Origin of the sequence: Bacillus sp. FSL E2-8887 (assembly GCF_038007205.1) — a bacterium.
In the GTDB taxonomy this organism is placed as follows: domain Bacteria; phylum Bacillota; class Bacilli; order Bacillales; family Bacillaceae_G; genus Bacillus_A; species Bacillus_A mycoides.
Genome location: NZ_JBBOWS010000002.1, coordinates 1 through 57,671 on the forward strand (window position 1 = coordinate 1; position 57,671 = coordinate 57,671).

38 protein-coding genes, 13 pseudogenes and 3 riboswitches (1 of these 54 running past the window's edge) are annotated in these 57,671 nt (G+C 32.3%); of the genes and pseudogenes, 31 read left to right on the forward strand and 20 right to left on the reverse strand.

Annotated features, from left to right (window positions below):
* On the forward strand, positions 1–592 hold a 592-nt coding region (locus tag NSQ08_RS27275), incomplete at its 5' end, for a CatB-related O-acetyltransferase (RefSeq protein WP_340780345.1).
* Between the two features lie 622 nt (positions 593–1,214).
* Here the strand turns inward: NSQ08_RS27275 and NSQ08_RS27280 are convergent.
* Positions 1,215–2,864, reverse strand: a complete 1,650-nt coding sequence (locus NSQ08_RS27280) for an S-layer homology domain-containing protein (RefSeq protein WP_340780347.1) — start codon at positions 2,862–2,864, stop codon at positions 1,215–1,217.
* A gap of 637 nt (positions 2,865–3,501) precedes the next feature.
* Between NSQ08_RS27280 and NSQ08_RS27285 the strand changes: the two genes are divergently transcribed.
* The gene (locus NSQ08_RS27285; protein ID WP_340780349.1) at positions 3,502–4,929 is read left to right on the forward strand and encodes an S-layer homology domain-containing protein; all 1,428 of its coding nucleotides are present in this window, start codon (positions 3,502–3,504) and stop codon (positions 4,927–4,929) included.
* Between the two features lie 149 nt (positions 4,930–5,078).
* Here the strand turns inward: NSQ08_RS27285 and NSQ08_RS27290 are convergent, their stop codons facing one another.
* Positions 5,079–5,633, reverse strand: coding sequence for a helix-turn-helix domain-containing protein (locus NSQ08_RS27290; protein WP_061676088.1), 555 nt, complete (start codon positions 5,631–5,633; stop codon positions 5,079–5,081).
* A 197-nt stretch (positions 5,634–5,830) separates the two neighbouring features.
* On the opposite strand from NSQ08_RS27290, the pseudogene NSQ08_RS27295 reads away from it, so the two are divergent.
* The 19 genes and pseudogenes from NSQ08_RS27295 to NSQ08_RS27385 form a co-directional block, all read left to right on the forward strand.
* Positions 5,831–6,506 (forward strand): annotated as a pseudogene (locus NSQ08_RS27295) (D-serine ammonia-lyase); the annotation flags it as partial.
* Between the two features lie 54 nt (positions 6,507–6,560).
* Positions 6,561–7,067: a DUF3902 family protein gene (locus NSQ08_RS27300; protein ID WP_061676089.1), complete on the forward strand. Its 507-nt coding sequence runs from the start codon at positions 6,561–6,563 to the stop codon at positions 7,065–7,067.
* Between the two features lie 73 nt (positions 7,068–7,140).
* Positions 7,141–7,962 carry a peptidoglycan-N-acetylglucosamine deacetylase gene (locus NSQ08_RS27305; protein WP_340780354.1) on the forward strand — a complete coding sequence of 274 codons (822 nt, stop codon included), beginning with the start codon at positions 7,141–7,143 and terminating at the stop codon, positions 7,960–7,962.
* A gap of 208 nt (positions 7,963–8,170) precedes the next feature.
* Positions 8,171–9,366 (forward strand): IS3 family transposase gene (locus NSQ08_RS27310; protein WP_445686656.1). Its coding sequence is split into 2 segments (ribosomal slippage): positions 8,171–8,465 and positions 8,465–9,366, totalling 1,197 coding nucleotides; the frame shifts between segments, so codons are not numbered across the junction.
* 332 nt (positions 9,367–9,698) lie between these two features.
* Positions 9,699–11,429 carry a methyl-accepting chemotaxis protein gene (locus tag NSQ08_RS27315; protein ID WP_078204014.1) on the forward strand — a complete coding sequence of 577 codons (1,731 nt, stop codon included), beginning with the start codon at positions 9,699–9,701 and terminating at the stop codon, positions 11,427–11,429.
* 269 nt (positions 11,430–11,698) lie between these two features.
* Positions 11,699–12,541, forward strand: a complete 843-nt coding sequence (locus tag NSQ08_RS27320) for an arylamine N-acetyltransferase family protein (protein ID WP_340780360.1) — start codon at positions 11,699–11,701, stop codon at positions 12,539–12,541.
* Between the two features lie 293 nt (positions 12,542–12,834).
* Entirely contained in the window at positions 12,835–12,957 is a 123-nt protein-coding gene (locus NSQ08_RS27325) for a hypothetical protein (protein ID WP_274606755.1), read from the forward strand.
* A gap of 104 nt (positions 12,958–13,061) precedes the next feature.
* On the forward strand, positions 13,062–13,316 hold the full coding sequence (locus tag NSQ08_RS27330; RefSeq protein WP_340780364.1) for a SunI/YnzG family protein: 255 nt from the start codon (positions 13,062–13,064) through the stop codon (positions 13,314–13,316).
* Between the two features lie 881 nt (positions 13,317–14,197).
* On the forward strand, positions 14,198–14,962 hold the full coding sequence (locus tag NSQ08_RS27335; protein WP_201050430.1) for an ADP-ribosyltransferase: 765 nt from the start codon (positions 14,198–14,200) through the stop codon (positions 14,960–14,962).
* Between the two features lie 350 nt (positions 14,963–15,312).
* A complete protein-coding gene (locus NSQ08_RS27340; RefSeq protein WP_445686659.1) occupies positions 15,313–16,707 on the forward strand; it encodes a glycosyl hydrolase family 8 in 1,395 nt (464 codons plus the stop codon).
* Positions 16,708–16,900: 193 nt separating this feature from the next.
* Positions 16,901–17,008: pseudogene (locus NSQ08_RS27345) on the forward strand (IS6 family transposase); the annotation flags it as partial.
* Positions 17,009–17,323: 315 nt separating this feature from the next.
* A pseudogene (gene hfq / locus NSQ08_RS27350) lies at positions 17,324–17,511 on the forward strand (RNA chaperone Hfq).
* Between the two features lie 579 nt (positions 17,512–18,090).
* Positions 18,091–18,375, forward strand: a pseudogene (locus NSQ08_RS27355) (integrase); the annotation flags it as partial.
* A gap of 66 nt (positions 18,376–18,441) precedes the next feature.
* Positions 18,442–18,693, forward strand: a pseudogene (locus NSQ08_RS27360) (helix-turn-helix domain-containing protein); the annotation flags it as partial.
* Positions 18,694–18,821: 128 nt separating this feature from the next.
* The gene (locus NSQ08_RS27365) at positions 18,822–19,727 is read left to right on the forward strand and encodes an alpha/beta hydrolase (RefSeq protein WP_340780368.1); all 906 of its coding nucleotides are present in this window, start codon (positions 18,822–18,824) and stop codon (positions 19,725–19,727) included.
* Between the two features lie 1,411 nt (positions 19,728–21,138).
* The gene (locus NSQ08_RS27370; protein WP_340780370.1) at positions 21,139–23,394 is read left to right on the forward strand and encodes an N-acetylmuramoyl-L-alanine amidase family protein; all 2,256 of its coding nucleotides are present in this window, start codon (positions 21,139–21,141) and stop codon (positions 23,392–23,394) included.
* 771 nt (positions 23,395–24,165) lie between these two features.
* Positions 24,166–24,879, forward strand: a complete 714-nt coding sequence (locus NSQ08_RS27375) for a response regulator transcription factor (protein WP_340780372.1) — start codon at positions 24,166–24,168, stop codon at positions 24,877–24,879.
* Positions 24,876–25,955: a sensor histidine kinase gene (locus tag NSQ08_RS27380; protein WP_078177215.1), complete on the forward strand. Its 1,080-nt coding sequence runs from the start codon at positions 24,876–24,878 to the stop codon at positions 25,953–25,955. Before NSQ08_RS27375 ends, NSQ08_RS27380 begins: the two co-directional genes overlap by 4 nt.
* A 76-nt stretch (positions 25,956–26,031) precedes the next feature.
* The gene (locus NSQ08_RS27385) at positions 26,032–26,535 is read left to right on the forward strand and encodes a DM13 domain-containing protein (RefSeq protein WP_061675672.1); all 504 of its coding nucleotides are present in this window, start codon (positions 26,032–26,034) and stop codon (positions 26,533–26,535) included.
* Between the two features lie 236 nt (positions 26,536–26,771).
* On the opposite strand, the gene NSQ08_RS27390 is transcribed toward NSQ08_RS27385, so the two are convergent.
* From NSQ08_RS27390 to NSQ08_RS27400, 3 genes and pseudogenes are all read right to left on the reverse strand, one after another.
* Positions 26,772–27,026 (reverse strand): DUF1093 domain-containing protein, encoded by a 255-nt coding sequence (locus tag NSQ08_RS27390; protein WP_078204009.1) that lies wholly within the window; start codon positions 27,024–27,026, stop codon positions 26,772–26,774.
* 172 nt (positions 27,027–27,198) lie between these two features.
* On the reverse strand, positions 27,199–27,495 hold the full coding sequence (locus NSQ08_RS27395; protein ID WP_061675669.1) for a hypothetical protein: 297 nt from the start codon (positions 27,493–27,495) through the stop codon (positions 27,199–27,201).
* Between the two features lie 141 nt (positions 27,496–27,636).
* Positions 27,637–28,086: pseudogene (locus tag NSQ08_RS27400) on the reverse strand (LysE/ArgO family amino acid transporter); the annotation flags it as partial.
* Positions 28,087–28,283: 197 nt separating this feature from the next.
* A riboswitch (cyclic di-AMP (ydaO/yuaA leader) is annotated at positions 28,284–28,429 on the forward strand.
* Positions 28,430–28,517: 88 nt separating this feature from the next.
* On the opposite strand from NSQ08_RS27400, the gene NSQ08_RS27405 reads away from it, so the two are divergent.
* From NSQ08_RS27405 to NSQ08_RS27415, 3 genes are all read left to right on the forward strand, one after another.
* The gene (locus tag NSQ08_RS27405) at positions 28,518–30,014 is read left to right on the forward strand and encodes an amino acid permease (RefSeq protein WP_340780378.1); all 1,497 of its coding nucleotides are present in this window, start codon (positions 28,518–28,520) and stop codon (positions 30,012–30,014) included.
* Positions 30,015–30,039: 25 nt separating this feature from the next.
* A complete protein-coding gene (locus tag NSQ08_RS27410) occupies positions 30,040–30,531 on the forward strand; it encodes an MgtC/SapB family protein (protein WP_340780381.1) in 492 nt (163 codons plus the stop codon).
* Positions 30,532–30,963: 432 nt separating this feature from the next.
* The gene (locus NSQ08_RS27415) at positions 30,964–31,743 is read left to right on the forward strand and encodes an alpha/beta fold hydrolase (RefSeq protein WP_078204006.1); all 780 of its coding nucleotides are present in this window, start codon (positions 30,964–30,966) and stop codon (positions 31,741–31,743) included.
* A 254-nt stretch (positions 31,744–31,997) separates the two neighbouring features.
* Here NSQ08_RS27415 and NSQ08_RS27420 read toward each other — a convergent pair whose 3' ends face one another.
* Complete coding sequence (locus NSQ08_RS27420) at positions 31,998–32,879, reverse strand: IS3 family transposase (RefSeq protein WP_215589307.1); 882 nt, start codon at positions 32,877–32,879, stop codon at positions 31,998–32,000.
* Positions 32,880–32,887: 8 nt separating this feature from the next.
* Positions 32,888–33,184, reverse strand: a complete 297-nt coding sequence (locus NSQ08_RS27425) for a transposase (protein ID WP_002170592.1) — start codon at positions 33,182–33,184, stop codon at positions 32,888–32,890.
* Between the two features lie 838 nt (positions 33,185–34,022).
* Here NSQ08_RS27425 and NSQ08_RS27430 point away from each other — a divergent pair.
* The 3 genes and pseudogenes from NSQ08_RS27430 to NSQ08_RS27440 all read left to right on the forward strand — a co-directional run bounded on the left by NSQ08_RS27430 (position 34,023) and on the right by NSQ08_RS27440 (position 37,857).
* Positions 34,023–35,554, forward strand: a pseudogene (locus tag NSQ08_RS27430) (DUF3887 domain-containing protein).
* Between the two features lie 107 nt (positions 35,555–35,661).
* Entirely contained in the window at positions 35,662–36,648 is a 987-nt protein-coding gene (locus NSQ08_RS27435; RefSeq protein ID WP_340780384.1) for a choloylglycine hydrolase family protein, read from the forward strand.
* Positions 36,649–36,819: 171 nt separating this feature from the next.
* Complete coding sequence (locus NSQ08_RS27440) at positions 36,820–37,857, forward strand: serine hydrolase domain-containing protein (protein WP_340780386.1); 1,038 nt, start codon at positions 36,820–36,822, stop codon at positions 37,855–37,857.
* A 242-nt stretch (positions 37,858–38,099) separates the two neighbouring features.
* Here NSQ08_RS27440 and NSQ08_RS27445 read toward each other — a convergent pair whose 3' ends face one another.
* Positions 38,100–39,227 carry an FtsW/RodA/SpoVE family cell cycle protein gene (locus tag NSQ08_RS27445; protein ID WP_078204003.1) on the reverse strand — a complete coding sequence of 376 codons (1,128 nt, stop codon included), beginning with the start codon at positions 39,225–39,227 and terminating at the stop codon, positions 38,100–38,102.
* Positions 39,228–39,415: 188 nt separating this feature from the next.
* Positions 39,416–39,592, reverse strand: a riboswitch (M-box (ykoK) riboswitch).
* A 504-nt stretch (positions 39,593–40,096) separates the two neighbouring features.
* A riboswitch (M-box (ykoK) riboswitch) is annotated at positions 40,097–40,264 on the forward strand.
* 277 nt (positions 40,265–40,541) lie between these two features.
* Here NSQ08_RS27445 and mgtE point away from each other — a divergent pair.
* The 3 genes and pseudogenes from mgtE (at position 40,542) to NSQ08_RS27460 (ending at position 44,875) form a co-directional block, all read left to right on the forward strand.
* Positions 40,542–41,870, forward strand: a complete 1,329-nt coding sequence (gene mgtE / locus NSQ08_RS27450; RefSeq protein WP_002204015.1) for a magnesium transporter — start codon at positions 40,542–40,544, stop codon at positions 41,868–41,870.
* 160 nt (positions 41,871–42,030) lie between these two features.
* Positions 42,031–43,127, forward strand: a pseudogene (locus NSQ08_RS27455) (phosphodiester glycosidase family protein).
* An 854-nt stretch (positions 43,128–43,981) separates the two neighbouring features.
* Positions 43,982–44,875 (forward strand): cation diffusion facilitator family transporter, encoded by an 894-nt coding sequence (locus NSQ08_RS27460; RefSeq protein ID WP_016119303.1) that lies wholly within the window; start codon positions 43,982–43,984, stop codon positions 44,873–44,875.
* Between the two features lie 181 nt (positions 44,876–45,056).
* Here the strand turns inward: NSQ08_RS27460 and NSQ08_RS29970 are convergent.
* Positions 45,057–45,143 (reverse strand): annotated as a pseudogene (locus NSQ08_RS29970) (DUF4878 domain-containing protein); the annotation flags it as partial.
* A gap of 262 nt (positions 45,144–45,405) precedes the next feature.
* Here NSQ08_RS29970 and NSQ08_RS27465 point away from each other — a divergent pair.
* Positions 45,406–46,890, forward strand: a complete 1,485-nt coding sequence (locus NSQ08_RS27465; protein WP_308027094.1) for a WD40/YVTN/BNR-like repeat-containing protein — start codon at positions 45,406–45,408, stop codon at positions 46,888–46,890.
* Positions 46,891–47,634: 744 nt separating this feature from the next.
* On the opposite strand, the gene xerS is transcribed toward NSQ08_RS27465, so the two are convergent.
* The 11 genes and pseudogenes from xerS to NSQ08_RS27520 all read right to left on the reverse strand — a co-directional run.
* Entirely contained in the window at positions 47,635–48,708 is a 1,074-nt protein-coding gene (gene xerS / locus NSQ08_RS27470; protein ID WP_016097047.1) for a tyrosine recombinase XerS, read from the reverse strand.
* 1,296 nt (positions 48,709–50,004) lie between these two features.
* Entirely contained in the window at positions 50,005–50,367 is a 363-nt protein-coding gene (locus NSQ08_RS27475) for a YxeA family protein (protein WP_340780397.1), read from the reverse strand.
* A gap of 84 nt (positions 50,368–50,451) precedes the next feature.
* Positions 50,452–51,158 (reverse strand): annotated as a pseudogene (locus NSQ08_RS27480) (IS6 family transposase).
* Positions 51,159–51,242: 84 nt separating this feature from the next.
* Positions 51,243–51,389: pseudogene (locus NSQ08_RS27485) on the reverse strand (IS4 family transposase); the annotation flags it as partial.
* Between the two features lie 121 nt (positions 51,390–51,510).
* Positions 51,511–51,629: pseudogene (locus NSQ08_RS27490) on the reverse strand (IS6 family transposase); the annotation flags it as partial.
* 123 nt (positions 51,630–51,752) lie between these two features.
* Positions 51,753–52,697 (reverse strand): acetyl-CoA carboxylase carboxyltransferase subunit alpha, encoded by a 945-nt coding sequence (locus NSQ08_RS27495; protein ID WP_340780398.1) that lies wholly within the window; start codon positions 52,695–52,697, stop codon positions 51,753–51,755.
* Positions 52,698–52,729: 32 nt separating this feature from the next.
* Positions 52,730–53,176, reverse strand: coding sequence for a MarR family winged helix-turn-helix transcriptional regulator (locus NSQ08_RS27500; RefSeq protein ID WP_340780400.1), 447 nt, complete (start codon positions 53,174–53,176; stop codon positions 52,730–52,732).
* Positions 53,177–53,844: 668 nt separating this feature from the next.
* Positions 53,845–54,867 (reverse strand): sensor histidine kinase, encoded by a 1,023-nt coding sequence (locus NSQ08_RS27505; RefSeq protein WP_340780402.1) that lies wholly within the window; start codon positions 54,865–54,867, stop codon positions 53,845–53,847.
* Positions 54,864–55,533: pseudogene (locus NSQ08_RS27510) on the reverse strand (response regulator transcription factor). The gene NSQ08_RS27505 and the pseudogene NSQ08_RS27510 overlap by 4 nt, the downstream one beginning before the upstream one ends.
* Positions 55,534–55,612: 79 nt before the next feature.
* Positions 55,613–57,601, reverse strand: a complete 1,989-nt coding sequence (locus NSQ08_RS27515; protein WP_340780404.1) for an ABC transporter permease — start codon at positions 57,599–57,601, stop codon at positions 55,613–55,615.
* Positions 57,591–57,671, reverse strand: partial view of an ABC transporter ATP-binding protein gene (locus NSQ08_RS27520; protein ID WP_016119316.1) — the end only. 687 nt of this gene lie beyond the right edge of the window; the window shows 81 of its 768 coding nt (coding positions 688–768); its start codon lies off the right edge, out of view — the gene reads right to left on this strand; the stop codon is at positions 57,591–57,593. The genes NSQ08_RS27515 and NSQ08_RS27520 overlap by 11 nt, the downstream gene beginning before the upstream one ends.

Below are 57,671 nucleotides of genomic sequence, written 5' to 3' on the forward strand. Positions count from 1 at the left end.
TATTGAAGTAGGAGAGTACTCCTATTATTCAGGATATTATGGACATCAAAATTTTGAAGATAGTTGTGTAAGATATTTGTGGGGAGATGTTAAGTCTCGAGCGCTTTTCAATCCAATTGAACAAATGGGTTGGCATCTTGATAAACTCATAATTGGAAATTATGTATGTATTGCAACTGGAGTTGTCATATTAATGGGGGGTAATCATAACCACCACTCAGAATGGGTTACAGTTTATCCATTCGTTGAGCAAATAAAGCAATCATTTGAACCGAAGGGTGATACAGTCATAAAAAGTGATGCTTGGATTGGTATGAATGCTATAATCATGCCTGGTGTTACAATTGGCGAAGGTGCAATTATTGCAGCTGGATCTGTAGTTTCTAAAGATGTTCCACCATATACTATAGTTGGGGGTAATCCCGCTAAAGAAATAAAAAAACGGTTCACTGATACAGAAATTAGTATGTTAATGGAAATGCGTTGGTTTGATTGGAATAGAGAATTAGTTGAGAGGGCAATTCCTCTTTTATCTAGTCCATCTATAGAGCAGTTATACAATTTCTATAAAAGTGAAGTGAAAAATAAATAAATTAGTAAAAAAACTACATTCTATATAGAATGTAGTTTTTTTATAGGTATTTAAATCATCATATAACATCTAATGGTTTAATCATTTGAACACTTCTGCATAATTAGCCTAGTAACAAAATTGAAAAATTAATTTTGTTACACCTTTTAAAGAGCCTCCCTTTATAAAAAATTACCCATTTTCTTGTCCCAAAACAATGATAGGTAAAGAAGTATCCACTTTCTTGTCTAAAAAGTATAGAGTTTCATGAGCAATCGTTGATAAATAGCCATTATCATAAATTTTGTAGGTACTTTCATGTCTCAATAATGTGACATGAAAGTCTAAACTTTTTGAACTAGGGACAAGAAACCTTAAACTACTTAGCTTATAATAAAATATCCATGAAAGTATTCTAAATAAATAGATTTATAGGGGATAAAATGTTCCATTTTAATAATTATAAATCCCATTCACTTATACAAAAAACAAGAAGCTTCTTAATTGTAAGAAGCCTCTTGTTTTTAGCTTTAGACAAAGCAAATTTATATCAATTTTAAGTAACTAACACAACCATATATATTAGAGAAATAGCATCTGTATACTTATTAGTATGGGGATTTTCCCATTGGAAACCTAATATTTATTTTGCCAACTTTTCAATGATTGGAGCTTTAGCAGATAATTCATCATTTGATGGATTTCTCATAAAATCTGCACCATACATAGTAACCGTATCCCCAACTTGAATATTCTCAAGCACTTCAGAAGAAACAACAGCAGTAACAGTCAGGCCTTCACTAGAAATTTGGATAGTGTCCTTTGTTTTATTGATTACATTTCCAGTGTGCATTATATATTGGTTTTTTAACACGTTTTCTTCATTTTCTTTTTGAACAATTGCATATTTTGCTGTTGCTGGTTCACCTGGTATTGAGCCTATAAAAATAGGTGCATAAATGGTAACGGTATCCCCAATCTGAATATCTTTAAGTATCCCAGGGGAAGAAACGATAGCATATACACTTGAGTTTTCACCGGAAACCACCAATCCGTCTTCTGTTTTTTCAATTACTTTACCTGAACGTTTTTGGTGTTGATTCAGAGCATTTTGTTCTTTTTTATCGACTTCTGATATAGAATTCGATTTATCTACACTTGTATTAGGAGTCACTGTCTTACTTGCCAACTTTTCGATGATTGGAGCTTTAGCAAACAATTCACCAGTTGCCATATTATTCATAAAATATGCCCCATAAATAGTAATGGTATCTCCAATATTTATATCTTGTAAGATTTCAGGAGAAACGATAGCACTAACAGTCGAATCTTCACTAGAAATTTCAATAGCGTCATTTGATTTATTGATTACATTTCCAGTGTGCATTTTATATTGTTTTTTTAGCACGTTTTCTTCATTTTCTTTTTGAACAATTGCATATTTAGCTGTATTTGGTTGACATGGTATTGAGCCTATAAAAATAGGTGCATAAATGGTAACGGTGTCCCCAATCTGAATATCTCTAAGGACCTCAGGGGAAGAAACCATAGCGTATACACTTGAGTTTTTACCTGAAACCACTAATCCTTCTTCTGTTTTTTCAATTACTTTACCTGAACGCTTTTGATGCTGATTTAGAAGAGTATTAGTATTTGTATAGTCTTTTTCTTTTAATTCACTATTCATCTCTCTAGACAACATATCAGTTTTAGCAGTAAGTTGAACAGCTTCAACACGTGTTATCACTCTATTTGGTTGCCAACCATTATCAGTTCCAGCGGAAATTTTTAAGTCAATCAAAATATTGGCATATTTTTCTCCCCAATGTCCTTTTAAATCTTCAAATTTAATTTGGCCATTATCATTTGTTGTACTTTGTAGTTTATAAGCATTTACTAGCATAGTAGCCATGGCAGCACGAGTAACTTTTCCGGATGGATTAAAGATTCCATTCCCTTCTCCTTTAATGATGCCATTTTTTTCAGCAGCAGCAATATAGGGAGTAGCCCAGTGGTCTTGGGTATCTGTAAAAGAAGGTTTGGCTTTTGTATCAATTTTTATCCCTAAGGCTTTTGTTATAATTGTTGCGGCGGAAGCTCGATCTAACGTAGCGTTTGAGCCAAAGGTACCATCTGGTAAACCTGATATAGCTTGTTTATCTACTAAATAATTTACAGATTCCTCTGCCCACTTTGGAACATCAGGAAACTTTTGAGTATCCGCAAAAATACTAGAAGAATAGGATAATATAGCCCCAGCGAGGAGACCTGTTGTGATTAATTTGCGCTTCATAAAAATATACACCTCTACCAATCTATTGTATGACCAAATTGAGTTTTTTTATTTTTATATTTATATGTTTGTGATGATGCTGACATCTATTCAATTTGGTGTAACGATTATAGTTACTTATATGCACGAGTGTCAATGAATAACTTTAACATAAATGTATAATATTTACATAAAAAATCAATATAAATTAATTTTATTTACTAAAATTTAATAATGTATTGACTTATTAATGTATACTTAATTATAATGAATTGAGATTAATTCTCAAGTGTATTTACTAGTTTAACAAGAATACAAAACCAACTTGAATTTAATAAAAAAGTTGAATATAAACTTATATTTATTCATTGACACTTATATGTAAATAACTACAATCATTGAACTAAATGTATGTTACGCTTATAAAATTTTAAGAGATGTATATTGATAGAGAACTTTTTCTCTATATACTCTGTTGAATAAAGAGCTTTTGTTTACACAATTCCTTATATATATTTTCCATTAAAAATATGGTTAATTATTCAATAAACAAACCAACATTCATTGCAATTTTTTATTCTTATTTCTTAATAAAGGAATAATGTAAATTAAATGCATGAGAATGGATAGAAATTAAGATTTAGAAGGAGAATATTTTATGAAATCCAAGTTAATTGCTACAGGAATTATTGCAGGAAGTCTACTATCCTACTCATCTAATATATTTGCGGATACTCAAAAGTTTCCTGATGTTCCAAAGTGGGCAGAGGAATCTGTAAATTATTTAGTAGATAAACAAGTATTAAGTGGCTACCCAGATGGGATTTTTGGGTCAAATGATTCATTAGACAGAGCTTCTGCGGCGACTATTATGACAAGGGTTTTGGGTACGAAAATTGACTTCAATGCAAAACCTTCCTTTACAGATTCACAAAACCATTGGGCTACTCCCTATATTGCTGCTGCTGAAAAAGCTGGCATCATTAAAGGAGAAGGGAATGGCATCTTCAATCCAACTGGAAAAGTTACACGTGCTGCTATGGCGACAATGCTAGTAAATGCTTATAAACTACAGAGTACAACAAATGATAATGGCCAAAGTAAATTTGAGGATTTAAAAGGACATTGGGGTGAAAAATTCGCCAATATTTTAATTAACTTAAAAATCTCAGTTGGGACTGATAACGGTTGGCAACCAAATAGATTCATAACACGAGCTGAAGCCGCTCAACTTACTGCTAAAACTGATATGTTGCAACAAAATCAAAACAATGGTTTAGAAGACAAAGAAATCATTACTGCTACATCATATGAAGATTTAAACTTAACAGTGGCTTCTAATATTACTGCCCAAGAAATTGATAGTTTTATTGCACAATACCATTCAGATAGTCCATTAGTTGGACATGGGAAAGACTTTATCAACGCACAAAATAAATATGGTGTAAATGCTCTATATTTAGCCGCTCATGCAATTTTAGAATCTGGATATGGAAAATCAGAAATTGCATATCAAAAACATAATCTATTCGGATTACGTGCATATGATGGAGATCCGTTTAAATATGCAAAATATTTACCAACCTACAGCGACAGTATTGCTTATAATGCTAATTATGTGCGAGAAAGATATTTAGAAGAAGATGGTATGCGTTATAACGGACCAACGTTAGCTGGTATGAACGTGAAATATGCATCAGATAAAGGATGGGCTAACAAAATTGCAGGTATTATGGGGCGTATTAAACCGTTCCGTGCAAAAGACTATACACATGCAAAAAAATTACCGAAGAACCCTGAAACATTAGATGTCGAAGCGTTATCTAATGAAATACCGTATAAAATGTATGAAGATGGTTCGAGCGCAAATATTGTATCATCAGCCGCTTACTATCATGTACCTTATCCATTTCATTTAAAAATTAAAAGTAAATCAGATGTAGCAGTCGATGAAAATAAAGTTGGTACAGTAACTCCTGGAACAAACATCTTTATTTATCGTGAAGATCCAAATGGATGGATAGAATTCTCTTTTGAAACTCATGGAGAAAAATACTGGGCATTAAAAAGTAATTTAAGTATGTAATTAGAAAGGTCTCTCTCACTACTCTTAATCGTTTAGATTATAATCCCATATAATTATGAGACAAGTTTTTTACTTTTTTTAAATATAGTTATGTATACAAAAAAGTTAGAGAATTATTTCCTCTAACTTTTATGCGCTAGTATTTAAAATTAAAAAGATGGTGGGGTTACTCCAAATATAACAGTGACTTTGTGTAAAGAAGTGTTTTCCCATTTATGTTTTGCGTATGGTGGGATTTTAACACTATCACCTGGATTAAGAAGTAGAACCTCATCATTTAGATATAGTTTTACTTGTCCTTCCATAATAAATGCTATTTCTTCACCTTTATGTGCCACAGGCTCCATAGATGAAGCGGTTTGAGGTAGCAGATTCATTAAAGCCAATTCCAGTGATCCATCTAAATTAGGAGATAATAACTCATACGAAACATTACCGCTTTCAGGGAAGGTTATTTGTTTTCTTTGTTCCGCTCTTACAACTAATTCTTCTGTATTGGTATCTTCCAAGAAAAAATTAAATAAAGGAATATTTAATGCTACAGAAATTAATTTTAGTGTTTGTAATGATGGATTCGTGATCCCTTTCTCAATCTGACTTAACATGGAAGGTGTTATATCAGCTAATTCAGCTAAACGTTTACTAGTTAATCCTGCACCTTTTCTAAATCCCATAATTTTTTGACCAACATTAATATTGTTCATATACATAATCCCCTTTAAATGAGTGAAATTTATTAAATTAAAATTAATTTTATTTACTTATACTTAATACATTGTTAATATATACTTAATTATAATAAATTATGATTAATTTTCAAACATTTATATCGTTGTAAGAATATTAAATAAGACGTGAAGTGATTGAAATGGATTGATTATATTTACAAGGGGGTTTATGACTGAGAGAAATTGCAAATGAAACAAAAGAGAATTTGAGAAAGAAGTATCCATTTTTTCAAAAATTAATTGAAACCGAGGAAGTTTTTTTACTTAACCCAAGTAAGACAGATTTTGAATCTTTTATTCTAGCTAGTACTTTAACTAGAGTGGATGTTATAGATGCAGAAGATCGATTAAAACGATTTGCTCCATAATAATGCAAAAGTTTTTCCTGAAACACAAGAGGCGAATGGCATTATTGAATCGCCACTAGTAAATATTAATTCCATGAAACAATATCTGCAAGAAGAATATAAAGAGGAAATACCAGGACAATTATTACTAAAATGTAATAGTCATCTTCCCATTTCAGGATCTATTAAAGCAAGAGGCGGAGTATATGAGGTATTAAAACACGCCGAAGATTTAGCTTTGAAACATCATTTATTAACTAAACAAGATGATTATTCCGTATTAGATAGTGACAGGTTTAGAACATTCTTTTCAAATTATTCAATTGCAGTAGGTTCGACCGGAAATTTAGGGTTAAGCATTGGAATTATGAGTGTAAAGTTAGGATTCAATGTAACTGTCCATATGTCAACTGATGCGAAAACGTGGAAAAAGAATCTACTTAGAAGTAAAGGCATTACTGTTATTGAATATACAACAGACTATAGTAAAGCGGTAGAAAAAGAAGAATACAAGCTAATAATGTATTCTTAAGTTTTTAAAGGATGTGAAATGAACATGAAACCAGTTTTAAAAAATATAATTATTTCCCTTGTTTTTTCAATAGTAGGGGTGTGTTGGTCACTGTTTGTCTTCTTTATGTTAGATGCAGACTGGCTATTGATTTGGATAGGTGTATTAATGGCATATCTATCGTTGTATATTGTGATAGGTCTATATAGCAGAAAAACGTACGACTCAAAATTCGCTAAAGTGCTTCTAAAAACAATAATTACAACCTTTAGTTTTGGAGTATTAGGAATATCATTCGGAGTTGTACACGAGATATTAGGACCATTGAGTCTTACTTTAATGACATGGTATTGGTTTCTAATGCTATTTTTATATTTAATACCCATAATATTATTAGTGATTTTAGTATTTGTAAATCGTAAAAATCATAATTTCCCTGGGGTATATAGTATACTTATACTTCTAAATATACTTCTTACGTTATGGCCGTTATTTTGGCCGTTATTTATTACTTTTATGGCAACTGGTATGAATGCAAGTGCAGGATGGTAGTAGCATTTAAATAGTATAAAAGTAGATAATCCAACATGAACTCAGTTAATAAATTAGAAAGAAGAATTATAGAATGAGAATTAAGCTTAAGAAAAAGCGAATTATAAGTGTATTATTTGCCATTATATTAGTATCAATAGGTTATTACATGTTTCAATCTATTACGAACCCTAAGCTGGTAAATGCGAAAGAGGTAAACAGTGTTCAACAAGTGAGCAGTCTACCTAAAAATGAATTAAAAAAATCGATACCTAGTCGTTTTGATGGTAAAGAAAGAAAAGTTGTATATTTAACTTTTGATGATGGACCAGGAAAATATACAGCTAACCTATTAGATGTATTAAAGAAAAATAATGTAAAAGCAACATTCTTTTTAATTGGTGATAATGTGAAAAGGTTCCCAGATTTAGTGAAACGAGAGCATGTAGAGAACCATTATGTTGGCATGCATAGCATGACACATGATTTTAAAAAGTTATACACCAATAAGGAATATGTTAAGGAAATGAAAGAGGATCAATCTTTAATTAGAAATGTTATTGGAAACTCACCGAAATTAACACGCCCACCATATGGATCAATGCCTGGCTTAAATGAATTACTTCGAAATGAAGTGGTCTTGAATAATTTAAAAGTTTGGGATTGGACAATTGATTCTTTAGATTGGAAATATAATAAATTACCCGTTGATGTAGCAGCCGCAAAAACTGTTCAAAATGTATTAGCAGGTGCGACGTCTTCAAAAGAAATTGTTTTAATGCATGATATTCATCCACAATCTGTCGCGGCAGTTCCAGCAATTATAAAAGGATTAAAAGAAAAAGGTTATGAATTTGAAGCTTATGATGAGAATAATCATTTTCCAATAAACTTCTGGCATGATAACCAGATATAAAAAGGAATATGTATTAATTATAGAATGGAATAAATGATATAGGGTTTAAATATATGTAAGAGCGTGTTTAGTTAATAAATGAAAACACGCTCTTTTAACTGGCTATTTTTTTATTAATTTAAGTTGATATTATCCCCTTTAGGTAGACAGTGTGAAAAAGACCATGTATACACATGGATGTTACACTATTACTTGGAGGGGATTTTTCATGGCAAAAAAAGGTGCAACATTTAATACATACTCAGAAGAAGTAAAGTTATCAGCTGTTCAAAGTTATTTAAACGGAGAAGGAAGCTACGGTATGATGACGGAGAAATATCAGATTAAAAGCTCTACACAACTTAAAAATTGGGTAAAAAAATATAAAGAATGTGGTGAAATTACAGATACTCGTGGGAAAAATAGTGGAATGAAAGGTATACCAAACCCTTTAAAAGGCAAACGTGTTCATTTTAATACCGTTGAAGAGGAACGTGACTACTATAAGGCTCAGGTCGAATATTTAAAAAAGCAGTATCCAAATCTGTAAATGGAGGCGTACTAAAATATAAAGAAAGATATCATATCATTGAATCACTAAAGAGAAAATATCCCGTTATATGGCTTACTAATTTTGCGAGTGTACATCGCTCAAGTTACTATAAGTGGATTCATACAAAAAGTATGAAAAACATGCGACTAGAATCCGATAAACGATTAAAAAAGGTAATTCAATCTATTCACGTAAAGCACAAAGAATATGGTTATCCACGTATGAAAATCGCTTTACAAGAGGAGGGTTATTTTATAAATCACAAAAAGGTATATCGCTTAATGAGTGAGCTTGACATTCAGTCTATTATTCGGAAGAAGCGTCGCTTCTTTAAAGGGAATTACTCTAATACTTTTCCAAATGTTTTAAACCGTGAATTCAAAAATCGCCAACAAAATGAAGCGCTTGTTACAGATATTACCTACCTACGATTTCAAGAGGGATTCCGCTATCTTTCTGTTGTACAAGATATTTATAACAACGAAGTTGTTTCTTGGAAAATTTCCAAGCGTAATGATAATGAACTTGTATTAGATACAATTGAAATGTTGGCACAAAAAAGAGATGTGTGTGGAACCATTCTCCATTCAGATCAGGGATTCCAGTACACATCTCATGCCTACAACAAACGACTTTTAGATTTAGGTATCATTGGCAGCCACTCTCGCAAAGGAAACTGTCATGATAATGCCTATATCGAGTCATTTTTCTCCCATTTTAAATCGGAGATGTTGTATTTGAATCATTTTAAAACAGAAGCCGATTTAATACAAGCAATTGAAGAATATATTTACTTTTATAACTATAAACGTTTCCAAAAACGACTCAACCATCGAGCTCTGATAGAATATCGAATCTCGATGGCTGCTTAGTCTTTTTAATACTGTCTACTTGACAGGGATAAGACCAAAGTATAGGCTTTTTTATTTAAATAATTTGAGGTTTATGTCACTGCACAGTGATAGGAGGGGAGATTAACTTACACCATGCAAATAGTAGTTAAATTCAGATTTAACTACTACATTATCACTACAGAAATTGATTAAACCTAAAACATGTATCAATTCTAAAATAAATAGTTACGTTATTTTAGAAAAGCTTTTACGGATTTTCCAATGGATATAAATAATTAAATGTCGCATTTTGTCGTTTATTTTTATATAATTATCATTTAATCAATATATAACAATTAGGGGGGATTTAATTGTCGTTTTTAAAAAACAGTAAAATTGGCACAACATTAAACGTATTGGTAGTTATAGCAAGTGTCGCTTGTATAATATTATCTATACTAGGATTTTGGGGTCTTAAAAAAGGTGAGTATGCTTCTACTACTATGTATGAAGATAGTTTATTACCAATTCAGTGGATAGGAGCAATAGAGTCTAATTATTATCTTATCAATATGAATGTAAAGGAAACTATTCTATCAAAAGATGAAAAAAGAATAAAAGAGCTTTTGACAGAAATAGATGTAGCTCGTACAGAAACTGATCAGTTATTAAAGAAGTTTGAGACTAGAGTTAGTTCTAATAAAGAAAAAGAATTGTATACAACATTTTATACAACATTTAAAGAATTAAGAACACAACTGAAGAAAGTACAAGATTTGGGACAATCTAATAATGAAGAAGCATATGCTTATTACCTAAAAGAGGTTGATCCTAATATGAAAAAGTCAATTCAGGCAATTCGTGAACTTATCCAATTTAATAATAATAATGCAGATCAATTACAAAAAAATAATACTGACAGTGCAACAAATACCATGATGCTGTTTATTAGTATCTCCATTATAGCAATTGCAATAGTCATTTTTATTGGTTATATCATTAAAAGTGCAATCAAACAACCAATTGTATTATTAGAAAGAGATATGGAGCGAGTATCTGAAGGTGACTTAACAATACGCACTTCTTATAAATCAAATAATGAATTGGGAAGCATTGTGAAGTCTTTTAATAGTATGCTGGATAACTTGCAACAATTAATTGGAGAAGTAAAAATCACAACACAAGAGGTTATTTCTTCTACCAATGGGATGTTGCAAGATACTAAACGAGCATCTCATATATCAAGAGAGGTTGTTCAAACTATATCTGAGGTCGATGAAAAAATAGAAGGACAAGTTACTAGTATCCAAGAAAGTTCATCATCAATGGAAGAAATTGCGAATGGAGTTCAAACAGTAGCTGAATCTTCAGCAATGGTTACAGAAGTGGCTGTCACAACAACAGAACAAGTCAATTCTGGTAGTGAAGTGATAAAACAATCTATACTTCAAATGAATAGTATTCATGAGGTTGTTGAAGAAACATCCAAAGTAATAGATAGGCTTGTTACACGTACGCAGCAAATTGATAAAGCTCTGGATGCTATCACTAATATTGCTGAACAAACAAACCTTCTTGCCTTAAACGCCTCAATTGAAGCTGCACGTGCTGGAGAAAATGGAAAAGGATTTGCGGTGGTGGCAGCAGAAGTGGGGGATTTAGCTGAGAAGTCTAAAAAATCCGCAAATGAAATCAATAATTTAATACAATTAATTCAAAGAGATACAAAAGATACAGTTGATGCAATGCAAAAAGGCCAACAAAAAGCTTCGGAAGGAAAAGAAACTGCTAATAAAGCAGATCAAGCATTCTCATCTATTATGGTGGCTATTAATAAAATCACTAGCCAAATTCAAGAAGTATCTGCAGCGACAGAAGAAATGTCTGCCGGTACAGAAGAAGTAAATGCCTCTATGTCGAGTGTTTCTGAAACTGCAACACAAGTAGCTAAGGAAACAACTCAAACTGTACATTCAATCCAATCACAAGCAGCATCAATTGAGGAGATATCGAATCAATCTAACAAAATAAAAGAAAAAGTAGAAGCATTGTCAGCATTAGTTTCAAAATTTATTATTGAAGAGCAAAAAAACGAGAAATAAAATATATCAAATATGACAAAAAAGTACAGGTCCTTAATCAATTAAAGGCCTGTACTTTTTTATCATTTTAGCCAAGAAGACTCCTTCCTCAAGGAACGTGAAATTTGTTTTTGGATAAATTTTTATATAATAAATAGCTTTATGTTATGTCTTATATAAAAACATACCATAAAGAACTTGATTTTATTTTATTACACTTGATTATATATTTATTTAGTGTACCATTATAGATAATGGTTAAATTTTCTATAAATGGAAGGTGATGCACAGTGTTAACTGAATTACAAAAAAGTTTTTTCTCACGGTTACAGATATCTCCGAAAGAAGATGTAAGCTTTGAAAATTTACATGAAATTCTTCAGCAAATGGCATATGTAATACCTTATGAAAATTTAGACGTTATGAACAAAAATATCCGGAAAATTATTAGAAAGAATGTTCAAGAAAAATTACTATTAACTCAACGCGGAGGACTATGTTACGAGCTCAATACCGTATTATATTATTTTTTACTTGATTGTGGATTTGATGTCTATCGCATATCTGGTACGGTCTACGATTTAGGTGGTGATAAGTGGAAGCCTGACGATGGACATGTGATTATTATTTTAAATTATAATAATCACAAATACATCATAGATGGGGGACTTGCCTCACATCTTCCATTACACCCAGTTCCATTTAGCGGTGAAGTGATCTCATCTCAAACGGGAAAATATCGTATTCGTAAACAGAATACTGAAAAAGGAACTTACCTACTAGAAATGAAAAAAGGAGAAAATGGGGAGAGTGCCCAATTCCTTAATTCTGAACCTACTAATACATGGTGCACTGGGTTTGCGTTTTCATTAGATGAAATAGATACAAACAAAGTAAATGCTATACAAAATATTATTGTAGAGCACTCCGAATCACCTTTTAACAAAGGATACATTGTCTGCAAATTAATTGAAGATGGACATATTTCACTTACTAAAAAAAGTTTTACAGAAACAAGAAAAGGCCAAAAAAGTAAACGAACTATAAATGAAGAAGAATATCAGCAGATTCTTAAAGAAGTATTTAATATTTCTCTAGATAAATACCTCGATAAAATTTTAGAAAGAGGCTAGCTTAAACTAACTCATATAAAATTTCTTTGTCGTTTAAAAATAGATTTGTTTAAATAAAATTACATTTTTATACCTTTATATAATTTCAATTGAGATAGTTAGTATACTTTATTTACAATATGTTTTAAGAGTGGAAAAGCATAATTTTTTATGCAGTATTAGAAAAAGCACTCGAAAGAGTGCTTTTTTCGTTCATAAAATTATAAATTAATATAGCTATAAAAGTAAATGATTTGTATTTTACTTTTAATAGAATAATTTCGAATAATATTGTATTTTAAGGAGTGTTAATCTTGAGAAGAACAACAGGATACATATTAGGACTTACCGGTGGAATTATGGGTATCTTATTTTCCATTTATGTTATGTATTTTTATGGGAATAAGGAATTTGTACATGTAATTTTGCATACATAAGCACAAATTTTTAAAATCTGTATATCATAATAGATAGTTTAACTTAAAATAATTTAGATAATTGGTTAATTATTTATCTAAAACTAATAAAGGATTGATATAAAATGTTAAGAATTAGCATAACAAAGTCCCAAGATAGTATAATGATTGCATGGCAATCAGCAGAGATTACCATCCCCTTAAAAGATATAATTACTATATCTACGAATGACGTTCCTCATAATAAGCTCGATCATGTTGTTTATATTGGAACTCCATCTTCCTCGAAGAATAGAATACTAATACATACTACAAACTTAAACTTCATTATATTTGTTGTTAATCCATCTATAATCTTAGAAGAAATTAATATTGAGTAATACAGTTCTAATAAGAAGTGTAGAACGGCATGAAAGTCTAAACTAAAATCTCATTAACAAACGTTGATAAATAAACATTATCAAAAATTCTGTAGGTACTCTCTTGTCTCAATTACAGGACATGAGAGTCTAAACCTTTTGAACTTGCGACAAGAAACCCTAAACTACTTAACCAATAATAATGTAATGTTCGTGAAATATACTGATTTCAATTGTATAAACTAGTATAAAATCGCATTTACTGATATGAGAAATAATAGCCCTCCTATAATTAGGAGGGCTATTATTTTTATGTTTAAATGTATTTCATTTTTATGAACTCTTACTAACATGCAACTATCAATGACATAAGTACATTAATAGTTTGTCCGGGCATCAAAATTAATAGCTACATTCCTTGGCCAAACCTCTTGTCAAGATTCTCCTATAAAAATAGTGGGAAATATAAAATCAGACGAATGTTGAACATGTTTTTTGGAGTCTATTATTTTTTATCTTTGTATTTCTTTTATCTGGGAATCATAAAAGGATATTACTATTACATTATAGTTTTTCATATACATAAAACTATTTCTCAATTAATTCCTAGAAAATATGTATAGTTACCCTAACTTCATATTAATATTTAATTAATTTGTATAAATATCAAGATAATTAACGAATAATGACTTTAATTCTCTTATGTATTCCTTCTCATTTATGTTGAGTTTCGTGAGTATCAGTTACTGTAATCTTCGAAAATTATTTATATAAAATATCCTATGTTATAAAAATATAAAAAACATATCAGGTCAGACTTCTTTTGAAAAATATTTAAAAGTATTACGAAACTAAAAAAAAAAGAGTACGTTTGTTATGTAAATAAATTTTAAGGAGTGGTAATGTTGAAACGTTCACTAGGTTTATTATCAACTGCTGTTGTAACAGCATCAATGTTATTCGGTGGAAGTGGTCACAGTGCATATGCTGATTCACTTTCAGAAGAAAAAGATATGTATCAAGTAGCGGCAAAAGAATCAACTGAATGTAAGAAACAAGGACAGTATAAAGTGTGTGAAACGCCAGAACAAGCAAAAAAATGGGGAGAAAAACAATACAATAAATGGAAACCAAACAAAAATGAACAGACTGTTTTAAATAGCTATACAAAATATGCTGGGAAATTTAATACACCACTTAGAGATAACAAAGGAGACATAACAAAGATTAAAAATCCAAACGACAAAAATAATATTCTAGCTTTAGACAGCGTATTAAATAGGGGGGAGATACCTGAGGATGTAATTTTATTCAGAGGAGATGACCCTATTGCATTTATGGATGACCCTAATAAATTAATAAAAAATGGTAAAATCGATAAAGAAGAATTTAATAAATTGAAAGAAAAATATAAAGGGAAATCTAAAACAGAATATGGATATATAAGTACTTCTTTGCTATCTAATACTCCAATAGTTAGCACAAAAGTTTTCCAAATAGAATTTAAAACATTAGCTGGAACACACGGAGGATATATAGAAAAACATAGTTCTTATCCAGGACAATATGAGTTTTTACTACCTAGAAATACAACTTATATTATAAGTAAAATGGAATTAAGTAATGATGAAAAGCATATAAAGATTGAGGCATTAGTAAAAAGGTAATAATAAAATCACCTTCGTATTATTCAAAGCTTCCTTCTAATATAAGTTTTGAAACTTATATAAATAGACAGTAACGCGACTTTAATTGATGGAATGGTATGAATATATAAGTTGACGGATGTACAGCAGCACTACATATCTTACGTTAACATGTTATGAAATTTGATAGAGTTGTTATATTGAAAGTACATTTGGTCTATTAGTGGCTGCTGTGATAGCGGGAACACATGAGCGTATATAAACTTACGTGGTTATTATCCATGATAACTTGAATTTCTATTACAGGGACCATAACTTACATCATAAGTAAAATGGAATGGAAATATTAGTAGAGTAGTGTTCATAGGATCGTGTCTGTATTTAAAAATATTTTTTTAGGGAGCAGAAAAAAACAGATATTCACCGTTATATGTGCATTTGGGATAGGATTAGCAAGTTATACTAATTGTACTTCTGCAGAGGTTTTAGACAGTACTTCATTAAGAAACACTTCAACTATATCAAATTATTCCCAAGTATCAGCTGTTGCTAAAGAGATGAAACCCTTTCCACAGCAAGTAAACTACTCTGGTGTTATTAAACCAAATCATGTTTCGCAAGAAAGTTTGAATACCTCAGTTATAAATTATTATAACAATTGGAAAAAGAAGTATCTAAAGAATGATCTTTCTTCACTACCAGGTGGCTACTATGTCAAAGGAGAGATTACAGGGAATGCGGATGGTTTTAAACCGTTAGGAACTTCAGAAGGACAAGGTTATGGTATGATAATCACGGTCTTAATGGCAGGTTATGATTCAAACGCCCAAACTATTTATAATGGCTTATTTAAGACAGCGAGAGCTTTTAAAAGTTCCGAAAACCCAAATTTAATGGGTTGGGTTGTAGCCGATAGCAAAAAAGCGCAAGGGCATTTTGATTCTGCGACAGATGGGGATTTAGACATTGCTTACTCACTTCTTCTTGCTCATAAGCAATGGGGATCAAATGGCACAATCAACTATTTGAAAGAAGCTCAAAATATGATTACAAAAGGTATTAAGGCTAGTAATGTGACCAAAAATAATAGTTTGAATTTAGGTGATTGGGGTTCCAAAAGTACATTTGACACTAGACCTTCCGATTGGATGATGTCTCATTTAAGAGCGTTCTATGAATTTACAGGGGATAAAACTTGGCTTCATGTTGTTGACAATCTCTACAATACTTATACACAGTTTACAAATAAATACTCTCCAACTACAGGATTGATTTCTGATTTTGTTGTGAAAAACCCACCACAACCTGCACCTAAAAACTTTTTAGATGAATCAAAACATACCGATGCATATTACTATAATGCGAGTCGTGTACCACTCCGAATTGTTATGGACTATGCAATGTATGGAGAAAAGAGAAGTAAGGTGATTTCTGAGAAGGTTACTACATGGATAAAAAATAAAACAAAAGGTAATCCATCTAAAATTGTAGACGGTTATAGCCTAGATGGAACAAATATTGGTGATTATCCAACAGCTGTATTCGTTTCACCATTTATTGCCGCTGGTACAACCAATAGTAACAATCAAGCTTGGGTGAATAGCGGTTGGGATTGGATGAAAAATAAGAAAGAAAGCTATTTCAGTGATAGTTATAATCTATTGACCATGTTATTCTTAACTGGGAATTGGTGGAAGCCGACTCCTGATGAAAAGAATATACAAAGCCAAATAAATTCAGAAGTTCAGTCTGAATTTAAGGAATAGCTTATAAAAAAACGTAGGACTACATACTCCTACGTTTTTTGTTCACACATTTTCTTGTTTATATGAGAGGGAGTACTCATCACTAACAACTTAGCATTTCTGATTCTGGTGCAAAAAATTTGAAGTATACGAAAATGGTCTATCAAACTTGGACATACTGATAGTACTACTCTATAAAAGGTACGTGATCAGTATGGAAAAGGAGAATATATTTAAGTGGAAACATTATCAACCGGACATCATCTTGTTAACTGTACGTTGGTACCTACGGTACAACTTAAGCTTTCGTGATTTGATGGAGTACATATTGTATCTGTCCATGGTACCGGACTGAGCGTTCTTTACGAGGGAGGATAAGGAATGGACGGATTCGCCTATCTCAAACGCTTGAACCTATGCAAATAGGTTTGAAGGTCTTTCAAACCTGTTTGCCTGGCTAGCGCCGAGCGAGTCCCTTCCAAGCTTGGAAGGGGTTGGGGATGGTTGCTTTTCTTTTATAATAGATCCTTCAATGGAGCATCATGTTATTTTTAATTCCTAGTGGCCACAGTCGGAATTAAGCTGATACAATTATTATTATGAATTGATTGTTTATTTAAAGGAGATGGAGAAATAGATGTGGGACTTTCAAGAGGAAAGCTATGAGCGATTAAAAAAAGAAAAAAGAATATTACTCTATTTTTAAAAAGCGTCGTCAGAATACCAGGACAAATTGTTGGGGTAGATCGTTTTACTGTACTTATGTTGGTTAATGGGAAACAACAATTAATTTATAAACAAGCTATATCCACAATTGCTATGTAAAAATAGTGTCTTCTTAATAATTAACAAAAGAGAACAGGAGTCAATTTTGACTCCTGTTCTCTTAAAATTTCGAAAGTATTGTCTCATAAAATATAGCGATCCCTATAAGGGGTCACCATATCATTTTAAGAAAATTGTACGCTAAGGAATTTATAAAGGTTGTCGAGACTTAATAAACGTTTATAAATGCTTTTTGATATGTTTATAAACGTGATAAACTTTGATTTTATAAGGATTAAAGTTATGTCCTTAAAGGTATACCTTTACAAACAGGTAAATAACTTCAAATTAATAAAGTAATCTTCAGGACTATCTTTATGTTTTCGCAGTTACCAATAATAAGTATTATGTAGATTTTATCAACACCCAAGTTGGTTTCTGTCAATTGTTTTTCCCTTATGCTTAAGATAAGATTGTATTCGCCGATCTTATCTTTTTCATTTATTAAGGTTTACTTTAGTAAACGAAGACGTTTGTTTAAAATATTTAGGAACGATACGTATGAATTTAGAAGAGCTTGTATACTTTAAGCGATTTTAAATTTGATATACTAAAAGAAAAAATGAGGATGATAAGGTTATGCCAACAAAAGAGTTCCAAGACACAGTACAGCATTTTTCTTTTTTCTTATTAGATAAAGGAAGAAAACCTTCCACAATTAAACGATATGCTTATGATATTGAAGATTTTGGTCAGTGGTTGCAAAAGTCTAAAAAGCTTCCATTACGCAATATATGGACAACACTTAGTAAAGAGGATTATGAAGAGTATTTTAATGATTGGGGTAGCATCAGGAAAATGCGGATTTACAACGCTAAGCACATTTTCCTGACGATGCACCCGTTTTTTACAACGTTAAGAAAGTTTTAGTGGTTTTAACGAATCTAATGAGACCATTTTCTCCGCATTAAAATGGTATTCACCTAGTAAATTACGTTAATGGCTGGTGTTAACCAATTAGAGCGAGATCTTATTCGTATGCGACAACGTGAAGGGATTGAGTTGGCTAAGAAAGAAGGGGAATTTAAGGCTCGGTTAAAGAAATATCATAAAAATCACGCAGGAATCAATTATGCAGTAAAGCTATACAAAGAAGGAAATATGACTGTAAATTAAATTTGTGAAATTACAAATGTATCTAGAGCTTCATTATATAGAAAGCTATCTGAAGGGAACAAATAATCACTCCTTATTCCATTAAAGGGGCAGATTAATAGAACAAGAATAAATTATTTCTTCTATCGAAATATAATCCCAAAACAAAATAATCTGTTAAGTAATTCTCATTTTACAAAAAGAGGTGTGAAGAAATGTCATTAACATCAGTTTTATTAAATGTGTTATTTAAAAAGGGGGATGCTAAAAGAGATAAAGGGTTAACTACCCCAGAAAATATTGAAAGGTTTGACAACCTTGATTACTACGGGGATAAAAGTGAAGACCATTTGCTTGACGTGTATTATCCAAAGGATACGGAAAAACCTTTGCCAGTAATTATATCGATTCATGGTGGTGGCTGGGTGTACGGGGACAAGGAAGCTTATCAATTTTACTGCATGAATTTAGCCCAGTACGGGTTTACGGTAGTAAACTTCAACTACCGTCTTGCACCAAAGTATAAATTTCCAGCGGCTCTGGAAGATGTAAATTCAGTTTTTCATTGGGTGAAGAATAATTCAACAAAGTTTCATATGGACTTAAATAATTTGTTCATTGTAGGTGATTCAGCGGGAGCACAGATTGCAAGTCAGTATGCAGCAATTATAACTAATTTAAAGTATGCAAAACTGTTTGACTTCAAAATGCCTGATATAAGAATAAAAGCAATGGGATTAAACCACGGAATGTATGATCCTCTCGATAAAATAAAAAACAAAGAAACGAAAAAATGGTACAGGAATCTTTTAAATGCTTTGATGAAGGACTACCTTGGAAAAGAAATTCATAAATATGAAAAGGAAATGGATTTTCAGTCAAACATTACGTCATCTTTTCCTCCGTCTTTTGTGACTTGCAGTGTTAATGATGGATTGATTGGGATTCAACCTGTTTTCCTTAGTAAATTAGAATCTGAAGGACTTCATTATATTTACAAGGAATATGGTCATAATGACAAAGCGAGCGGTCATGTATTCCACCTGGACTTAAGAAAAGACGAAGCAACAATACTCAACAACGAACAAATAGAATTTTTCCACCAATACATGGGCAAATGAGTGGATATCTAGTAAAAAAGTAATTAAAACAAGCTGAAAATGGGGTCCCGCCAACTAAATAACATAAAACCCACGTTAAGACATTTTTGGGAAGCGAAAACCTTAATTTTTGTACGCTAAGGGTTGTAACTAAAATGAACGCTTTTGTTATAACATTGGTTTCATGAAGCGTTAGCCTTTATTTAGCCAATTTAGCTGTAGCAAAGTACTCTATCAAAAATAATTCGTAACATTATTTATCATAATCCTTTTTGTTACGTTAGAACGCCTTTTATATCAATCTTTCTTTTCCTTAGCGTGGGTTTTATGTTAGTATGCTGGCAGTACCCAAAGAAGAGCGAATCCATTTGGGTTCTCTTTCCTTTTAAATTTGAGTTTTTAACCTCAAATTTAAGTATTGAAATTTTCTAAATCTCGATGTATTATATTTTTGTATTTTCTCACTTTCCTAAGCCGAGAAAACATCATCACTTCTGAAAGAACCCAAACTCCAGTGGGTTCTTTTATTTACCTGAACGCATTTTTGAGGAATTTTATTATATTTTTGGGTCTTACTTATATAAATCATTATCAAGAGCACCTGCACACCTGCAGGTGCTCTTTTCTTTGTAACAAATATAAATAAAAATTAACATTAATATAATAGGATTTTAAAATACTTGTAATCTTTCCTCCCTATTATTTGAGTAGGGGGGTGAAAAGTATGTTCAATTGGACAACACCAGGTGAAGTAATAGTTGGCATATTGCTTTTAGGGGCAATCTCAATTGCAACCAGATACACAATTAATCAGATACAATAAAGTACCTATAAAAGTAGGTGCTTTTTTCTTTGTTATATAGAAATTACACATTAATTCATATTTGAGCCACTTTAAAAAGAAAAGATGTTGGAGACTAATCGAGACGGATGGATATCCTTATGATTAATAGTTACGTATAGCTATATGTACATTCCAAACATATATATTATTTTTAAATATAGATAGATATCTTACAGTAAGAATCCTTTATTTTTACTCAAGATTAAATGGGTATAGTTCTTTAAATCTATAAAAATTTAGTTTAGACTTTCTTGTCCCAACCAATATCTAAAAGTGAAAGTTTAGACTTTCTTGTCTAAATGGTTTGGAGTTTCATGTACTTGTACAACCGCATTTTGTTGATAAGACCCCAATTAGTTTCATTCAAACTACCCCCCATAAAAGCAACATAATATACATAAAATAAAAAAAGATTTATGAAAGACTTTTGTAACATTTGTGAAAGAGAAATGAAAGATTTTTAAACTAAGATGAACTTACTGATATTGATGTTATATCAGTCGTTAATAAAAAGTACAAGTAGAGAGTGAGGAACAGCATTGTGTTAAAGCAATCTGAACTAAATTCTACTAAGAGAGGAAAACAAAAATGAAAAAAAACTTTAAAACAATTAGAATTGGTAAGAAATTAATTCCTGCCACAGCGGCATTAGGTATTCTCTTTTCTTTAGCCCCTGTTGCAGAGAACAAAGCTAGCGCAGGTTTAGCCACGGTGTTGGATGTGACTATTACTTCATTAGGTATTGTAGCTGATATTTATGAAAAGCTTGGGATATCTGTAGGGGAGCCTGACTTATCTAATTACACTGGCCCCTATGCAGAGAATGTGTCTTACAGAGCTCCTAACTTTAAATCTGGGGAATTTAATATTTCTATGCATCATACGAAAGGAGATTCGAATTTCACTAGAACGATTAAAGTACTTTATCCAGATGGAAAAAGTGAGATGAAAGACTTAAAATCGGGGCAACAGCTTAAGATTACAGAACCCGGTACAATTGTAGATTTGAAACCCTTTGCAGAATCTGTATCAGAGCACGATCTTCTTTACATTACAAAGGCGCAATTGGATGAAGGAAAAACCGGGGTTGCGCTTAATCAAGGTATCACCATATACGTAGAAAAAACATCCGGTGAAAATAAAGTACTTGTTGACGAATTTTATAAGAAGAAATTTGGAGCAGATTCTCTTGACGGTTTTAAAGGATTAGGGGTGGACCGCTTTTCTTACTTAACAGATGAACAAAAGAAGGTAGCAACATTGACTTCACATCCAGTAGGTAGAGAAGTTCTTTCTAATTATGTTACGAATAACCCTACAGCTCAAGCAGATTTTAATAACCGGTCAAGTAATGTATTCGCAGAGATCACCAATACCCTAGAGACACCTATTAAAGCAGCATATGGCTCACTAAATCACGGTGAATCCTATCAAATTATCCCCTATAAAAAAGGAAGCAATAAAGTATTGGTAAAAGCAGGTTCAAAATATCTTTCAGGGAAAGAAGGAAATGTTCTTCAATATTCCGATTCGATTGGTGACGATGAATTGTTTGAACTTGTCTCAGCCCCTGCTTTTCTTAATAAATGGCAGTTTGATTTGGTAAACAAGAATGGAGTACGTCTGACTAGTAATCCATACATTCAAGGCTTCCTGAAGGAAAACGATGGTGCTAATTCTTTCAGATCTGGAATTAGTTTCACTGCAAAAACGAATGATGAAGTTCACAACTGGTTAATAGACTGGTACCCTGGTAAAGAACATGATAGACAGAAGTATGATGGAAGAGTAGAGTTCAAAGCTAATGATAAAAGTGATGGCTCTATATGGACTGCATACGATTCTTCTGGAAAATTAATAACGAATAGTTGGATAGAACGAGATGGATCATATCATTATGCAGATGCTTCAGGAGTTCTTTTGAAGGGGTGGCAGGAAATTAAGGGTAATACGTATTATTTTGCTTCGCATTCTAACTCCCTGGTAGTGTCGTCAAACTCATCTGATGCACAGATTGAGGGTAAGGTCTATCATTTCAAGGATTCTGGTGTTCTGCAGCGATCAGCCTGGAAAGATGAGCAATATTCTGATGCTTCTGGAGCGTTTGTTAAAGAGGGTCTGAAAGAAATAGAAGGTAAAATTTACTATTTTAAAGATTTCGCAGTTACAAAGAATGAAATGCGTCTAGAAGACCAACATGTCATTCTTCACTTTTCCAACAAAGGCGTGCTTGAGAGGGCTTCAGATCTGAATGGGAAAGCATTAGCTAGTACTACTACTGTTACTCTTAACGGGAAACACGTAGTCTTTGAGAAAGACGGTTCTGTTAGAAAGCCAGGACTCACTGGAAAGAGACCTTTCCTCCAATCAGATGGAACTGAAAAAGTCACAATGCACTATTATAGCTTAGAGGATGGAGCTTCCTATTCGGGTTGGAAGATAATTGATGGAAAGAATTATTATTTTAAAGATGGTAAGCACTACACTTTTGATGGTTATGAAAATATTGACGGAAAAAAATATTATTTTAATAATGACGGACAAGCTATGTTGACAGGGTTTAAAAAAGAAAATAGTAAAATATACCACTTCGATAATAAAGGCGTAATGCAAAAAGGGTGGCAAGAAATCGATGGTAAATGGTATTACTTCGATGGTTCTGGAGCAGCTAAGATAGGATGGTTCTCTGTTGGTGGTGGATACCATTTCCCTTATTACGGGTACTTTACTTATTATGCCAAAGAAGATGGTTCAATTTATCAAAACACCACTGTTGAACTTGATAATGGGAAAGGTGTTTGGAAGACTTATAAATTTGACAGTCATGGACACAAAGGTTATTAATAATCCAAAAAGAGTCTGTTTTTTATAAATATGACTCTCTAAATGAGATCCCTCAACCTAACTGGATCATATAACTCTGAAAAACTAAAAACAAGGCTTCCAATCAGTGAATGAGAAAATGGGTTAAAGAGTGGGCGTTGATATTCTTTTAAGAATTTAATCATGTGAAGAAGTACATTTCTAATGTCCATGAAACAACAAGTCGAGAATGGCCGTAGGACCTTCGTCTTTGATAGTAATGGATATTACAAGGTGAAAAGTTAGTTAATAATGGGCTAGTGCTGTTGCAAATAATGGTAGCGCCCCAGTTGTAGCTTCTAGTGAGTTACCTGAGAATACAACCTCACAGGTGATAACCACAAATGGGAGTTAGAAAGTATTAAGTAAAGAATGATGCTATATATGGTACCCCCTGTCCGTATGGAGAGGGGGTACCTATATAGATTTCTAATGTAGCAAGTCTTTCTATAAATTTGTTACCTCTATTCTATACGCCACAAACTAAATACTCCCCAGTATGTATTCTTTTCAGAATGGTACATAAACAGAACTTATCTAGTCATACAAGTAATCAAGTGTTAAAATTACCATCTGGATTATAGAATCACTTTTAATAATTTTTAGTGAATATAAGATCAAATTGTTGGATTCTAACCTAGCAATACTATCAGTTATAGCACCTGCATCTCCAAGTTCCATAGATTTATTAGATTAAAGCAGATAATAGAAACATTTCAATTGTGATTTATGCACAAGAAGCGAGGATTATATATGAAAAAAAGGATTTTAATCGTAGAAGATGAAGAAAACATTCGAGAAGTATGCAAACGGTATTTAGAAAGAGAAGGATACGAAGTATATACAGCTATGAATGGAATGGAAGGCTGGGATGTATTTCATCAATATCAACCAGATTTAATTATTTTAGATCTCATGATGCCGAAAAAAGATGGATGGGAATTATGTGAGGAAATTCGTCAACAATCAAATGTCCCTATTATTATGTTAACTGCTAAGGGAGAGGAAAGAGATCGAATTTTAGGTTTAACAATGGGAGCAGATGATTATGTAACAAAGCCGTTTTCACCTCGTGAATTAGTATTAAGGGTTCAAATTATACTAAGAAGAGGCAATCAAATACCGATACAAGCAAAAGAATCCCTATCAGAAGTAATAGAATTTCCAGATTTGAAAATTTATCCAAAGACGAGATGTGTACTTGTTTGTGAAAATAAAGTGGAATTAACAGTGAAAGAATTTGAGGTACTTTATGTCATGGCACAGCATCCAAAACAAGTATTTTCTCGTTCGCAACTTCTTGAACTTATTTGGGATTTTGAACATGAAGGGGGCACAAACACAATAACCGTGTTAGTGAGTCGTTTACGTGACAAACTGGAGAAGCATACGATAAAGAATCGTTGGATTCATACTGTTTGGGGAATAGGATATCGCTTTGAGCCAAATGGAGGAAATGAAACATGAGATTACGCATTCAATTGTTATTGATGAATTTATTAAGTACCAGTATCCTGGTAATTGCTATATGGTATAGTGAAACGCAAATGTTACTTGAACCAGAACAAACACGGTTATTAACAGTAATTGCGGTTGTAGGACTGATTATTTCAACGTTTATTTACTGGTTAATGACACGCCCTATCATGAGGTCCATTCAAAATTTAATTGAACTAACGAAACAATTTAGCGATAGACAATTTGAAACGAGGTATATAATTGGAAAAGAACCACGGGAGTTTAAAGAATTAGCAACAGCCTTCCAACAGATGGCCAAAAATTTGGAAGAAGGGTTTACTAAGTTAGAAGAAGGGGAAAAAGCACGTAAAGAGCTCATTACGAATATTTCACACGACTTACGAACACCTATGGCTAGCATACAATTGATGATAGAAGCATTACAAGATAATCTGATTGAAGATCCTGAAATGAGAAATCAGTACTTAGTTACGATTTTAAAAGAAATAAAAAGATTAAGTGGATTAATCAATGACTTATTTGACCTTTCAAAGTTAGAAATTGGGCAAGTAGATTTTCATCCAACTTTAATACATATGGACAAAGTCCTATTGGATGTACTAGAGGCACATTCTGTCTTATTAGCAAACAAACAGATCGATTTACAATTGGAGGTTCCTGAGACATTACCTCGACTTTTAATTATGCCGTGTAAAATAGCACGGGTCATTAGTAATTTGTTAGATAATGCAATCCGGTATTCACCTGTCTCTGGAACAATCCAGCTGATTTTAGAGGAAAATAAGCAAAAGCAACAAGTCCAATTCATTTTGCGTGATGAAGGAGAAGGAATTACTCCAAATGACCAACTACGCGTATTTGAACGGTTTTTTAGAACAGATCAATCAAGAAGTTCACAATCTGGAGGATCCGGTCTCGGACTAGCCATTACAAAATCATTGATTGAAATGCATAGTGGAGAAATTGGTGTGAGAGATCGTTTAGACGGCAAACAAGGAAGTGAATTTTGGTTTACTCTTCCCATCACATCAGAAAAAAATAAGACCGCTGAAAGACTTTTGTAATACTTATATTATAGAAATGAAAGACTTCCTTGTTAACATACTACTATACAGTATGTTACAGGAGGTTTTTTATTTTATGAAAAGAAAACATGTATTGATTATAGGAGGTTTTATAATTGTCGGAGGAATTTTATGGTCTTTGTTCCGCCCCGAGAAATTATTTATTGATAAGCAAGTGAATGAAGCATTGCCACAAACAGAAATACAATCAAACGAAACAAAACAACAACAAGAACAAGAACGAGTAATAAGTGAAGGTCAGTTTCAAAATGGTGTCCATGAAACAACTGGAACAGCAACAATCCATCAATTAGCGAATGGAAAACGTATTTTACGACTTTCCAATTTTTCAACTTCTAACGGGCCAGATGTTCGAGTTGTATTAGTTCCTACGAATCGTTTGAAAGATAATGAAGACGTTAACAACCATCGGTATATTGAATTAGGAAAGTTAAAGGGAAACAAAGGAGACCAAAACTATGAAATTCCTGAAGGGATAGATATAAGTACATATGGTTCGGTTTCTATATGGTGTAAGAGATTTAATGAAAACTTTGGTGCGGCTTATTTTGAAAAGTAAGAAAGAACATAAAAATGTGGGGTGTGTACATGCCCCATCGCTATCAAGCTAACGAAAAAAATAGGTCTGCCCCATTTGGATTGACAAATGGGGGGCAGACCACTGTATGATGACCTCTATGTAATTAGTTTTTTTTATCCAACTTTTCTTTTGCTTTTTTAGGTATATCTTCAGGTTTTACTTCTTCATATCTATCAATTCCATAATAAGCTTCATCTTTATATTTCCCACCTACTTCAACACGGAGATATGCATTCACCCGTAATTTTTTCATTCCCATATGCATTATACGCTTTCAATGTATACCAAGTGTCTTTAACTTTTGTACCATCATCAACTTCAGTCGTTTTTTCTTGCCCATCTCCATTAATTTGAACATAATATTCTGATGTCATCCAGCTTTTAATACCAAATGAATCTTCTTTATTAGCAATACTCCACGCAATAATTCCCACCAAAAAAATCGATACGATTGCTATTATTTTTTTCATTTTTCACCTTTAACATTCTTTCAGTTTTGATATTTTATATACTATTACTGATACTAAAACGAAAGTATCTATTTACATCCATTGACCTCTAACTTTCACATACGTCTCATCAACTCACCAAGAATCATTGGTTGGTTTAAACTGACGCCATACTCTCTCATTTAATTCAAGACTATACTGATGAATCTAGCGCATGATGGTCGTATGAGCAATATATCATCCAAATAAAAGGAATCAAAAATACTACCACATTTAATATTATCCCGATCTTTGCTCCAGTATTTTTATCTACTATATGAGACAAAATGGCTAAGAGAAATCCAATTGGACAAAGAAATATAGGTAAAAAAATAGAGAGTCCTGGAAGTACAGTTAGAGTAAGTTTGTATATAAAGTTAACATTGAATACAATCAATAAAACCGGTATTAAAATCGATATAAATGTACCTATCCTATTTTTCCCCACCATAATACCCTCTTTTTTAATTAAAATCATATATATTTATGGTTCTGGCCCAAATATATGAAGAAGAACACGGATACTAGTAGATTCCTAGCGGAATCGTATTTTATACTATAAGGCCAAACACTTTAACCGGTTCCCTGTACGTTATGTTAATCCAATAAAAAGATAAATGGCAGTTCCCCAGATAAATAGGGCGGAGCATTTGTTGAATATGTTCATTAAACCTCCTGTACCATCTAGTTTCTTCATGACTGTACCTGCGAGCGTTAATCCAAAGAACCAAATCCAAGATACTGTAATACATGTGATTGTAAAAATAACTTGTTCCGTTCCGACATATTTTAATGCACTTGTCCCAATAACACCAACTATATCTAAGAGGGCATGTGGGTTTAATAAAGAAACCGATAAAGCAAAGATGATTTGTTGACGGATTGGTAATGCTTTATTCGTTTTATTTGTAGTTGACTCAGACCTCCAAATAACGTATCCCATGTAAAGTAAAAACAAAATTCCAGCAATCATTAGGCTAAGTCGTAGCCATTCAAATTGTAAAACGATAGTAGATAATAGACTCAATAAAAATGTGGCACAGTATTTTTATTTAATTCAAACTCTTCTTCATGCATTACTATACTTGTAATTCTCACTTTTTTTAAAGTATGTAACTTAATTTAAGAATTCAAATTATAAATAAAGTTTACAGCGCGAAAAATCCACCCCTGAAAAAACGTTTATTTTCTTGTTTACAAACAAGAGGGCATAGGAGTAATATATTGTACATAAATTCATATCACTATTCGCTGAATCCATATGGAGCGGGGGAACCAAATTTTGTGCGATTGCACTTGGGGTGAATCCTTCTTAAATGAAGGTAGGGCTACTCTCAAGGTCCGAATCCGACAGCTAACCTCGTAAGCGTTTCGAGAGGGGATACTATGGTGACTTTTAAAAACACTGGGTGAACTTTGGTGTCTTTTTTTATACTCTTTTTCTGGAAAATAATTCAAAAAAGGATGAGGCACTTGAAAGAGACACCCATAAAAACGAAAAATCCACTTTTTTCTTTCCCTTCTAATTCCCATCCTTCTGAATTAAGAAGAGAATTAGGGATGAGACATTTAACAATGATTTCTATAGGTGGAAGCATTGGGACTGGGTTATTTATAGCAAGCGGAAATACGATTCATACAGCAGGACCTGGTGGAGCAATTATAGCTTATTTGTTGATGGGGTGTATTGTTTACCTGTTGATGACCAGCTTGGGAGAGATGGCAGCGTATATGCCTACATCTGGTTCTTTTAGTACGTATGCTTCTAAATTTGTAGATCCTGCATTTGGTTTTGCGATTGGTTGGAATTACTGGTTTAGCTGGACTATTACTCTTGCAGTTGAAATTTCATCAGGAGCTATTCTTATGAAATATTGGTTTCCATACAGTCCATCTATTCTTTGGAGTGCGTTATTCATCCTGTTTATGTTTGGAATTAATATTCTTTCAGTGAAACATTATGGAGAAATGGAGTTTTGGCTTTCACTTGTAAAAGTTATTACTATAGTCGTGTTTATTATGTTAGGAATAGCCACTATATTTGGAATTTTCAAAGGAAATCCCATTGGATTTCACAATCTAACAATTGGAGATGCACCCTTTCATGGAGGTTTTCTTTCTATTTTTAGTGTGTTTATGATTGCGGGGTTTTCCTTTCAAGGTACAGAAATGGTCGGAATTGTAGCTGGAGAAAGTAAAGCTCCTGAAAAGCATATTCCAAAAGCTGTGCGGCAAATCTTTTGGAGAATTCTCTTATTTTACATACTTACCATTTGCGTAATTGGAGTCATAGTTCCCTACACAGATCCGAATCTAGTTAACAATGATATTAGTAATATTACAATGAGTCCCTTCACACTAGTATTTGAGAAAATTGGATTCGCATTTGCAGCTTCTATTATGAATGCAGTTATCTTGGTATCAGTTCTATCAGCTGGTAATTCTGGAATGTATGTTGCAACCCGAATGTTATGGGTAATGGCAAGAGAAGGGAAAGCTCCAAAGTGTTTAAAAAAAGTAAATAAACAAGGTATTCCTATTAATGCATTACTTATGACAACGGCTGTGGCAATCGTAGCGTTTGCAGCTTCTTTATTTGGAGAAGGGCAAGCGTTTATATGGCTTTTGAATGCTTCGGGACTTTGTGGATTTATTGCATGGTTAGGGATTGCTATAAGCCATTATCGTTTTCGACAGGCCTTTTTACATCAAGGAAAGAATTTAAATAAGCTCCCGTATCAAGCAAAGTGGTATCCTATCGGTCCTATTTTAGCTTTTGTAATATGTACTATTATTATTTTAGGACAGAATTATTCAGTCATTATAGGGTCACATGTCGATTGGTATGAAGTACTTGCTACTTATATTGGTTTACTGCTGTTTCTTGTATTTTGGTTCGGCTATAAAATTATAAAAAAAACAAAGGTGATTCCATTACAACAAGTCAATTTAGAGCATGATGATCATTAAGGATGGAAATTAAGGAGACAGAAATATGGAACTAGACATTCTACTCAGGTTACTTGTAGCAATACTTGTTGGAGCAATAATTGGTTTAGAACGTCAATGGCACAATTGCATTGCTGGATTACGTACAAATGTACTTGTTTCCGTTGGTGCTGCACTTTTTGTACTATTAAGTGTACTCACTCCAACTGATAATACACCTACAAGAATAGCTTCTCAAATTGTAAGCGGGATTGGTTTTTTAGGTGCTGGAGTTATTATGAAAGATGGATTGACAGTTCGAGGACTGGATACCGCAGCAACCTTATGGTGTTCTGCGGCTGTAGGAACATTAGCAGGTAGCGGCTATTTACTTATAGCTATAACAGGAACCACTCTTATTGTCAGCATAAATAGTTTACTAAGACCTGTTTCAAAATGGGTTTCCGAAAAATCTGAAAAAGGTTTTAAATATTCCCAACAAGTTACCGCTCTCTCTTATAGAGTAAAACATAAATCATCAGAGAAAAAAGATTGTTAAAGAGAAGCTAATTTTAAGAACGTTATCAATAATAATAAAAGAGACCTATTCCAGATGGGCAAATAGAGAAATAATTAGTGGGCAATTTATTCAATATTTGAACTGATGAAAAATACTTTCTACAAAGTAATCAAAGAACAATTACAGTCATCAAGCCAATTTCAAGATCTAATTTCAATTTTCAAAGACGTTGAAAAATATTTTTTAAGAAAATGAGTTATTTCATAAAAAATTATGCAAAACAAAAAGGAACCATAGCCGGTTCCTTTTTGTTTTATTCCTTTCAAAAGGTAAACCTTTTCGAACACACGTTTAGTTCAATAAAGCCCGTCCCGTTTCGATTCCCTGGCCTATAACTTGAATTGGTACTCATTTATGTTAACCAAAATGAATATCTATTGTTGTAACTATATTAACTAGGGAGGAATCTTCATGGGATACTTTGTTACCGTAGAGTCAGGTGTGAATTTATATGTAGAAGATATTAACCCTGGGGGAAATAAGACCCTCGTATTTTTACATGGCTGGCCGTTAAGCCATAAACAGTTTGAATATCAGTTTAATATTCTTCCTACTATGGGCTATCGCTGTATTGGTATAGACTGGAGGGGATTTGGCAATTCGGATAAACCAATGAACGGCTATACTTTTAACAGACTTGCAGATGATATCCGCACAGTAGTTGGTACACTTCAAATAAACAATTTTACTCTTGTTGGTCACTCTACCGGTGGGTCTATCGCAATTCGATATATGTCTCGTCACAATGGTTTTAGGGTATCAAAGCTTGTTCTTATTGATGCGGCCGCTCCAACTGGATTTACCGCAGAAACTGCTAATAACTATCTTAAAGAAACCTTAAATGATCGACCTAAAATGATGCAGGACGTAACAGATGGCTTTTTCTTTCAGTATATAACTAAACCATTTTCGGACTGGTTTTTGCAAATGGGACTACAAGCAGCAAGTTGGTCGACAGCTGCTATTATAACTACATTAAGAGATGAGAAGCTACATGCGGATCTTCCGAAAATTAATGTTCCTACTTTAATCGTTCATGGCATTCATGACAAAGTTATTCCCTTTGCACAAGCTCAAGAACTAAATGAAAAAATAAGAAATTCACAGCTTGTTCCGTTTCAATATAGTGGTCATGGCCTTTTCTGGGAAGAACGCGAGAAATTTAACCAACTATTGGCACAATTTATTTAGTTAAAACTTTGACCTAAATTCAAAAAAACGGAGGGACGATAGCGTAATAATCGAGTACGCTTTACGGACAGTAAAATATTTGCTGTAATTGGGGTACGGAAACGATTTAGGGAATGAGGTGCCACTCTGGGACTTACTTACAGACTGATTTGAGGAATGCTCTGACATATCTAAATCTTACCCATTTAAATTTATAAAAGAAGAGTCCATTTTGCAGTGACCCCTGTCAAGTAGACAGTATTAAAAAAGCGCAACTAAGCAACCTGAGTTCTATATTTATATGGACTCAGGTTATTTAATTTCTTTTGAAATCTTTGATGATTATAAAAGTACATATATTTACGCACGGCAAGTTTGACCTCATTCGCTTTACGGAAGGAGTGTAAATGAAAACACTCTGCCTTAAAGTGACTGAAGAAGTTTTCCATACAAGCATTATCCCAACAGTTGCCTCTTCGAGACATACTTGCCTTCATCTGATATTTTTTAAGTAATTGATTATATTGACGAGATGTATACTGGGACCCTTGATCACTATGTAAGAGGATTCCCTTCACATTTCGTTTTTTCTTTGCCTTTTTAAGTGTATCTAACACAAGTTTTAAGTCGTTTCTACGACTGGTTTCATAGGCAACAATTTCATTATTGTATAAATCCTTAATAGCGGATAAGTACAAGCGCTGTCCATTGAAAATCAAATAGGTGATATCGGTTACCCATTTCTCATTCGGTTTTGAAGCTTGAAACTGCCTATTGAGATGGTTTTCTGAAAGCACATAAGCCTCTTTTTTTCCGTAATAAGGTCGTTTTTTTCTAATTACGGCTTTGATACCTAGTTCACTCATCAATCTTTGGATGCGCTTATGATTCAAATGAAGGTTATATGTGGCTTTCAGCCACACTTGTATTCTTCTATATCCATAAATTCCTCTTAATTTTTTATGACACTCCAATATCTTTTTCTTAATTTCGATATCCTCTGATTGTTTTTTTGAAGGCGTCGTATGCCGTTTTATCCATTTGTAGTACCCACTTCTGGTTACACCAGCAATATCGCATAGAATGGTCACTGTATAACCTGTTTTTGTCATTTCATGGATGACTTCGAATTTTTTCGTTTTGGATACGACTTTCATTCCTCCTTTTACATCCCTAAGAGCTTTTTTAACATTTCATTTTCCGCTTCTAATCGTCGGATCTTAGCTTCAGGATCTTCGGGTCTAACCCTTGGTCTACCTAAACCTGGTCCTTTCGCTTTACCGCGTTTTTCTTCTAGTCCTTTGATTCCTTCAGCTTCAAAGTATTTCACCCAACGACTTACAACCGAGTGATGAATACCTAATTCTTTCGCAATGGTTTTATAGCTCATGCCTTCTTTTAAGTATAAATCTATAGCTTTTTTCTTAAATTCTACATCGTAAGTGACTCTAATTTTTCCCATAAAAAAAATCCCCTCCATAGTAAACAGGTTAATGTTCTTTCTTTTTCCTGTCTACTATAAGGGGATCATATCATTTTGGATTCTTCTTTTTATATGCTACAATACGCCTTTTGAAGTAGGTATATTTCTATAAAAATCAATGTGTCGAAATGATCAAGATAACATTTTGAAGGACTTCAAAAATACATAGACCTTTTGAATCATATATGAATTGTTGGGGGGGAAAAGTTTTCCTTCAAGATAATGCAATTCCCATAATCCATTTGAATCATTACATTTATATGAATGAATTAACAAGAATGATGGTATAAGTCATTAGGTAAGAATGGGAGCATCTTAAACAAGATTAAATGGGGTTAGTTCTGTAAATCTATAAAATTTAGTTTTAGAGTTTCTTGTCCCAACCAATATCTAAAAGCGAAAGTTTAGACTTTCTTGTCTAAATAGTTTGGAGTTTCATGTCCTTTTACATTTACATCTGAGATAGAAAGGGGGATTAACTCATATCACCCAAGTGTTCGTTAAATTCTCATTTAGCGAACACAATAATTATAAGAATCTATAGTCGATTGTCTGCTGACGATCGACTATAGATTTAATCAGCACGAAGCACATGCAATAAATAATTCTGTTTTAGATAACATCCATCTAATCAAAAAATCGAGTTATAAAAAGAGGGGGAAGGCATTTTTTATTGAAGTTTGTTTATAATAGTTTTTTAATTTGTTAGGGGGAATCGTAAAGTAGATTATTAATCTCTTTGATAATTTTTATTTCCCTTATAGTATTTGGCATACTGTATTAAAAATTTTAAATTTTGAAGGGAGAATCAATAAATATGGGCAAGAAAAAAAGAATAGGTAATAAGTTATTACTTGTCAGTGCAATTTGTACAATAACGATTCCTTCAGTTTCATATGCGGAGGAAGTAACTTTACCTAAAAATTTCGCGATTGCTTCAAGTCTGTATGAGGAACGGAATATGGATGTATTGAAAACAAGTGTATATCCCAATACATATAATAATCCGTTTAACCATCAATTTATTCCGACATTAAAGGAAACAAACACACTATAAAAAAAGTAGACAATATTGATGATGAAAATCCTATTATATCTACTACTCTTTCATTTATTCGCCATATGAATAGTGAAGATTATAAATCTGCATTTGATTTAACCTCAAGGTCATTACAGAAAATAATATCCGAAGAATGGCTGAAGAGCTATTGGGAGGGACTCCCATTGCAATTACAAGCAGGTTCTTTTCTAGGAATTGGAGAGGTAATACAAAAAGAGACAAATTCCGTGCATGCGAATGTAGAAGTTAAATTAGTTTTTGAACAATTTACTGTACCTTTACTAATTAAACTAGATCCATCTGGAAAAATAGACGATTTTCAACTCAGCATGTCGTTTAGTCCTGTTGCAGAGCGTCCATCATATAGTAAGCCTGAATCATTTGTTGATAAAGAAGTAGTAGTTGGAAGTGGTGCATTTCCATTACCAGGAACATTGTCTGTTCCAAAAGGTAAGGGTCCTTTCCCAGCGGTTATTCTTGTGCAAGGATCTGGAGCAACCGATCAGGATGAAACAGCGTTTGCTTTAAAACCATTTCGCGATTTAGCTGAAGGTCTTGCCTCGAAAGGAATTGCTGTCCTTCGCTATAATAAACGAACTTATGAACATGGATTGAAAACACAATACAGTCCTTTTTATACAGTTGATAAAGAGACAACAGATGATGCTCTTCTTGTGACTCATTTTCTTCAAAATGAACCTATGATAGATAAGAATCAAATTTATATTCTTGGTCATATTCAAGGTGGAATGATGCTTCCGAAAATGATTGGAAAAGACCAAAATCAAAATATTGCTGGGGCAATCGTGATGGGCGGACCAGCCCGTACGATCCAAGATGTTGTTTTAGATCAATTTGAGTATCTTTTTTCCATTGGAGCAATGAAACCCGATGAATATAAATTTTACAAATCGCAATTTGAATTATTAAATGATCCCAATTTCTCTAGTCAGAATCCTCCAAAAGATTTTTATTTAGGATCAGCAGTATTTTGGGATTCTATTCGTAAAATTAAAGCAGCAGAAATGTCAAAAGAACAAAAGACACCGCTTCTTATTATTCAAGGAGAAAGAGACTATCAAGTTCAATCAAAAATCGAAATTCCTCTTTGGAAAGAACAATTAAAAGAGCGAGATAACGTTGATTATCGACTATATCCAAAGTTAAATCACTTCTTTACAGAAGGAGATGGGGAGTTAAGTAAACCGGATGAATATTATAGTCCTGCTAATATCCCTGAGTATGTTATAAATGATATTGCTGCTTGGGTGCAAGGAAGATCGAAATAAAATTAGCAACCATATTTTTTAATAGAGGTCACGATACATGCCTATTAACTTAAGGATAGAAATTAAATGGTTTTTGTTCAAATAAACTAAATAAAGGGGTGTTCTTTATGTGTACCAGTTTGACATTACAGACAAAAAGCGGTCAGCATCTTTTTGCAAGAACGATGGATTTCACATTAGATTTCAATCAAGAAGTAATAATAGTTCCTCGAAGTTATCAATGGAACAATATAACTGGTGAAACCATCGAGGCGAAACAAGCTGTTGTCGGGATGGGGATTAACCATCAAGGAAGGATTATTCTGGCGGACGGAGTAAATGAATCAGGTATGACATGTGCAACACTCTATTTTCCAGGATTCGCTACTTATAGTAACAGTATAGACGACAATAAAATGAATCTGGCTCCATTTGATTTTGTGGCATGGAGTCTCACACAATTCAATTCTGTCGAAGAGTTAAAGAAATCTGTAGATAGTATTTCCTTTTTGGATGTACCATTACCTGTTTTAGGAGTTACTCCACCGCTACATTGGATTTTAGCGGATAAAAGGGGAGAATGTATTGTATTAGAGCCGACAACTGAAGGACTAAAAATATATGATAATCCTCTTGGGGTAATGACCAATAGTCCTGAGTTTAACTGGCATTTACAAAATTCAAGACAATATATAGGTCTTAAATCGCAGCCATATGCGCCAACCCAATGGGGGGATGTACCATTAAGTGTTTTTGGACAAGGTTCAGGTTCGATGGGACTCCCTGGGGATTTCACCCCACCATCAAGGTTTGTTCGGGCAGCATATGGCAAACAAAATATTCAAGGTATAGATAACGAAGAAGAGGGTATATCGGCCATTTTTCATATCTTATCAAATTGTGAGGTTCCAAAAGGTGGAGTAATAACGGAAGAAGGTACATTAGATAATACCATTTATACAAGCGCAATGTGTATGGAGTCTGGTACATATTATTACCATACCTATGATTGTAGACAAATTATAGCCATACATCTATTTCATGAAAATTTAGATACAGATGAAATTAAAACATATCCATTTCAGCGTAAACAAAAGATATTTTATCAAAACTAATTAGATTTGGAATAACATTAAAAAAGCAAACTTAATTAAGTTTGCTTTTTATAATAGACGATACGACTCATGCTATCACTTTTAAACACTTACATTCACGCTGATATTTTTTTATATATAGTATTTTTTATTATATTTCTAATCATTTTAAGCGAAGGGTACGTGATTGAGATGAATAATACATATAATGAAAAGACACATATATCCATTAAACAATTATTTAACAAATTTTCATCAAAAGCCCCTGGCTTTGCATATATCGCTAGTTTCGATAGCGGAGTAACTTATAAAGGTGCAGTTGGCATAGCTTCTATAGAGGAAAATATAACCATAACCACTAAAAATGTTTTTAATATTGCCTCGGTTTCTAAACAATTTACAGCGTTTTCTATATTACTCTTAGAACAAGAGGAGAAATTGAGTTTAGATGATTCAATTGTAAAGTTTGTCCCTTCTATAGGAGCATATGCTGAACCTGTAACATTGAGACACCTAATTCACCACACTGGTGGACTAGTTGATTATATAGAATTGGCTGAAGCAGCAAATATTAAATTTACTGATACATTAACTGTGGAAGAATCGCTAGAACACCTTAGTGGTCATCAAATTGCAAGGTTCCCAGTTGGAACAAAATTTGAGTATAGCAATACAGGGTATTTTTTATTATCACAAGTGGTAGAGAAGGTAAGTGGCAAGTCTCTACGTCAGTTTACAAAGGAGCTCATTTTTGACCCTTTAAATATGAGGGACACAACAATTGTAGATTACTACCCAACTACTATACCAATTACTAGTGGATATTCGAAGAATGAGCAAGGAACATTTAAAATCTATGAAAGCCCTTGGGAACATACAGGGGATGGGGCAGTGCATTCAACAGTTGAAGACCTGGTAAAGTGGGGAGAGAATTTAACTACAGGTACCGTTGGTGGAAAAGAACTTGTTACAAGAATGAACGAAATAGGTCCGAAAATTTCTCCAACTGGGGAAACGATTATTCACAATGAAGATTATGCTTTTGGGCTAAGGCTTGCAGAAGACTTTAACTATCGATACTTGGAACATTCAGGAAGCTGGGCAGGTTATCGTTCACACTTCATGCGGTTTCCAAAAGAATATTTTTCTGTTGTGGTACTAAGTAATTATGATGCATTTGACTCTAAAAAATATGCTAATGAAATAGCAGAAATTGTTTTAGAAAAGTAAAAAATAGAGCGTAGAAGTCAGTATTTGGATTTGGTTTACCCCACGTTGTTGTAGGTGTAATTGATTTTGAGAACAGAAGGCAAGCACATATTAATGCCTACCTTTTTTTATATTAAAATGAATATGAATATTCATACAGTTAAAAACTTAATTAGAAATTCTTTGAATATAGATTGCTCAATGAGGTTGAATTTTATAATTTTAAAAAAATAATTATAAAAAATAGAATTACATATGAAAAATTATATATTATAATTAATAAACTTGATTTTATTGAAAATTGAAATATTAAGTAATATTCCTATTGCTATTAAGTTAACCATTAAAGAACTTCCTCCAAAACTCACAAATGGAAATGGTGTACCTGTAAGAGGAAATAGTCCTGTAATACCCCCTAAATTAACAACAGATTGCATACCAATCATACAACCTATACCAATTGCTATAAAACTGCCGAATGGATCTTCACATAATTGTGCAATTTTTAAGGAGCGAAGTACTATAGTCGCAACTCCAGCCAGTATTATAAATACACCAAAAAATCCTAGTTCTTCAGAAACAATTGCCATTATAAAATCAGTATGTGGTTCTGGAAGATAACCGGTTTTTTGAATACTATTTCCGAATCCACGACCAGTAATTCCTCCAGAGCCAATGGCAATAAAAGAATTTACAAGCTGGTATCCATTTCCTTGCGCATCAACAAAGGGATTGAAAATCGTAGTAATACGTGTCTTTTGAACTTCTGACAAACTATATTGAATCAAAAGATATAAAATAGGTAACCACAAAATAGAACCGATTATAGTTCTTTTGATTAATAGATTTATATTTATTCCTGAGCAAAGAAATATGCTAAAACCTATACCTAATATTAAAAGTGCAGATCCTAAGTTTGGCTGTTTATAGATTAGGAAAAAAATTGCAGCTAAAAAAAATAAAAGTTTTCCGCTACCACTCCAAATATTTTTAGCTTGTTCTTGTCGTAATGCAAAAAAACGGGCTGTTACAAGTATTGTTCCTAATTTAAGAAATTCAGCTGGCTGTATTCCAAAGATCCATGATTGAGCATTATTTACCACTTTTCCTTTCCACAAAACCATAATTAATAAAAAAATTCCCCCAACCATAATACAGATAGAGACTATTCGTTTTTTCCATATTTCATATGGGAGAATAGCGCAAACTATTAACCCTATTGTTCCTAAAAATAGCTTTGTTAATTGAGAATCAACAAAATGCCTACTGTTATAACCGTAATGTTGAACAGCAACAATGGAGCTCGCGCTATACATCATGATAATACCTAAAGTACATGTTATGAATAGAGGGAGGAGCAATAGATAATCGAGTTTTAATATTTTTTTCATTTTAATATCCTCCTGATTTACATTAACACTTAATATTACATTTGCTAATGAGTAGAATCTTGTTCTCATCAACTACTAAATAGTATTTTTGTTTTGAAAGATTCTATAGCTTACACCCTGTTTTCTTACGCAAAAATCCCCCCTAGTTACATACTAGGGGGGATTTAAATTGGCATGACTAAATAAAGCTTTCCTCCCCCTAGTAGAGCTTTGGCACTATACAACGTAAAGTAATGGAAATTGATTACTTAGCTATCTTAAGAAGAGCCTTAATCCGACAATTCCTGTTCTACCCATTGGCGTCTTTCGACATTTTTGGGCAATAGCCTGTGTTTGTATAGGAGCCTCACCTAACAGGTTTAGCAATATAAATTTTATGTATTTGTTTCGTGTAGCCAGCATAAATACTTTTCTTTTGCTTGTCAAGTAAGCATATTGCTAATTTTATATTCTTTATTGTTTTATGAATTTTGAGAAATAATGCAAGAAAATGTATTTAATCATCTCGTATAGATACTTATTTTCGGCCTGTAGTGTATAATTTGATTAAGTAGTTTAACCATATAAATTTGATAAACAGTAAAGAAGATTTTAATCATAAAATAAGATTTTTGAAGAATGTTCTTTTGAAGTACGGTATGACTAATAATTCAACTCCTGCTATAAAGTTACAAATTAATCATAAACAATAAGTTTCCTATACGAAATTTCATATATTTTATAACGTTTCTTCGAACTAATTGTATATCTTTTAAGTTGAATTTCAAATTTACAATAGAATCGAATTACATTTCTCTAAAAAAGAATTTATTATGAATCGAAAGTTAGTTGACAAATATTAAATTCTGGTTTAAATTTTGAAGTAATTCAATAATCTTTGTTAGGTGAGGCTCCTGTATAGAGAAACGCTGCTGCCCAAAAATGTCGAGAGACGCCAATGGGTCAACAGGAACGGTCGGATTAAGGCCCTTTTTAATGTAGCTGGTTATAAAAACCTATGCTATACAGTGCTAAAACTCAACGAGGGAGTGGTATACGATTTGATAGAAAGGCATCTCTGGGATTTTTGCAGAGCTGTCTTAATAATCATTTATTTGTATTGTAAAAAACCTTTACTCCTTTTTGAGTAAAGGTTTTTTTGTTTAATGTTATTTATTTTTATCTTGTCTATATTCAAAAAGGAGGTAGTTCTAAATAATAAATTGATTGCAATGTAACTATTAATGCTCTAATAAAAATTTTAGACAGATAAAATAACACAAAGCCACTCATGAAACTCTAGAGTCTCCCTTAGCAATATAAGGAGGAGTTAACATGAAGAAATTATTAAATGAATTACTTGTAACCCAAAATAATTTGGATGCAGAGAAAGTTTTACGTCATCCGTCGTATGATGTTGCGCAAGAAGTAAAACGGTTTTCAATTGAAGATCAAGTCATATTACTAGATAAGATTCCTGTATTAAAAAGCTCAAAAATTCTTCAACATTTGAGTACAGAAGAAAAATATAATATCTTAATTCACTTATCTGAAAACAAAGCTAAAAAGTTACTAGATTTACAACCGATTGATGAAACAGTAGATCTACTTTTAGAGGTTCATCCGGAAAAACAAGCTAAATTAATGGCGTATTTAAATAAAATTACAAAACATAATGTAAAAAAATTAATGGCTTTCAAACCTGAAACGGCAGGAAGTCTTGTCACAAGTGATTTTGTTGCAGTTAGAGGGAATTGGTCAGTAAAAATGACATTGAAGTACATTAGGGAACATTCTGAAAATGTAGAATCAATATCTTATATCTATGTTCTTGATAGTCATGGTTATCTTAAGGGAATCGTTTCCATACATGAGTTATTACTAGCAGCAGATGAAGAGATATTATCTACTATCATGATTCAAGAGGTAATTTCAGTACACGCTGAAGTTGATCAGCAAGAAGTTGTAAAAAAGCTACTGAATTATAATTTAGCAGCATTACCCGTAACAACAGCAAATAATGAAATGATTGGTATTATAACATTTGATGACGTAATGAATGTTATGGAAGCAGAAGCTACAGAAGATATCCAAAAGTTAGGCGGAAGTGAACCGTTAAATCAATCTTACTTTGAATCTAGTATTTGGAGCATTTTCTTCAAACGTCTACCATGGTTATTGCTTCTTTTTGTTGCTGAAGCATATACAGGTACAGTACTAAAGTATTTTGAAGACGAAATTGAAACAGTAGTTGCCTTAGCTTTCTTTGTACCGTTATTAGTAGGTACTGGAGGAAATACAGGAACACAGGTTGTAGCAACAATTACTCGTGCAATCGGTATTGGAGAGGTGAAATTTAAAGACATTTTCCGTGTAATGAAAAAGGAATTTGCAATTGGCATGCTTCTTGGACTTGCACTTGGGGTAGCTGGGCTCACTCGTGCTTATATGCTAGGAGTTGGAACAGAAGTTGCACAAGTTGTAGCAATCACTTTATTATTTATTGTTATTTGGGCCTCTCTTGTTGCAGCTGTTTTACCTTTGATTCTGAGAAAATTAAAATTAGATCCTGCAGTCGTTTCTGGTCCATTTATTACAACATTTGTTGACGGAACAGGATTAGTAATTTATTTCATGGTTGCAAAAACGTTATTAAATTTGTAAATATACACTGAAATAAATACGAAATGTAGAATAAGTATTTTGCTTTGCTTGCCAAGACACAGTGGGGAACTCGGGAATGAGGGAAACAAACACTTTTGTCTTTAGGCAAATAATATCTTAAAGGATTCATTGAATGTAATTAATGCCGGAGGAGAAACCTATGAAACATCTAAGAAAAATCTTCAAACGAATTTTGCTTCTTTTTTCTATTTTCATGCTTATTGGCATAGGAATATTATTTGGTACTAACTATGGCCGAGATCTTCGTGTAACAATTGCTGGAAGTATACTAACTTCTCAGCATCCACAATATGCGAAATATACATTCCTATCCCAAAAGGAACTAGATAAACTGCAAGATAGAATTAATCATCCAAAATGGTCAAATAGTGATGAGGCCATTTATAAAAAAATAGCAGGAAAAAGATTAGAAGAATTAAAAAATCAGCCATTAGAAATTGATGTAGAAACAATTAAAAGTAATAAAGATAGTCGTTTTCTTTTCGAAGGAAAGTTAATTACCATTAGCAATCCCTTCAATGTTAAACTTGTTAGCCATCAAGGAACACAAGGAGCTAACAGGGGAGAAAAAATTAGTGTAATGGCAAAACGTAATCATGCACTTGTTGCTGTGAATGCAAGTGGATTTGCTGATGAGACAGGAAGAGGTGGAGGAAATGTTGCAACTGGAATAGTAATAGAAAATGGAAAAGCTATTGATACAAATATAGATAAAAATACCCCTACAATTATTACCGGTTTAACAAAGTTTGGACAAATGATAACAGGAAATTATTCTACCCAACAACTTTTGGATAAACAAGTCGTTTCAGCAGCAGGATTTATGCCACAGTTAATTGTAAATGGAGAAAAAATGATCACAGAAGGAGACGGTGGTTGGGGTTCTGCTCCACGAAGTATTATGGCTCAAAAAGAAGATGGCACAATAATGTTTCTAGTGATAGATGGTAGACAAACACATAGCATAGGAGCCACGTTAAAAGAGTGTCAAGATATTCTATATGAAAAAGGAGCAATAAATGCAATGGCTATGGATGGAGGTTCTTCTGCTACGCTATATTTAGGAGGAAAGGTTATAAATTCACCTTCTACATTATCCCATGAAGATCGTTATTTACCGAATGCTTGGATGGTAACAGCAAACCAAAAACAAGAAATAAGGGTGACAATAGATGGAAAAAAATAGATACTAAAAAATCAGATGAATTTGATGCAAATATTTCAACTGATTTATGAATTCTTAAATAAATGAAGGATTAATTAAATTTTAAAAACTAACATACAAAGAGCGTCATAAAATTGAAAGTTTTATCATTTAACATTCATTAAAGAAAAGCGTATAGAGATACTCAATCATATGGAAAATCTCCAAGAAGTTAAAAGAAGGATAAATAATGTATACAGTTTACACTCATATTCAATTATATTCTTTTAATCTTATAGTATTTGCTACAGCTATGTGAAATGGACAACCTGTAAAAATAATTGTTGTGATCAGATGAGTAAAGATTAATGCGCAGAATGAATTAGTAATCATACCTGAAAACATTTCATCAAACATCAAAGCAACACATTAGTCGCTTTGATGTTTGTAATGATAAAAGGGTGATAAAAAACATAAACAATAGGTGTATCAAGCAAAGGGATAATACACCTTAAAACTACATTGTTAAACAACATGCGTCGTCGTGTAGTATATCTTATTTATCTTTAATTATTTTAGGTTCAGTATTACATCTTATAGATCGTTTTTTCTATGATTTCCTAATTTCCAACTCTCGTCTTTTTATTCAATCATAATTACTATTTTAAGGATGTTAAAGTAACTCCAATACTAAACGTAAAAGGAATAAAAAAGCATGGCATTTTGTGTCACTCTTTTTACACTTCATAACAAATAAGGATAAAAGAACAAAGTAAGTTATGCTTTAAACCTTTACTGATAGGAGAAAATGTTTGTATAGACCCACACACTTATTATTGGGTAATGTATGAAAGAAATTAAAATGATGAGACATAGACTTATAACTACACAATTGAATTAAACAATAATATTTTGAAACAAGAGTAAAGTTAAGGTGGGGATAACTATGAATGCTAACCAAAAAACGTCCTTATTGGCAGCATGGATTAGTGTAATTAGCAATATATTTCTGACTCTCATCAAAATTATAGTCGGTTTACTTTTCAAAAGTCAGGTATTATTAGCCGACGGGATTCATAATGCTGCCGATGTTGTAGCATCCGTAGCCTCATTGGGATCAATGAAAATTTCAAACCAGCCAGCTGATGAAGATCATCCTTATGGACATGGTAAAGCAGAAGTTATATCATCAGGAATTGTAGCTGTGATTTTAATTTTAGCGGCTTTATTTATGGCTTATGAATCAATAAAGTCATTATTTGAACCAGCGACAGAACCCCATATAATTGCTTTTATAGCAGCGATTATTTCATTAATATGGAAGCAAATTTTATATGTATACACAATACGAATTGGTCGAAAAACAAGCAGCAAAGGGCTTATAGCAACTGCTTATGATCATCTTGCTGATGTTTATGCCTCAATTGCAGCTGTAATTGGAATTGGTATTGCTTTGATAAACAATATCTATTCCATTCCATATGCAGCATATGGGGATCCTTTAGCTGGTATTATCGTTTCCTTTTTCGTATTAAAGTTAGCGATTAGTATGGGGAAAGAATCAATATATATATTAATGGAAGGTGGTATTCCTACCGAGAAATGTAGTGAATATAAGAGAATAATTCAGGCCCATCCTTTTGTAAAAAGAATTGATAGAATGCGCGCACGTGATCATGGTCACTATGTATTAATTGATATTAGAATTAGTGTTCCGGCACATTTAAGCATCCAGCAAGGACATGATATTTGTAGGGATATAAAAACTACTATTATAAATCAGAACCCAGAAATATATGAAGTACTAATTCATTTAAACCCATGGTATGAGGAGAAGTAGGTTTATTGAATTATAGATAGATATAAGTAAGTAGTTAAACCGTCCTTTTTAGATATTGGAGAATTGGTCGACTTGTATAATGTCCATAATTAAAAAACATTTATAGTTATGAGTACAATACATCTCAAATACATTATTTATAGAAGAAAAAACGTCCTATTAAAATATAGGACGCTTTTATCTATGATTTACTAATTTCCCAACCTTCGCGTATTTTCTCTAATTCAATTACAATTACCTTTGAATCTTTTTTATACAAAGCATCAACAAAATCTGAAAGATAAATATCATTGAGTGGAATGAATTAATATATGAGGGTTCATTTTCAATATTTGTCTCTCAAATGAAGCAACTTTAGTATTCACTCAAAAATCCATTGTCTATGAAACAACTAGATTTTTAAACGGCTTTAATAGACATCTGCCATTTACATAGACAGATGTCTATTGTATTTTTGGCGGCAAGATTAAATAGCTTTTTGTTACTTTACAATAAAGTATACTTAATATCAGTAATTCATGTAATTAGGAGTGATTTCTATATTTAAGGAAAATGCAAAAAGGATACTTCTGTCATTAGTAACAAATCCAATACTAATAATTGTATACGGGATTTTTTGTTATGAGTTAGCCTTATACTGTAAGTACGGAAGGATGAATTATAATATTTATATTTTGTTATTATGTATAGTACTTTTTATATCCATGACTACATTTACTACAATGCGGGTGATAAAAAATAGAGAATATGAAACTAAAAAATTAACTAATTCAATAGCATGGAGATCCATTTCTATTATCATTATTGTTGCAATTACATCATTTTATGGGATGCAGATTTATAAAAGTGCAATAAATTACAATGGCAAATTGGCATGGTTTATAGAAAGGTTAAAACATGAAAGGTCAGTTAAACTTAAACATAATAATATATATGAATCTGGAGTAGAAGGTATTTTTGAAGATATAAATAAAAAATATCCTTTGCCAAAGAAATTGTATATGGCAACTGATTTTGATCTTACATTTCATTCAGATGGAACAATCACAGCGTTTGATACATTTGTTTATGGGAAAAATGTTGATGGGAAAGAAGAAACTTATTTAATCTCTTATAATGAGAAGAAATCAGAAGATATTACTATAATACGAGACGGATATGCAAAGCCTGATTATGATGATGATAAATTAGTAGAACCTTTAATTAAAACGGTTAAGGCAATTCCAGTTAAGCAAACGGTTAGAAAGTGGAATGAAAGTAAGTATGGGTTGATTTATTATGGAAAAAGAAATTGGGGATCCAATACAGAGGGAATTATTAATATTACTGAGGATGGTAAGGGGCAGAGTCTTAAAGAAGCAGCTTCTGATATCATTGGATATACTGTATCTATATATGTCCCTGGAAAAGAGAAAGAGCTAGTCCCTGCTAGATATAATTTAATATGTGACGCAAGTTGGAGTAAATCAAAGACGCCTCCAAATGAAGATAGGTTTAAAGAGAAGAAACAACAAGATTTAAAGAATGAAAAAGAACAGTTTTTCCTATCAAAAGAAGTTGGTTATAAACTAAATATGACAGATAAAGCATTAGGGAGCGCCTTTTATTCATTAAGCAGGACTAGTGATGAAGGGGAAACATGGGAGGTTATCAATCCAGACCCATTTAATAGGGGGATTGGTAGTGTATCAGGGATCACTTTTATAAATGATAAACTTGGGTTTTTAGGAGCAGTTAGACCTTCTGGTAATGAGGGAGAGTTATATCGCACAGATGATGGGGGGGTATCTTTCAAAAAGGTAGAATATCCGCCGCATGAAGTGAAATTAGATCATACACAGTCCACAATAAGTCCTTTTGATTCTCCTAGTATGCCATATGAGAAAGATGGGGTTTTTAATATGTTAGTTGGACAAGGGGCAGATGGAGACTACAATGGCGATAGTAGTGCACTTTATCAATCAAAAGATAACGGAGAGACATGGGAATTTGTAGAAGAAGTGAAAAAGAAATAGTCAGAATGTTTTTTTAAAAAATAAGGTAACTACTCAGCTATACATTTCATTTAGAAGTTTGGTAAGGGGTATAATTCCAGCGATGAAGATAAAATGGACCTACACCTCGCTGCCTTTCTTTGTTTTAAAGCTTTGCGCGTGGCAGGAAAAGGCCCTGACCGCTTCTATGCATGGCCAGTCCCTCTCGCCCATTTAAAAAGATGCTTTTCTGGCTTTTTTTCATAGAGGGGCTGAGTAGTTACTAAAAGTAAATAATTTAAATCGAACCATAAGCTTGCCGGCAAATTTATGGTTCGATTTTTTTTAGGGCAAAGATATCGTTCTAAACGGGTATCACCACATCGCTATCAACTTAAAAGAGTAATCACCAAAAAAATGAAAAAAGAGCTGACTTTTGATGAGTTTAGTTCTGTAAATCTAAAAAATTTTAGTTTAAACTTTCTTGTTTAAATAGTTTGGAGTTTCATGTCTTTCTACAACAGATGGGGGAAGGGGGTAACTCCCATTTTCCCAAGTGTTCGTGAAATTCACATTTAACATAAACAACAATTGTAGGAATCTAAAATTTTCATTTATCTAATCTAACAAGAGAGAGTTTTTATATACCAATTAAAGTAGAATTTTAACTATGTATTTTTTATATAATAAAATTAAATATGTAATGAATAATGCATGACATTTAAAACCACTACTCTAGCAGGGAAAATAATAAAAGTTCAGCAATTTTGCATTGCTGAACTTTTATTATTTATTTTTTCCTATTCTGCCTAAGCTATCTTTAATAGTTGTTTCTCCAAGCTGTGTGTATAATAAGGCCGTATCTTGGCTGGTATGCCCAAGTTGTTGCATCACTTGTAACGAGTCTTTTTCTTCCATATATAATTTATTCGCTAATGTATGTCTTAATTTATGGGGAGACATTCTTTTTCCATATGCTTTAGTATATTTTTCTACAATATCTTGGATAGCTCTAACTGAAAGAGGCTGTGCAGTATGTTTATATTTCGATAAAAATACATTTTTTAATTCTTTCCCTGGAGCATATTTGTTATCTCTAATTTCCATATACTTTTCTAAATCATTCAATGCAATTGGTGTAATCCATACAGAATCTTCTTTGTTTCCTTTTCGGATTACATCAATTAGTCTTTCTTTTAAGTTTATATCTTCCATACGAAGATCGGCCAATTCACTTACACGAATACCGCTACCAAGAAAAAGGGAAAGGATAGCTACATCACGATCTTTATCTCTTAGGAAATAGAATAACTGATGTTTTGTTAAAGATTTTTCATGTTCGTACTTAACGTAATTCAAAAATTCTTGATCGTCATCATTATGGAATATTTTAGATCTCATACGTTTTGCACGAGCATTTAATGTTTCTTTATCTTTATGTATTTCTATTTTAGCCATTACATTTCTATAAAAATAACATTCTCCATCTTCATTTTCTGATAGGGAGGTAAGGTACTTAAATAAAGACTTTAAGGCTGAAATTTTTCTGTTAACAGAGGAATTCTGCATGTTTTGTTGTAGTTTTAGAAACCTCATAAAGTTCTCAACATCTTTTTTCTTTAAATTTTCCAAATCAGAGAAGGATATGTCTTTAATCGGCTTAAATTCAATAATTTGTTCAGATAATAGCCAATTAAAGAAGACTCTAAAATCATATACATAATTCAGTAGGGTGGAGGGAGAGGCATCATGCAATTCTTTGTACTCCACAAATTCTTCTATGTAAAAGGGCATTTCATTTAAATTCTTGTATAATTTCTTACGATGTACGGATTTTTGACGTTGCTTGCTGTATTCCATAAAAATCACCTCATATACACTATAACAGAAAAGATACACGAACACAAGTTCGCATTAAATTCAATTTTTACACGAACTTATTTACATAATTAAATTATGTAATACTAAAATTCACTCGAAATTGAATGGGAAAGTGTAATTATTCTAATAAAAGTTATAGATAACCAAGTGATAAATTCATATTTGGCGATAAAAATTATATATGTATATAAAATAAAACGATTTTCAAATATAAGTTCTAACAAAATGAATACATGAACACAGTTTAAAAATCATTATAAAATGTGAATTGGTTAATTTAATCAAGGTTAATCAGGAGTTAGTTAGATCAACACAAGAAAAGCTCTTATAAATTAAAATGTAATTCACTATAAAAATTGTTTATGAGTAATTCAGCATTTGATTTTTCTTATATAAAATATCAATTATATGGCGTATACCAATATACTAAGATTCATGCACTTGGGCTTGAAATCCCTAGATACTGTATTTGATTTTTATATAATCGTATTATTCTGCGTAAAATTGGTATTTCGTGCGAAGTTGTAAGGTGTTTATTTTCCCCCCTGTTTATAATTCTTTTATGTTCATCCAACAAAATGCATCATGCACCTTTCATCAGTATGAATATCTTTTAGTTGCAGATAAATTCACCAATACATTTTAATATTGATTACATGGCTGCTTATAGGGTATAGCTAGCATATAAATACATGTTAAAAAAATTTTCAATGCAATACGGGTAACTTTAACCATTTAAGACTAAATAGGTTGTGCTTTACCCAAAACTTAATTGTTTTTATATTGAAAGAGAATGTTTCCTATAGTTCTGTAAAAAGTATTCTTTATTGTACTTTGTTTATGTGAACATACAGTGATTTTTAATTCTAATACAGATTTTAAAATATAACTTCGCAATTTTCCCTTCCGTCTCAATAAGATAAGAATTCTTTTCATTTTGAGACGGATTTTACTCCTTTTTTTCAAATATCTATAATATCTCTTATGTAAACAAGGTTTTTGGGAAATATGCCGTCATATCAACGTTTGCGACACTTTCGAGAACTTTCATTTACAACACCTTTTATACATCGTTGATTTTACGCTGTTTTCACCCTTAAACCACCGTTATTTCCTGCATAAACTTCACTTTGTTAACTATCTCTATTTTTGTTCGTTATGTTCGTTTGTTTTGTTAATTGAAACATAGGCAACGAATCAAAATCACGCTAGGTAAAATAAAAAAAGTAGATTCTCTACATATTAAGAGTTAATCCACTTTTTCCTTATATAATGCTATTTTACGTTAAGTTTCTTCTTAACTTTCTCAGGCAAATCTTCTTTTTTGACTTCTTCATAAGGTTTTACATCTACAGATTTATCGTTATCTTCACTAACATAAAGACGTAAAAATGCATCTTCTTTAAGTTTTTTATCGTTTTCCGCTTTGTGACTAGTAAAGCTAATTTTCTTTTCTGCTCCCTCCTCATCATAAGCTGGTAAAGTGTAAACACGTGTTTTGTCTTTTATTTCGCCTTCACCTTTAATTTGTACATAATATTTATCTTTCCCATAGAGCTTTAAGCTCCTTATATCGCAACCAAATGAAAAAACAGCAAATACCGTTAAAATAGCAAATAAAGCAAATATTTTCTTCATACTGTCCGCTCCTTATTAATGGTTCTGGTGCAAACATTTTTTGAAGATATAAAGAAGTGAAGAAATTCCTAACGGAATCCACTTTTATGCTGGAATACCGAATAGTTGATGAATGAGGTTCACCTGATTTTGGACAGACTTCCCCCTTGAGAGGTTTGTCCTTTTTTCATCATATGCATGGCTTCAACACCTCTCAATATGGAAGTTGCCGTTTTAAATGACTTGAATCCCAACATAGAACGCACGCGTTTCTTAATAAAACGATGATCTTGTTCTACTATATTATTGAGATATCTAACTTGCCTTAGTTGTATGCCTTCAAGCATATGTTTCTCTTCTTTTAACTCTTGAATCGCTACAGGGTAGGCAGGGTTCTTATCTACTGTTATCACACGAGGTTTAGACACGTACGAAAAAGCCAAGGCTTTCTTGAAAAAGCGCTTGGCTGCTTGTTTATCTCTTGATTTACTTAGATAAAAATCAATGGTGTTCCCTTCGGAATCTACAGCACGATATAAATACATCCATTGACCCTTTACTTTGATATAGGTTTCATCGACCCTCCATGAGTCATTTGTTGATTTAAGATGATAGCGTACTTTCTCTTCTAATTGAGGTCCATATTGATGAACCCAGCGCATAATTGTTGTGTGAGCGATTGATAATCCTCGTTCTTCCATCATTTCCACCAGGTTGCGAAAGCTCAAATTGTACCGCAGGTACCATCTTACTGTTAATAAGATCAGTTCAGGCTGATAATGTTTCCACTTGAATAGATTTTGCTTTTCCATACCAATCACATCCTTTTTTAGAGTACTAGTATCAGTATGTCCAAGTTTGATAGACATTTTTCATATACTTCAAAGTTTTTGCACCAGAACCGCTAAATCATACCCTGAAAATTTACGTTTTCGCTTTAAAAAACCTAGCTCTCTAGCAAGATTTTCCAAAAATGAAGGGGTAAGATGTTCATATAATTCTTCAGCAAATAATTGTAATTCGTCAGAAATTGATAGATACATACAAAAACGCCATCCTTTCCTATGATTCTACAGAAAGAATAGCGTATTTTTTGGTTCTGGTGCAAAGGTAATGGAAAAGAAAATATAACATATATATTTCTAGCATAATGGTAGGATAATCCTGGTTCCTCATCATTTCTACTAAATTACGAAAAATTAAGTTGTACCGTACCAACGTACAGTTAACAAAATAATATCTTGCTGATAATGCTTCCATTTGAACAAATTTTCCTTTTCCATACCGATCACACATCTTTTGTAGAGTAATAGTATCAGCATATCCCAGTTTAAGAGGTTACTTACAAAACATTTAGAATTTTTTCGTGGGAATCCTCCGAAATATAATACAGACTTTAAATATTTTCATTTATAATTCTCTATTTGTCTATACTTTTCATATCGCTGTTGTATAAGCTCTTCCGAGGATAATAGTATCAATTTTTTTAGAGATGATTCGATTACAGATTCAATCATTTTTGCCTGTGATTTTATATCATTTTGTGCTCCACCTTTAATTTCAGGAATGATTTCATCAATAATTCCTAAATGTTTTAAATCTTTTGCTGAAATTTTCATATGTTCAGCAGCTTCTGGAGCATACTTAGCGTCCTTCCATAGGATAGATGCTGCTCCTTCTGGCGAAATTACCGAGTACCATGAATACTCTAACATATGGATATGGTTACCGACACTAAGGCCAAGAGCTCCACCACTTGATGCCTCTCCAATTACAATACAAACAATTGGCACTTTAAGTGTAGCCATTTCAAATAGATTTCGAGCTATCGCTTCAGAAATTTCACGTTCTTCAGACCCTTTCCCTGGATAGGCGCCTATTGTATCAATAAATGTAATAATAGGGCGATTAAATTTATCAGCTTGTTTCATAAGTCTTAGCGCTTTTCTATAACCTTCTGGATGTGCCATTCCAAAATTTCTTTCTATACTTTCCTTTGTATTTCTACCTCTTTGATGACCAATAACCGTAACGGGCATCCCTTTAAATTTTGCAATACCACCTATCATTGCTTTATCATCACCATATAATCGATCACCATGAAGTTCGAGAAAGTTTGTAAACAATAAAGGTATATAGTCCAATGTCGTGGGCCGGTTACGTAGCCTTGCAATTTGAACTCGTTGAAAAGGTGTAATATTAGAATAAATTTTATCTTGCATTTTATTTAAACGTTTTTCTAATACATGAATTTCTGACGATAAATCTACATTATTTTCTTTCATAATTTTCTTTAATTCATCAAATTTCTCTTTTAATTCAATAATAGGACGTTCGAAATCCAAACTCATTTTATCCTCCAAATGTTATGATTTACCTCACTCTAATCAAAAGGCTTAGAAATAGAATCAATAAATAATTCAAAACCATCCACAACTATTTTTTGTTCTGATTCTGATAAATTATTGAGAATACTTTGATAAAATGTAATGGATTGCTCTCTTAAGTAATTAACAGTTATGTGACCTTTTTCTGTGAGGTGCAGAAAAAGTTCTCTTCTATTTTTTTCATTTACTTCACGATAAACAAGCCCCTTTTTTACTAACTTATCTACCAATCTACTTACAGTTGAAGTCTCTAATCTAAGTTTATTGGATAGTTGCCAAACAGTTAATTTTTCCACCTCTAGTTCCTCTAACGCCATCATTTGAGAAGTTGGTAAAGGTTTTTCAAATGGTCCATTGGGCAAATTTTGAGATTCAAAAACCCCAGTTATTATAATCATTTTCTTAATATCTGTTCTTAGTTTTAAGGCATCTTCTCTTTTCAAAAAGGTCACCCTCCTACAACTAATGTATCATACATCAATTGTATTATACATGAATATGATTTTTTCACAAGCTTAACGTAAGCCAATATTACAACATGGACGAGATATTTCTTCTTGTTAAAATGGTATAAGTGGATTGTTTTCTACAAATGGCAGAACATCAATTATGTATCAGGGGCCTTTATGGGGTACCGCTCATCGCAATCAAGCTAAGAAAATAAAACTACCATAAAAACGAAATTTTGTGACAACTTGCAACAAAAAACTCATAATTTTTGGGGGAATTCTAAATTCTTAAGTTGATGGGCATGGGGTCACCATATCAAAAAAAGAAAATTGTACGTTTGGACACAATTTAGACACAAAATATCCGATTCCTTGTACGATAAGGGATCGGATATTTATTTTACTGTTTTATATAGTGCACAATTTCTCGCTTACGAGGTCTGCGTAGCAACCGAACCAAATCTTACGTTAAGTATTAGTGGACATCAAAAATAGTAATGACTAATCCAGATTAACATCCATCCGATTCACAATTAAATATACCAATATGTTAAATGGCTAAAAAAACAAACGGTATGAAGAGAATTTCTACTCTTTTCATACCGTTTTAAATTTGTTTATAAGTTTCATACGAAATTCGTGGAAAGATGGCAGCATCTCTTTTATAAACAAGTCTCAAAAGTTACCATACCTGACAACGGAAATATTAATGTAACTCTAGTTCCTTTATTCACTTCAGATTCAATGCCAATTTTCATTCCTAATTTTGAGCACAGTTTTTCGCATAGATACAAACCCATTCCTGTACTTTTGCTAAATCTCCTTCCATTCTCTCCAGTAAATCCTTTTTCAAAAACTCTATTTATATCTTTAGTTATTATCCCTACTCCATTATCCTCTATAGTTAGTATTACTGAGTTAGCTTTCTTAATTGAGTATATACGTATCATTTGTTCTTTGTTATTTGAGTACTTTATGGAATTTCCTAATATTTGATTAATAATAAATTCAACCCATTTTCTATCACTATATACGATTTCATTAATATCTTTTATATCTAATTTTATTCTCTTATGAATAAAATCTCTATAATTTCTTTTAATTACAGTTCTTACTACATCATCAAGTTTGATTGGTTTTATAATATAGTCCTTACCGACATTATTGCTTCGAGAATAATACAACACCTGTTCTACAAACCCTTCGATTCGATCCATTTGGGAGTCTATTTTATTAGTTACTTCATTTTGATTATTTTCAATTATTAGCTTTGTAGAAGCTATCGGCGTCTTAATTTCATGTACCCATGTTTCTATATATTCCCTATAATCCAATTGCATATCTCTATAATATTTTACATTTTCATGCATATCTCTACTTATTTCTTTCAGTATAGCGTTAAGCTTTTCCCCATGTATAAAGTTTGCTTCCTTTACTACCTCTGGAAGTAGGTATTTTTTCTCCAAGTTTTCTAATATGCCATTAATCTCATTATAATAATTTTTATATTTTACAAATTCTATAGCCATATATGAAATCAATGGAAAAAACCAAATACAAAAGACAAAGAATATTATAATGAACTGAACATTCGCAGTCAGCAATATACCTGCTAGTATAATAAATACCAGTACATTAGATAGTATTACTACCATTTTATCTTTAATAAATTCACCTATATTCATGGCATTATATACCCTAACCTTCTTCTTGTTGCAATTGGATTTTCTATACCTATCTCTTCAAGCTTTTTTCTTAATCTATTTATATTAACAGTTAAGGTGCTATCATCCACAAAATAATCAGATTTCCATAAGGTTTCCATGAGTGAATCTCTTTTTACAATATTACCGCGATTATTTATTAAGCATGAGAGTATCTTAACTTCATTTTTAGTTAACTCTACAGACTTGTCTTGATAAGTAACTGTTGCATTTGAAAGATTTAAATTAAAATCTCTATAAATTAAGATATTATTCGTCTTGAAATCTCCAGATATTCTTCTTAAAATGTTTGTTACTCTTGCTAATAGTATTTCTGTATTATAAGGCTTTGTTATAAAATCATCTGCTCCTAAATTCATACTTATTAGTTCATCTACATCACTATCTCTGCTTGTAACCATGATGATTGGAACATCTGAAGTTTTACGTATTTCTCTGCATATATAATAGCCATCGAACACAGGAAGATTTATATCTAGTAATATAAGGTCTGCATTCTCACTTTCTATATATTCGATAATATGATTAAAATCTGTGGGAGCCTTTACTTCATATCCATACTTTATAAAAAAATTTTAATTCTTCTCTGATGATTTCATCATCTTCAATCAGAATGATTTTTTTCATGTCTTTCCCTCCCTATACAGAATATAAGGCTATTACATCTTGAGAAACAAGGTGTAATAGCCTAATGAGCATTATAAAATCAAGTATTACTTTTTACAATATTTTTATACCCGACATATGTCGTGTAGAAATATACTACATAAACTACAAGAAATACTAAACCAGTCATCAATGCTGGTAAAGTAATGTCTATTTCTTGAAATGCGTTAATAAAATCATTGACTACATAAATTCCAACTACAGAATGAATTAGGGCAAGAATAACTGGAAGACTAAAGTATACGAAAGTTTGAATAAAAATCGTTTTGTCGATCATTGTTCCGTTTGAACCAATTCTCTTCAAAGATTTATATCGATCTATGCTATCACTGGCTTCTGATAATTGTTGAAGAGCTAATACAGCCATACTCGTTATTAAAAATACAATACCTATATATATCCCAATAAACAGTATGATCGTTTTCAATCCCTTACTTTCTGCACAAACTGCATCCTTTGATATGCCTGATATGCGATTAATATTTAATTTTGGGCCATTTTCGTCATAAAAGCCCCGTGCAACGTTATCATATTTTTTATTAAATTCTTCTCTATTTCCATCTAAATAATTTACATTAAGTACGGATGCAATAATTTTGTAGTCTGATAAAAACTCATCATTTATAACGATTGTGAAGAAATCAAATTGTTCATCAGAAGTGTAAAGATTCTCTTGTATAATTTTAGCGTTTTTTACCAGATATTCTTTTTCTTTAATATTCACCTTATTGCTATTTTTTAATCTTTCATTTATCGAATTAAGCAACCGCTTATTATTTGATAAAAGTAAAACTTCATTGTTATTTAAAGTGATTTCCTTTTCACCTTTAAGATTTAAAATTTTATTATAATCAGATACTTTAATGAAACTCATACCGCTTTTCTTATAATCTTTACGTACTTCTGGTACTAAGTCCCCCACTTCCATCCCTGTTGGATATACATTATAAGATACATATTTTTCGTTATTACTTATTTTAAAATTAGCTTTATTTAATACTTCTTCTATAGTGTAACTTTCATCCTTATTCTCCAATTTAATACTGGCATCAAATGGTGTTGCTTCTTTCATTGTTGCGTCCATCATTCTGTTAAAGCTGATTCCTGTAGATAAAGCCACCATTGTAAGGCATAACATTAAACAGATTACAGACATGGATATAAAATTTGTATTAACCTTACTATTTATTTGTTTGATGATAAATATATTTAACCCTTTAAAATAGACTTTTTTATTCTTCTTTACAACATATAATATAAATCCAGATAAACTAAAGAAAAACAGCAATGTACCTAATATGCCAAGAATGATTGATACCATGAGCATAGGATTACTAAAATTCAATCCGATTTTTAGTACATTCACATATGCATATCCAAGTGATGCTACACACATAATAAATGTGATTACATAGATAAGAGGATTTCTAAATTTTACATCTTCGTTTTTTCTACCTGCTGTTAACAAATCAATTATTTTGTATTTAGAAACAACATATACATTAAATAACATAACAAGCAAAAACATGATTCCAAAGTATAATACGCTTTTACCTATAGCACCTGTTGAAATTGCAAATTTATATTTATTCACGGGCAAGTCAAATAACTTTAATGCAAATGTAGATAATCCCTGTGATACTCCAATACCTATTATAAGGCCACTCACTAAAGATATAACGCCAACTAGAAATGTCTCTGTTACTAATATTCTGGATATGTTTCTTCTTCCCATACCTAAAGTCATGTATATTCCTAATTCTTTTTTACGTTTTTTGATTAAGAAATTATTTGCATACAATATTAAACCACCTAATATTACGGATACAAATACTGACACATTTGAGATAACTTTCATTAAAGTAGGCACATATTCTCTACCTGAAGCGTCAATTTCCATAAGTGCCTTTTGTGATTCTATTGAGTTAAAGCTATAAAATATACAAACAGCCAGTGTTAGTGTTAAGAAATATATCGCATAATCTTTAAGACTTTTCTTTACATTCCCAATAGCAATCTTAGAATACATTATTATCGTCACCTCCAAGAAGGGTTATAACTTCCATAATTTTAGTAAAGAATTCTTTTCTAGAATCATT

Bases quoted from the DNA above. Each gene is read 5' to 3' on its own strand.
- NSQ08_RS27425 (WP_002170592.1), bottom strand. From the start codon at position 33,184: ATGGGAAAAATTAGAGTCACTTACGATGTAGAATTTAAGAAAAAAGCT.
- NSQ08_RS27385 (WP_061675672.1), top strand. From the start codon at position 26,032: ATGAAAAGAAAACATGTATTGATTATAGGAGGTTTTATAATTGTCGGA.
- mgtE (WP_002204015.1), top strand. From the start codon at position 40,542: ATGAAGAAATTATTAAATGAATTACTTGTAACCCAAAATAATTTGGAT.
- NSQ08_RS27505 (WP_340780402.1), bottom strand. From the start codon at position 54,867: ATGAATATAGGTGAATTTATTAAAGATAAAATGGTAGTAATACTATCT.
- NSQ08_RS27435 (WP_340780384.1), top strand. From the start codon at position 35,662: ATGTGTACCAGTTTGACATTACAGACAAAAAGCGGTCAGCATCTTTTT.
- NSQ08_RS27370 (WP_340780370.1), top strand. From the start codon at position 21,139: ATGAAAAAAAACTTTAAAACAATTAGAATTGGTAAGAAATTAATTCCT.
- NSQ08_RS27280 (WP_340780347.1), bottom strand. From the start codon at position 2,864: ATGAAGCGCAAATTAATCACAACAGGTCTCCTCGCTGGGGCTATATTA.
- NSQ08_RS27390 (WP_078204009.1), bottom strand. From the start codon at position 27,026: ATGAAAAAAATAATAGCAATCGTATCGATTTTTTTGGTGGGAATTATT.
- NSQ08_RS27410 (WP_340780381.1), top strand. From the start codon at position 30,040: ATGGAACTAGACATTCTACTCAGGTTACTTGTAGCAATACTTGTTGGA.
- NSQ08_RS27475 (WP_340780397.1), bottom strand. From the start codon at position 50,367: ATGAAGAAAATATTTGCTTTATTTGCTATTTTAACGGTATTTGCTGTT.
- NSQ08_RS27415 (WP_078204006.1), top strand. From the start codon at position 30,964: ATGGGATACTTTGTTACCGTAGAGTCAGGTGTGAATTTATATGTAGAA.
- NSQ08_RS27300 (WP_061676089.1), top strand. From the start codon at position 6,561: ATGAAACCAGTTTTAAAAAATATAATTATTTCCCTTGTTTTTTCAATA.
- NSQ08_RS27335 (WP_201050430.1), top strand. From the start codon at position 14,198: ATGTTGAAACGTTCACTAGGTTTATTATCAACTGCTGTTGTAACAGCA.
- NSQ08_RS27460 (WP_016119303.1), top strand. From the start codon at position 43,982: ATGAATGCTAACCAAAAAACGTCCTTATTGGCAGCATGGATTAGTGTA.
- NSQ08_RS27305 (WP_340780354.1), top strand. From the start codon at position 7,141: ATGAGAATTAAGCTTAAGAAAAAGCGAATTATAAGTGTATTATTTGCC.
- xerS (WP_016097047.1), bottom strand. From the start codon at position 48,708: ATGGAATACAGCAAGCAACGTCAAAAATCCGTACATCGTAAGAAATTA.
- NSQ08_RS27285 (WP_340780349.1), top strand. From the start codon at position 3,502: ATGAAATCCAAGTTAATTGCTACAGGAATTATTGCAGGAAGTCTACTA.
- NSQ08_RS27330 (WP_340780364.1), top strand. From the start codon at position 13,062: ATGTTAAGAATTAGCATAACAAAGTCCCAAGATAGTATAATGATTGCA.
- NSQ08_RS27395 (WP_061675669.1), bottom strand. From the start codon at position 27,495: ATGGTGGGGAAAAATAGGATAGGTACATTTATATCGATTTTAATACCG.
- NSQ08_RS27365 (WP_340780368.1), top strand. From the start codon at position 18,822: ATGTCATTAACATCAGTTTTATTAAATGTGTTATTTAAAAAGGGGGAT.
- NSQ08_RS27380 (WP_078177215.1), top strand. From the start codon at position 24,876: ATGAGATTACGCATTCAATTGTTATTGATGAATTTATTAAGTACCAGT.
- NSQ08_RS27290 (WP_061676088.1), bottom strand. From the start codon at position 5,633: ATGAACAATATTAATGTTGGTCAAAAAATTATGGGATTTAGAAAAGGT.
- NSQ08_RS27495 (WP_340780398.1), bottom strand. From the start codon at position 52,697: ATGAGTTTGGATTTCGAACGTCCTATTATTGAATTAAAAGAGAAATTT.
- NSQ08_RS27440 (WP_340780386.1), top strand. From the start codon at position 36,820: ATGAATAATACATATAATGAAAAGACACATATATCCATTAAACAATTA.
- NSQ08_RS27515 (WP_340780404.1), bottom strand. From the start codon at position 57,601: ATGTATTCTAAGATTGCTATTGGGAATGTAAAGAAAAGTCTTAAAGAT.
- NSQ08_RS27375 (WP_340780372.1), top strand. From the start codon at position 24,166: ATGAAAAAAAGGATTTTAATCGTAGAAGATGAAGAAAACATTCGAGAA.
- NSQ08_RS27420 (WP_215589307.1), bottom strand. From the start codon at position 32,879: ATGAAAGTCGTATCCAAAACGAAAAAATTCGAAGTCATCCATGAAATG.
- NSQ08_RS27445 (WP_078204003.1), bottom strand. From the start codon at position 39,227: ATGAAAAAAATATTAAAACTCGATTATCTATTGCTCCTCCCTCTATTC.